The organism is Mucilaginibacter inviolabilis, assembly GCF_011089895.1.
Classification (GTDB): Bacteria; Bacteroidota; Bacteroidia; order Sphingobacteriales; family Sphingobacteriaceae; genus Mucilaginibacter; species Mucilaginibacter inviolabilis.
The window spans coordinates 172,114-229,784 of the sequence record NZ_JAANAT010000006.1; the positions used below are offsets into that span (position 1 = coordinate 172,114).

A 57,671-nucleotide genomic window follows, 5' to 3' on the forward strand; every position below is an offset into this window, starting at 1 on the left:
TGTGGGGTTCTGGCAAAAGCTGTACCGTATAACTTATCGGTACGGTCGCCTTGTTTAAAGAACTGGTTGTATGTATTTTGTCCCGGAGGCAGCTCTTCATACACATCTTTAAAGGTGGATACGTTAACCAAAACATTCCAGGTAAAGCCACCTAAATTTTTGATTGGGGTACCTTCTATCGAAGCCTCATAACCTGTTTTTTTGGTTTTTAAGGCATTCAGATATAAAGTAGTGTAACCGGTAGCGGTTGAAATACTGTTGGCTAATATCTGCGGACCATCAATATACTGGAAAGCTGTGGCCGAAAGACCTAAACGGTTTTGCAAGAATTTAATATCAAAACCTTCTTCGTAGTTAACACGGGTTGAAGTTTTGATGTTTGGCTGATACAGGAAATCAGAAGCTGAAGCAGCCGGCTGGCTGTTATACGGCTTACTGGTTAAATAAAACGGATTAAGCTGATAGCTTGGACCATTATAAGGCGAGTTATAAGTACTGCCGTAACCCAGCGGGTTCAGGAACAACGGATTTGAGTTAGGACTGTTAGTAGTAGTTGAGCCGCCCAATGCCGAAATAGCATTAAAAGGAGCCGGACCAATTGTTGGGCTAGATGCATCAGATTTAACTGTTGAGTATGATGCCCTTGCTTTTAAGAAGGAAACAATCTCGGGCAGTTTAATGTAATCAGAGATTACCGTAGCTACCGATACGCTTGGATAATAATAGGTAGTTACATTTTGAAATGCCGATGATTTATCAACACGACCCGTGCTTGATAAGGTGGCATATTTACCAAAAGTAGCATCCAAAGAGTAATAACCGCTTAATACGCGCTCTTGTGAACTAAAAGCAGTTGACTGCACCGGGTTTCTGGAGTTGGCAAAGGTATAAACCTCTGGAACGTTCAAATAATCGGTTGATGTCCAGCTGGAGTTATAATTAAAACTACGCAAGTTTGAACCAACCACACCCGATAAATTCAGGAATTTTTGGACGGTGTAGTTATAATTTAACATCAACTCTGTATTGTTATCAAACAGGTTGCGGCGATCTTCACGGTAATCACCCATGTTGCCTTCACGGCCATAAGGGTGGGCCGAGAATGGCAGATCTTCTGTACGTAAGATATTGTAGGTGTCAATCTGTGAACGTAATGTAGCGTTCAGGTTTTCATTGATCTTGAAATTACCAGATACATAACCATAAATATCATTTTTATAATGTCCCCTTGTCCATTTTTCAGTTAACAAATAAGGGTTATGGTAACGGGTGTACTCGGCAAATACCGATTGAACACCTTCTTTACCTGGCTGCCAGATAGCTTTAATATCCGGAGAATTAACACTCCAGTCGGCACCTGTCCAAACGGCTAAGTTGTAAATAATACTGTTCGGACCATATTGAACATCCGGGAAATTATCAGTTGATTGTCTGTTGAAATCAACGTTAGCTTCAAATTTCCAACGGCTGGTTGGGGTAAATGAAGCGTAAAAGTTAGCATTGGCTATATCCAGGTATTGTGCAGGGATGTAGCTGGTTTGATGCTGTTGCGAAACCGAAAAACGGGTAACATAAGTATCACCCACAGAACCTAATGAAATATTGTTGTTGGTTTGATAACCGGTTTTCAAAAAGTTTTGCAAGTTATTTTTACCACGGGCTACCCATGGAGTTCCCTGACGTACGCCATTGATTACAGGGCTGTCATATTGAGGTATTAACTGACCGGCAAAATAAGGGCCCCAAATATCATAATCGCTATCCACACCACCCGGTGCACCACCTTTACCATCAACAAAGGTATAAAAGGTGTTTTCACCCGGACCATATGAGCTCTGGATACGGGGGAATGCCAAAAAGCCTTTGTTCATCACTGTACTGCTGTTGATATCAACAGTTAGGCCTTTTTTGTTCTTTTCCCCTTTTTTAGTGGTAATCAATATAGCGCCGTTTTGTGCGCGGCTACCATATAATGCAGCTGCAGCAGGGCCTTTCAATACCGTATAGGTTTCAATATCGTCAGGGCTGATATTGTAGGTATCGGTATTGATCGGGAAACCGTCAACAACGTATAAACTTACTGAATTACCCCTTATTAATACCGTAGGGTTACCCAATAACTCAGCCGATGGACCTACCGATAAACCCGCTACTTTACCTGTTAAACCGGTAATAGGATTAGGGTCACGTGCAGTAGTTACATCGGCGCCGTTTACTGCCTGTAAGGCATAACCAATACGGCGGGTTTCCTTTTTAACACCAAGAGCGGTTACAACAACCTCATTAAGGGTTTTGCTGTTACCATTCATGCTTACATTAACAATAGCCTTGTCGCTCACAACCACAGATTGCGGGGTATAGCCAATAAATGTAAAAATAAGTGTTTGCCCGTTGGCGGCTGTGATAAAGTAATGACCATCCACATCGGTAACAGTACCTTTGTTTTGATCTTTAATCTTCACACTTACTCCAGGAAGCGGCAAATGGTTTTCGTCGGTAACGGTACCACTTATTTTGGTTTGTCCAAATAAAATAGATGGCGTAATACAAAATAATAAAACCGTGATAAGGTTTTTTAGTTTCTGGTAAAACTTGTTCATCTGCTAAAATTTAAAGGTGAAAGGATTGATTTTTTCATGCAGCAATACTAAACTTTGTTTATTATTAGTAAACCAATTTAGTATTAAGCTATACTTAATCTTATGTTCACCCTGTGTTAAGCAGGCGGTTTTTGTAACAGCGTAATTACATACTCCTTACAAAAACTTAATATGAAAATATTAACTGTTTACCAGTTGCAGGTGGGTTAACGCTATGGATTTTAGATAATCGAGGTTATTTACAGGTTGATTCATTTCTTTGGCCATATCATCCCAGTACCGTAATCTTATAATCAGCTCGGCATCAGGGTTTAACTCAAAATCTAAGGCTTCTTCTTCGGTCATTACACCTCCCTGAAATTCCAGCGTTCCTTTGCTGGCATCAGATAGCCGGTTATAATATTCCGGATATTTATAAGTAAGATATCGCTTCGCTATCACATGGCCTTGTACTAAATTGGCTACTCTTTCCGAAAAACCACGTTCCAGCAAATAATCAGCTCCCAGTTTTTCATGATCAACATTGCCCATACCATCCATACTTCCGGCTTCTTCGGCATCTGCACACAAATGCCCTATATCATGAAAAAATGCAGCTAGTATTACCTCTTCATCAAAACCTTCGGCCTGTGCCAGGGCGGCTGCCTGAGACATATGCTCCAGTTGCGAAACCGGCTCGCCTATATAATCTTCGTCTCCGAATTTTTCATATAATGAAAATACTTCATTTACAACAGCCTGAGGATCATATTGGGAAAAAGCCATAATTAGTTTATTTTTTGCAAATAAAGGGTATCCACATTATGGAAATATTAAATGTTTGTAAAATATCGTTTTCTCTTAATATTAACTATCGGTTATACGTTATTAACTCATTAATATCATTATTAGGTGTTTAGGTACCTATTTTTTTGACTTTCAGAAGTCATTTTAAAAACGATCCTGATGAATTGACACTTTTTGAATTTTGACTTTTGGATTTTGAAAACTACTTTGCACCCGCTAATTGGAAACTAAGGAATGGAAGAAGATATACTGATACAGATCAGTAACCGCATAAAAGAACGTCGCCGTGAAAAAAACATCACCGTACAGGAATTGGCCGTAAGGGCCAATGTAAGTAAAGGACTGATATCACAAATCGAGAATAGCAGAACCATACCGTCGCTCATGGTACTGATTGAAATTATTAAGGCCCTGGAAATTGACCTGAATGATTTTTTTAAAGATATCCGCTCCAAAAGCGACCATTTGCCTATACTGATAAAACGCAAAAGTGAATACGAACATTTTGAGAAGGAGCACGCCATCGGATTTCATTATCAACGCATTTTTACACAATCCATAACGCAATCAACCGTTGATATTGTAATACTGGAATTGGAACCCGGAGCCACGCGTCCACTGGTAGAAACTGATGCTTTTGAGTACAAATATATTTTACAGGGCGAGGTGGAATACCAGTTTAATGACGAGCGGATACCCATACACCAGGGCGACTCGATGTTGTTTGATGGACGCATACCTCATACACCAAAAAATCTCGGTAACACCACTGCTATCATGCTTGCGGTTTATTTTTTTGAAGAAAAAAAATAAACCTATTTAATTGCAGCAAGACCCTTTAGTCTGTATCGGGGGACATTTACAAGAGCCGTAACTGCAAAAAACGCAGCAATCTCCTTTCATAGGTTTTAATAGCGTATTACAATTACCGCATTGGTAAAAATACTGACAAGCATCTACCGGCATCTCCTCCTGCTTTTTAAAACCACAAACCGGGCAGGTAATTTCTGAGACGAATATCACTTCCATATGCAAAACTAGCATTAATTTTCCGATCTTATAGCCAGTATAGATAGCACGTATTTACTTCATCAGCAAGAGGTTGTTTAACAGTGCTGGCTATACATTTCTATACAAAAATTCCCGCACCTTAACCATATCTTAACACAAATTTAGTTTGATATTAATAAACAAAGTTTACTATTGCTAAACATTATTTCATCAATATTATGGCCATTAAATTAGTGGTATTTGACATAGCCGGCACTACCGTTAAAGACGAACAGGAGGTGAGCAAAGCTTTCCAGGCCGCCTTAAAAAAATACAACTATGATATTGAGCTTAACCAGATTACTCCATTTAGGGGTTATCAAAAAAACGTGGCCATTAAGCAAATATTGCTGTTGATTGAAAGCGATACCGATAAAATCACTCCGGAACTGATCAGCAACATTCATCAGGAATTTGCTCAGGAGATGATCCGCTTTTATCAGCATGAACCTATTGTTGCCCTGCCACACGTGGAAGAAACATTTGCAGCATTGCGTACCGCTGGTGTCCAAGTGGGTATCAATACCGGTTTTTCCCGTGATATTGCCAACACTATAGTAAACCGACTGCAGTGGCGCCAAAAAGGATTGATAGATCATATAGTAGGATCTGACGAAGTAGAGCTTGGTCGCCCTCACCCCTACATGATCCAAAAAATGATGAAGGCAGGTAACATAACCGATCCCTTAGAGGCAGCCAAAGTTGGCGATACCGGGGCGGATGTGCGCGAAGGGCAGAGTGCTGGCTGCAAATATGTAATCGGCGTAACCACCGGAGCATTTACCCGCGAGCAATTGGAACTTTCTAACCCTACTCACATCATTGATAATATAGCACAGGTAATTGATATCATAAATCAATAAAAAATGATAAAACTGATGGACTCGTTAAGGGCCAAAATAGCCAAATGGCCCTACTCCCTTTTATCCATAATGGCTGCTGTGGCATCATTTGGATTATATACATCTATGTATGCTTTTCGCAAGGCTTTTGCTGCCGGCACCTTTACAGGTCAGCAATACCTCCATATCGATTATAAAGTATGGCTGGTAATAGCCCAGGTGGTGGGCTATACCTTCAGCAAGTTTTATGGCATTCGTTTTATAGCCGAAGTAAACAGCAAAAACAGGGCACGATATATTTTAACTTTAATAGGCATTGCCTGGCTGGCATTGCTGGCTTTTGCTATAGTACCGGCTCCTTTCAATATCATTTTCCTGTTTATCAACGGCTTTCCGCTTGGGCTGATCTGGGGCTTGGTTTTCGGTTACCTGGAAGGTCGCCGCTCTACCGAGTTTATGGCGGCAGTGCTATCTATTAGTTTAATATTTGCCTCGGGTTTTGTAAAAACAGTTGGACGCACCCTGCTAAACGTTTTTCATGTGAACGAATACCACATGCCTTTTTTAACGGGCGCCATATTTGTATTACCGCTGCTCCTTTTTGTGTTTTGTATGGAGCTGATGCCCGCCCCTACGGCCGAGGATCAAAAGCTGCGTACCAAGCGCAGCCCCATGAACGCCACAGAGCGTAAACAATTCCTGATGCGGTTTTTACCGGGCATCATCCTTACCATTATTATTTATGTGCTGCTCACTATTATGCGCGATGTGCGCGATAATTTTGAGGTAGAGATCTGGGCCGATCTGGGTGTAAAAAGCAACAGCATTTATACCAATATTGACTCCATCATATCTGTCATCGTACTGGTAGCCATGAGTTTGCTCATTTTGGTTAAAAAGAATCTGAGGGCCTTTAGTATCATTCACCTGTTTATTATCGGTGGCTGCTTATTGGTTGGCGTATCTACCATGCTGTTTACCATGAAACTGATAAGCCCTATAAGTTGGATGACCATGGCCGGCCTTGGTCTTTACCTGGGTTATGTACCTTACAATGCCATATTTTTTGAGCGTATGATTGCCACTTTCAACTATAAAAGCAACGTAGGTTTTATCATGTACGTGGCCGACTCCATGGGTTACCTGGGTAGTGTAAGTATATTACTGGTAAGAGAACTGGGGCATCCAAACATTAGCTGGGGCCACTTTTTTCAGCAAGGTGTTATGATTGTTGGCCTTATTGGCGGCATCTGCGGTGTGCTATCGCTTATTTACTTTTTGCAAAGCGCCAGGCCAAGTCAAAATTCAAAATTAAAAAGTCAAAATGAGAGCACTGACTTATTGAGCAACGACCATCTCATAACTGGCAATCCGATCAACTAATTAACCATAAAACAAATGAACAAAAACGCGATCATTATAGGCGCAGGTATTGTAGGCTTAGCCACTGCCCGCGCTTTAGCCATGCGTGGCTATAAGGTAACCGTATTTGAACGTAACGAACGTGCCGTTGGAGCATCCATCCGTAACTTTGGAATGGTATGGCCAATTGGGCAGGCAACCGGGCCGATGTTTGACCGTGCCATGCTATCGCGCAGTATCTGGAAAACCATTTGTACCGAAGCCGATATATGGCATAATGAGGTTGGCTCATTGCACCTGGCTTATCATGATGATGAATTGCTGGCTATTCAGGAATATGTAGAAGTTAATCATCAATTCAGAGATTGCGCTTTATTAACCCCGGCCCAAACCTTTGCCAAATCACTGGCTGTTAATCCTAAAGGTTTAAAAGGCGCTTTATGGAGCGGTGAGGATATGATTGTAGAATCGCGTGTGGCTGTTGGACAAGTAGCCAAATACCTGGCCGAAAAATATGATGTGGAATTTCATTGGAATACTGCCATCAGCCGTATCGAACATCCCAAAGTAATATCGGGCAGTCAAAGCTGGCAGGCTGATGAAATATTTGTATGCAGCGGTGCAGAGTTTGAAACTTTATACCCCGAATTGTTTGCTCAAACCCCCATTACCAAATGTAAGCTACAGATGATGCGCCTGGTTAGTCAGCCCGATGAGTGGCGCATAGGTCCGTCTTTATGTGGCGGTTTATCCATGATCCATTACCCTGGTTTTCAGGCAGCGGCATCGTTACCGGCTTTACGCAAGCGTTACGAAGAACAATATGCTACACATTTAAAATGGGGTATTCATGTCATGGTTTCGCAAAATGGCAGTGGTGAATTAACCATTGGCGATTCGCATGAATATGGTCTGGTACATGACCCTTTTGATAAAGCATTTATTAATAATTTAATAATGGAGTACTTACATACTTTTGCCACCTTTAAGGACTGGAAGCTCCTGCAGTCATGGCATGGTATCTACCCCAAAATGACTAACGGGGCCACCGAATTGGTTGTTGATATTGAACCTGGTGTAACTATCATCAACGGAATGGGCGGCAACGGAATGACCCTATCATTTGGCTTGTGCGAAGAGGTGATTGCGGCGAGGAATTAAGTTGTAGTCTTATGGTCAATAGACCATAGATTAATTTAAAGTTTAGAATACAATATATCGGCAATAGATTTTAAAATTTCTTAATATTGAAAAAATAATAACCATGGTCTATGGGCCATCGACTATGGACGAAAATAACAACCATAGTCTATGAGCTACCGACCATGGACCAATAACTAAACACCAATGTTTGATACCCGCAGAGACTTTTTAAAGAAAGCAGCATTACTTACCGGTGCGGCTGGCATGGCCAGTATTTTACCCGAATCAATTCAAAAAGCGATGGCCATTAACCCGGCTGCCGGCAGTACCTATCTGGATGCCGAACATATCGTGATCCTGATGCAGGAAAACCGCTCTTTTGATCATACCTATGGTACACTAAAAGGCGTGCGTGGGTATAACGATCCACGGGCTATTGACTTGCCAAATAAGAATAAAGTGTGGCTGCAATCCAACAAAGCTGGTGAAACTTATGCCCCTTTCCGTTTGGATATTAAAGGCACCAAGGCTACCTGGATGTCATCATTGCCACATTCCTGGGCCAACCAGGTAAATGCCCGTAATGATGGCAAGTATGATCAGTGGCTCAACGTAAAACAAAATGGCATAAAAGAATACAGGCACATGCCCCTTACTATGGGTTATTATAACCGGGAAGATTTGCCCTTTTATTATGCCCTTGCTGATGCCTTTACCGTATGCGATCAGAACTTCTGCTCGGCATTAACCGGCACCAATCCCAACCGGTTATATTTTTGGAGCGGAACCATACGCGCCGAACAGCATGAAGATTCGCTGGCTCACGTATGGAACGAAGACATGGATTATGGTACCCTTAACTGGGCCACTTTTCCTGAACGTTTAGAAGATCATGGCATCTCCTGGAAACATTACCAGAACGAGGTAGCTATTGATAGCGGTTTTGAAGGCGAGGAAGATTCATGGTTATCTAACTTTCAGGATAATCCGCTGGAGTTTTTTGGTCAGTACAATATCAAGCTGCATGATAATCATATTGCTTACCTGCAAAAAAGGTTCACCCTTTTGCCTGATGAAATAAGCGCGCTGGAAAAACAAATAGCAGCTTTGCCAACCGGCGACGCGCACATTGATCACCTGCAAAAACAGTTGAAACAGAAGAAACGAGATCTGGAAGATATCAAAAAAGATATGGCCAATCTTGATCCGGGTAAATTTGCCACGTTATCGCAACGCGAAAAAAACCTGCACCAGAAAGGCTTTGTCACCAACATCAATGATCCTCACTACCGCGAACTGGTAAATCTGAAATATAATGATAACGGTACCGAGCGCGAATTACTGGTACCTAAAAGCGATGTTTTACACCAGTTTAGGGAGGATGTAAAAACCGGGCAACTGCCAACTGTTTCCTGGATATCGGCTCCCGAAAACTTCTCAGACCACCCCAGCGCAGCCTGGTTTGGCGCATGGTACGTATCCGAAGTAATGGATATACTGACCCAGAACCCCGAGGTTTGGAAAAAAACCATTTTCATATTGGCATACGATGAAAATGACGGTTATTTTGACCACGTACCACCATTTGTAGTACCTCACTCTAAAAAACCAGGCACCGGCTTAACCTCAAAAGGTATTGATACTAGTGTTGATTTTGTAACCCTTGCACAGGAAAAAGCCCGCAATAATTTCCCCCAGATGTTTGACCGGGAATGCTCCATAGGTTTGGGATATCGTGTGCCTTTGGTTATCGCTTCGCCATGGTCAAGAGGTGGCTGGGTAAATTCCGAAGTATTTGACCACACCTCAACCCTGCAATTTCTGGAGGGCTTTTTAAGCAAAAAAACGGGCAAAAAAGTTGCCGAACCAAATATCAGCAGCTGGCGACGTACCATTTGCGGCGATTTAACCAGCGTTTTCAGACCGTATAATGGCGAAAAAATAGCCAACCCTGAATTTGTAGCAAAAGATGCATTTTTAGAGAGCATACACCAGGCAAAATTTAAAAAACTGCCTACCTACAAGCTGCTTACTACCGATGAAATAGCACAAATCAATAAAGACCCGCACTCATCACCATACATGGCGCAACAGGAAAAAGGCATCAAACCATCGTGTGCCCTTCCATACCAATTATACGCTGATGGCAAACTGAGTGCCGATAAAAAATCGTTCGAAATAAAATTCACTGCGGATAACAAGGTATTTGGTAATAAAGCTACCGGAGCGCCATTTAATGTTTACGCGCCAGGCAAATATGTTAGCTTTAACGATCCACAGCAAATGGAATCGTTACGCACCTGGGCATACGCGCTTACCGCGGGTGACAGTCTGACTGATAACTGGCCCGTACATGAATTTGAGAACGATGAATACCATCTGCGTGTTTATGGCCCTAACGGTTTCTTCCGGGAGTATAAAGGTAATGCCAACGATCCACATCTCGATGTAACCTGCGACTACGAACACACCGGCAATAAACTAACCGGCAACGTTGCTCTAAAACTGGCCAATGCCGATGGCAAAGCCCACACCATCGAAATAACAGATCATGCCTATAAAACCAACAACCTTAAAAAGGTATTAGCAGGTAAAGGACAAAGCACGCTAGTACTTAACCTGGCCAAAAGCCATGGCTGGTATGATTTCAGCGTAAAAATTACCGGCAGCCAAACCTTCGAGAAACGATACGCCGGCCGTGTGGAAACCGGACAGCACAGCTATAGCGACCCGTTGATGGGAAAAGTGGTCTAGGCGAACATGCAAAACCGAAACAAAAAATGCAGGGCATTAAAGCCCTGCATTTTTTGTTTCGGTTTTGACGTACGTCTGTTAATCATTTATTGGCCTATTGCTCCATAAATAATCTGCTTATATTTACAGCCATTATACCCCGCTTGCTCATATGCATCAACCCAGTACCGACCATCAAACCAAATGGCTATACCTGTTCATCGGCTTGGCTGTGATCATCAACTTTACCGGTTTGTTCACCACCATTATGGGGCCCGATGCTAACCTGTACGCCAACATAGCCAAAACTATGGTGCTGCGCAACAACTACGCCGACCTGTTTGCATGGGGAACCGATTGGCTCGATAAACCGCATTTTCCGTTTTGGATAGCCGCTGTATTCTTTAAATGTTTTGGCTTTACCACCTGGGCCTATAAACTACCAGGCATCCTGTTTATGATGATGGGTGTAATTTATACCTATCTTTTTGCCAAAGACCTGTACAACAAGCAAACCGCGCTGTGGGCCGTGCTGATATTACTTACCGCCCAGCACATTATCCTCTCCAATACAGATGTACGTGCCGAACCTTATTTAACCGGGCTGATCATCGCTTCGGTTTATCATTTTTATAAAGCATATACCCGAAACAACTTCTGGCAGCTGGTGCTAGCCTGCCTGTTTACTGCCTGCGCGGTAATGACCAAGGGTATGTTTGCGCTGATCACGATAGGCGGTGCTATAGTTGGTCATTTATTGATCACCAGGCAATGGAAACAGCTTTTTCATTGGCGCTGGTTGGTGGCCATAATATTGGTATTGCTATTCATCATACCCGAAGTTTGGTGCCTTTATAAGCAATTTGATCTCCATCCCGAAAAAGTGGTCTTTGGACACACTGGTGTATCCGGCATCAAATTCTTTTTCTGGGATAGCCAGTTCGGACGTTTTTTTAATACCGGTCCTATCAAAGGGCACGGCGATCCTTCCTTTTTTATACATACCACGCTTTGGGCATTTTTGCCATGGTCGCTGTTATTGTTTGCGGCCATATTTCAGTTCATTAAAAAAGGGATCAAAAATGTACAAGCGCAGGAGTGGTATTGCATCTGCGGATCGCTCATTACTTTCCTGTTGTTTTCGGCATCCAAATTTCAGCTGCCGCATTATTTAAATATTGTATTCCCGTTTTTCGCTATAATCACAGCACAATATCTTAGAGTACTCAGTACCGACAAGAGTATCAAAGCGGTTCGTATCACTCAAACTGTTGTTATGGTGCTGATGCTGCTCATCACAATTGTACTCTGGTATTTTTATCGGCCCGAAACCTTTGGCTGGCTTAACGGATCAATCATCGCCATATTCCTGTTATTACTGATGTTTTTACCGGGCAAAATTGCTACCGGCATGCAGCGGATCATTTTCAGTACCATGCTGGCCTCATTTGTAGTGAACCTGTTTCTTAACCTGTGTTTTTACCCGTCGTTATTGCATTACCAATCCGGAAGTGAAGCCGCCTTATGGATCAATCAGAACAATCCACAGCAACTACCGGTTTATATTAATGACGGTCAGTTTCATGACGATTTCAGCTTTAACCTGCATGTACTCTCCACAGAAGTTTCCGACTCTCCACCAATAAAAGGCAAAGGCTTGCTATATGCCAATACCGGAGTACTGCATGACCTGGAAGCCAAAGGTTGGAAGTTTACGGTTATCAAAACTTTTAAACACTATTCCGTAACCCGTCTTAAACCCAAATTCCTGAACCGTGCCACGCGCGAAACGGAATTATCGGAGGTACAGGTGGTATTATTAAACCCATAGGATATTGTTACATCAGGTAGGTTTATCTGCTAATAATAATTACCTAAATTTACTTAGCTGTACCAATAAACTAAACTATGCAACGTCGTCAGTTTTTAATCAATACCGTGCTTACCGCAGGTTCTGTAGCATTACTGGGCCATAAAAGCTTTGCATCACTGCTGGCCGACCCCACTTATCAGTTTAAACCTTTGCGCAACAATGTGGGTATGTTTGCCGAGCAGGGCGGCACCATTGCCTGGCTGGTAAATAAAGAAGGCATTGTGGTGGTTGATGCTGAATTTCCAGAGCCCGCCACTCACCTGATAACTGAGCTCAAAAAACAATCCGATCTGCCTTTTCAATGGCTTATCAATACCCATCACCACGGCGACCATACCAGCGGTAATATCTCTTTTAAAGGTATCGCCAAAAACGTAGCGGCACATGCTAATTCACTCACTAACCAGAAAGCAGCCGCTGTTAAACAAAAAACCGAAGACAAACAATTATACCCGGATACCACTTATACCGATAAATGGAAGATTAAAGTAGGCGATGAGCACATCACCGCGCACTACTTTGGCGCAGGCCATACCAATGGCGACAGTTTTATCCATTTTGAAAATGCCAACGTGGTACATACCGGCGATCTGGTGTTTAACCGCCGCTACCCTTTTGTTGACCGCAGCGCGGGCGCATCCTGCAAAAGCTGGATTACTGTACTGGAAAAAGCTCAAAAACAATTTGACCAAAACACGCTGTTTGTTTTCGGTCATGCCTTCGATCCTCAAAAAGTAACCGGTAATATGGCCGATGTAAAAGCTATGCAGCATTTTATGGAAAGCCTGGTAACTTATGTAGACAGTAGCATTAAAGCAGGCAAAAGCAAAGAAGAGATCCTGGCCATTAAAACTATCCCTGGCGTAACCGAGTGGCAGGGCGATGGTATTGAGCGCGGACTTACCGCTGCCTATGAAGAGCTAAGTGTCTGAATCGACATTTTCTTGCCGACATCAAACGCTTAAGCTATTGCATTAAATATCAACCATTTAATGTATCTTCATATATCTTAAGCTTTTATCAATGTCATTATTATCAGGAAGTAAACAACGTATCGAGTCTATTGATGTGCTGCGCGGTCTCATCATGCTCATTATGGCTATTGATCATGTACGCGATTTTTTTCACCTGAGTAGTGTGAACCCTACTGACATGGCCAACACTACACCGGCTTTGTTCTTCACCAGGTGGATAACCCATTTCTGCGCGCCTACATTTGTTTTCCTGAGCGGCATATCGGCTAACCTGGCAGGTTCCAGGCGCAATCCGGGTGAGTTCTCCGCCTTTCTGATCAAGCGGGGCCTCTGGCTTACTTTTGTAGAAGTTGTGCTTATTACCCTGGCTATATCGGCCAATCCGTTTTATGACTTCATTATTTTACAGGTAATATGGGCAATAGGCATCAGTATGATCATCCTAGGGTTACTCAACCGCCTGCCGGTAAAAGTAATAGGGCTGATTGGTTTACTGCTGTTTTTTGGCCATAACTTGTTTGACTTGCCCGGCCTGTTCAATCCTTCCACAGATAATGCTGCTACTAAGCTATTGTTCACAGCAAGGGCCGCCATCATACCGCTAGGCAAATCGCACTTTATACTTTGCCTCTATGCCATACTCCCCTGGACCAGCGTTATGCTATTGGGTTATGCTTTTGGCGCGCTTTACCGTTCAGGCTATGATGCTGTACTCCGGCGCAGGCAGTTACGTTATGCCGGTTTAATTACACTGGGCATCTTTGTTATCCTGCGCGCCATCAATATTTATGGCGATCCCTCGCCATGGGCAGTACAGCGTAATGCGCTCTATACAGTAATGTCATTCCTGAACACCACCAAGTATCCCTGCTCTTTATTATATCTCTGCATGACGCTCGGCGTATCAATGTTGCTGCTCTCTTACTTCGAGAAAATACAAAACAAGCTTACCGGTATATTTAATGTTTATGGTAAGGTGCCCTTTTTTTATTACGTACCGCATTTTTATATCATCAGGGTACTAAGCATCATTTTCTTTTTTGCCTGGGGATATACCAGTAAGGATATTGTTGCACCCCAATCATTTCTCTGGTTTCGCCCCAACAACTTTGGCTATGGTTTGCCGGTAGTTTACCTGATATGGTTGCTGGTTATCGCTTCGCTCTACTTCCCATGCAGATGGTTTGGCAAATACAAGCAAATCCATAAACAATGGTGGTTGAGTTATTTGTAAGCCGGAAGTCTTGCAGAGCCGACTCACCCGGTCTACGCTTCGCTGGACCACCCTCTCTTCGGCTTTGCCGCAAAGAGGGTAAGGAAAAGATTTGTCATGCTGAACAGTTGAAGCACCTATTATTGAACTTTCAATCGTAAAATAGATCCTTCGTTCCTTAAGATGACAAAAAATATCCCCCCCTCTATGCGCAAAGCGGAGAGAGGGGTGACAAGCACAGCGATGTCGGGATGAGTCGATACCGAGCGTTTAATTTCCCCTTCTGCTAATCAAAAATTCCCCCCTCAGGGGGTTAGGGGGCTATACTCAATGCAACACTTTAGGCCGTTCCCTCCTTACCGGGGTTAAATAGTTATTATCCGTTAGCCAATCAGCCAGGCGCTGTGGCCAGGTATTGATGGATTGCAATTTGGAACGGTTGCCCATATTAAAACCATGGCTGCCCTGTGTATACAAATGTACCTCTACTGGTATCTTGGCCGCCCTGTATGCGTTCAACAGTTTCACTACCGGTGTCGAGCAACAGGGATCATCATTAGCAGCCAGTAAAAAAGCCGGTGGCGCATCCGCAGGTAATTCATCGGGTATGTATAACGGCCCAGGATATATCTGAATTACAAAATTTGGCCGGGCATTCAGCCGGTCTACCGGATCAGGAGCATTGGCATCTCCTTTACCCGGGCCATAAGCTACCATATCTACCACTTCGCCCCCAGCCGAAAAACCCATCATCCCGATCCTGTTAGTATCCAAACCGTACTCGGCGGCTTTGCTACGCACCAGTCGCATAGCACGGTAGCCATCCTGCTTGGCATGCACATCAATTTTATAAGGCGACAGGGTATCCCTGCCCAAGCGGTATTTCAGCACAAAAACAGTTACCCCCAGGTTGCTCAGATATTTACCAGGCTCAATCCCTTCGGCGGTATATACCAATAAACGGTGCCCACCACCCGGGCACACTACAATAGCCGCGCCGTTGGCCTTGCCCGCCGGTGGGGCAAAAACCGTAAGCGATGGATTATGAATATTTTTCACCCAATAATCTTTAGCCTGCTCTGGCTCGTTTCGCCGGTTCTCAAAACCCGGTGCACCTTTCGGCCAAAGCGGTATCACGATTGGTTTGTCCTGCGCCAGTATGGCTATAGGCAAAGCCAGCAGCAGGTACATGCAGATGGTTAATTTAGTTTGCATGCTTAAATTTAGGGATTTTATTTAGTGTTTCTATGTTTACTACCGTCACTCGGCTGAAGCCAAGCGACTGCGAGGTGGTTTTTCTTTCTTCCCGTCAGCAGATAAGCTTCGGGCGAAAGTGGACAGAACGATGCGGGCCCGTGAGAAAGGAGGGGCATTGCGAACCTTACCTGAAGCGTGGGGTAATAAGCGAACGAAGTAGAGGTAAGGTTTAGCAGCCCGTAGTTCTGCCCGGTTTGTAGGGCAAAGGCCACGTGCGACAAAGAAGCATTTCTGATGACTTGATTTTTGGTTACTTTGTATCAAGACAAAGTAACAGCCTCAGCGGCAATTGAGCGCTCTACAACACGCCTTATTCGCCCTGTAAAGCTTAGAGATTGCTTCGTACCTCGCAATGACGTATTTTTTATCATAACCCCAAAGTCATAATATCCTACACTCCTGTAAATACCCTAAACTTTTACGAAATTAGAGTGTTCATATCAAGTGGACTATGAACTTTCACCCTTGAACTAAAATAAATACGCTATGGCAAATTTCCAGGAAATTATAGCATCTGAAACCCCTGTACTGGTTGATTTTTCGGCCGAATGGTGCGGCCCTTGTAAAATGATGCCGCCCATATTGCAGGATGTAAAACACGCCCTTGGCGACAAAGTGAAAATCCTGAAAATAGATATCGACAAAAACCCATCGGCAGCCAGCGCCTACAGAATACAAAGCGTACCAACCTTGATGATATTTCAAAAAGGGCAAACCAAATGGCGACAAAGCGGCGTGATACAGGCCCGGCAATTACAACAGGCGGTGGAGCAGTTTATATAATGCCTCACCCCGGCCCTCTCCAAAGGAGAGGGTGTTAAAAAAATACAAAAAGTCCTCTCCTTCGGAGAGATTTAGATGAGGCTCTTAAAAATTCAAAATTATGGCAACTATCGAAAGCATCCAGAACGCGTATATTGATTATGTACTGACTGAGGGCGCACAGCCTAAATCGGTTTACATTTTTGCCAAGCAAAACGAAATGACCGAGGCTGAGTTTTACCAGTTTTTTGGCTCATTTGAAGCGGTTGAACAAAACATATGGGCCGAATTTGCCCGCAAGACTTTAACAGAGATCCGTGGACAAGAAATCTGGGGTGGATACAGCGCCCGCGAAAAGGCCTTGTCTTTCTTTTATGGCTTTTTCGAGCTGATCAAAAATAGCCGCAGCTTTGCCATTTACACCATCAACAAACAGCCCAAGGGCTTTACCACACCACGTGTGTTTGAGCAGCTGAAAGATATTTACGAAAACTTTGCCGACGAGATACTGAAAGAAGGTTTAGAATCATCAGAACTAAGCGACCGTAAATTTTTCAGCAAACGTTACAAAGATGCCCTTTGGGTGCAGTTTGTATTTGTGTTGAACTTTTGGGTGAATGATAATTCTGCCGGGTTCGAAAAAACCGACGAAGCCATTGAAAAAGGCCTCAACGTTACGTTCGATCTGTTTCAGCGCTCACCTATCGACAATCTGTTGGAGTATGGCAAGTTCCTGGTTAAAAATGGTGGCATAAAGGATAAGATGGGATTTTAATATTACCTATGACAGATGAGAATGATAAAATCGCCCCCACCGGGGACGGTTTAGAGGGATCTGGCGCTCCCGAACAAAATAGTATGCCCACCACCAAGGTGCAGCGTTCGGCCAAATTTGTGACTACAGGTATTAAAATTGGCGGTAATTATATTAAGCATTATTCCAAGAAACTGTTCAATCCGGATCTGGACAAATCTGAGTTGAACGAGGATAATGCCGCCGACATCTACAAATCATTAAGCGAGCTCAAAGGCAGCGCCCTCAAAGTGGCGCAAATGCTCAGCATGGATAAAAACCTGCTTCCGCAGGCTTATGTAGATAAATTCACGCAATCGCAATACAACGCGCCACCACTTTCGGGACCGCTGATCGTGCAAACCTTCAGAAAATATTTCGGTAAAAATCCCGACCAGATTTTTACTAAGTTCAACATCCGCTCAACCAATGCCGCCTCTATCGGTCAGGTTCACGAGGCAGAGCTCGATGGTAAAAAATTGGCTGTGAAGATCCAGTATCCGGGCGTGGGCGACTCTATATCCTCCGACCTGAAACTGGTAAAACCCTTTGCCTTCCGGATGCTGGGTATGAGTGAGCGGGATCTGGATATTTATATGCGCGAGGTAGAAGAACGCCTGCTGGAAGAAACCGATTACGAACTGGAGGTACGTCGCTCCATCGAATTTTCAACTGCTTGCGCTAGCCTGAACAACATCCTGTTCCCACAGTATTATCCCGAACTGAGCAGTAAACGTATCATCACGATGGACTGGCTCGAGGGTAAACACTTGCGTGAGTTTTTGGCCACGAATCCGTCGCAGGAGCTACGCAACCAGATAGGACAAGCCCTGTGGGATTTTTATAATTTTCAGCAACATGAACTGCGTGCCGTACACGCCGACCCACATCCCGGCAATTTCCTGATCACCCCTGATGGCAAATTAGGTGTTATTGATTTTGGCTGTATTAAAGAAATGCCAGAGGATTTTTATTACCCCTTCTTTTCGCTTACCTCCACCAATTTGCTGGATAATAAAGCAGAAACCATCAAGGCCTTCCGCCAGCTGGATATGATCCACAAAGATGATAGTCCTGCGCAGATAGAGTTTTATTATACCCAGTTCCGTGAAATGATAGAGCTGTTTGCCATGCCTTACATCCATGATCACTTTGATTTTAGCCAGACAACATTCTTCGATCAGCTATACCGTTTCGGCGAGCGGCTTTCCAAACTGCCCGAGTTTAAACAGGCCCGCGGCGTAAAGCATTTTATCTATGTAAACCGTACTAATTTTGGTCTGTACAACATTCTGCACGAGCTCAAAGCCCAGGTTAAAACTGATACTTATAAGCCGCACGTGGTGCTGGAATATTAGGCTTTTGGGGTTGGCGGCTTTCGGTTGGCCGATAGCAGTAATTTTTATCAAATTAATTGCCAAAAATAGTGTCAAAAGAATTTAAGAAAATCATTACAGATCAATTAACCTTTATACTGAAGCCCCTGGAATTTAGGCGTAAGGGCAACATTTTCAGCTGCATAACACCCGATCTTACTTACTATATCGGATTGCAAAGCAGTCAAAGTTCTTCGGCCAGCAGACTAAAGATCACTTTGAACATAGAGATATTCTCCTCCAAACTCTATAAGTTTGATGATGAAAGGCTCCCTCCCGAACATACAAGGCATTATCATAAACGAATCGGTTCGTTCATGGATCAACATCATGATAAATGGTGGATGGTCGACAGTGAAAAAGATGCTGTTTTAGCGGCAGATGAGATCTCAGCCTTAGTCGCCAATAAGGTCATCCCTGAATTTGAGAAACTAAAATCGACTGATGATCTTCACCAGATGCTCAAAGATGGAAAACCGATGGGGCTTACTCAAGAACAAACGAATTATTACCTTGCGAATTTAAAAGAGTAATAATATCCGGGAAAGAGCCAGAGATAGCGCGATTCCTTCCTTGGGGAAGGGAAGGAAGGGGTTTCCGCGCTTCGTGGGGACTTACCAGGCATACAAACCCCTCTCAGCCTGCGCACAAACCAGTTGCATCCCTCCCGAGGGGGGGGGAATTGAAAGAAGTAATCTTACAATACAGGGAAGATTAATATCTTTGAATACCGATCCTCACCAAATGAAAATCATTTATCTGCTTTTGCTTATTTGTATCATCGCTGCCTGCAAGCCTAAACCTCCAAAAACCAACGGCGAAATTAAAGTTAAACCGGCTAAAGTTTTATCGGCGTCCTATAAAACCACCCAATCACTTCAAGTCAATGCACGTGATACTACTCAGAGAGATATAGACACCATTAACTATGCCGATTATTATATTGTGGTGGCAGATACGGGCCTTAACTATAATGAGCTCCGGAGCAAGATGTTTGATCTAAAGAAATCATTAAACATTCCTATTGATACCATGGGCCGCAGTTACAATAAAGCCAAAGACCTTATAGCCCTTTCTGATAAAGACGAGGATGAAATATACGCAGGCGAATATTACCCACGAAGATCAGTTTCTGATTTTTTGAGTCTGGAATATCTGAACCAGTATAAATCGGATGCCAAAGAAAAAACCATTGCCCTGGTAAGAGGTATTTACGAAAACAAAACCAGCGCCGACAGCGCCCTGCTGGCTATGGGCCAATCAAAACCAGCATTTGCCTTTAAGGCTAAGGTTTATATTGGATGCATGCATTAAAATACAGATTATCATCCTGAGGTACGAAGGATCTACTTCGATATATCTATCTCATAATAGATGCTTCACTCCGTTCAGCATGACAAACTTTCGCTTACATAAGTTCAACTATCTCAACAAATTTTCGTATATTTATATATCAGCCCGGTTGTCTTTTTATCAGACAATCGGGCTGTTTTGTTAAGGTCAAAACGGGAACAAAAATCCACCATTTTGTATTTATATATTTAACAATCAATGAATTAATACTTTTTAAAGCTTTGAAAATCCATCAAAACCGGGCTGAAATTTGTTAAAAAGTGTTAAAATCGATGGTTTTGAATCAATTTTCAAGCGTTTTTATCGCGTTTTTGAGCAGAAAAATGTTAAAATTTAAGGTTTAAAAAGTTTTTAGTACTTAGATTCGCCCGGGCTTGCAACATGGTCATCGCTATTTCAAGTGTACACCTATAGCCTTTTTGTTTAAACATATTATAATACTTGTTGGGTATTTAAAACACCCATCCTTTTTTATTGTTGCCCATAAATGAAGGTTTTACTTGCTGGTGCTAATAGTTATATAGGTATGATGCTGATCCCCGTTTTGCTGGAGAAAGGTCATGAAGTTGTTTGCCTGGTAAGTGATAAAAAACGTTTTTATGAGCGCAATAATTTTGCCCATCAGGTTACCCTCCTAACTGGCGATCTGCTGCGGGAACAAAGTATAGAGGCTTTTCCGGCAGATATTGAGGTAGCTTATTACCTGGTACACTCCATGGCACAATCGCAGGATCTGGCTGCGCTGGAAGCTTTATCGGCCTATAACTTTATACATGCGCTTGATCAAACAGGTTGCTGCCAAACCATATTTTTAAGTGGCATCAGTAACGGTAAAAACCAGTCTAAACAAGCCGATTCGCGTAAACATATAGAAGATGTGCTGAAAGAAGGCAAATCAGCTTTAACCATTTTAAGGGCGGCTATGATCATTGGTTGGGGCAGTACCTCGTTCGAGATCATTCGTAATTTAACAGAGAAACTAACTGTAATGACTGTGCCCGGCTGGGTTAATTCACGCTGCCAGCCCATAGCTATACGCGACGTACTGACTTATCTGGAAAGTGTGATGCTGAATGAGAAAACCTTTAACCGAAGCTTTGAGATCGGAGGGCCTGATATCTTAACTTTTAAAGAAATGATACTGGGCTATGCTCAAATACGTCAGCTGAAAAGGCATATCATCACCATCCCATTCCTGCCATCTGGAATATTGTCATACTGGCTTAGTCGTACCAATCCTTTTGAGTATGCTGTTACCCATAATCTGGCCAGCAGTCTCAAGGATGAAACCATTATGCACGAGCACTCCATTGAGGATATTGTACCCAGTCAATGTTTAACTTATAAAGAATCGCTACTTTTAGCTATAAACCATATTCAGGCAAAAAATAATGAGTAAAAACATCCTGATAACAGGCGCGTCTGGCTCGGTAGGCAAACGGCTCACCCAGTTGTTGCTTAATAAGGGCTATCGGGTAAGCACTTTGAGTCGTAACCCGGGGCAAAACCCTATGGCTAAAACTTTTCTGTGGGATGTTAACCAGGGAATTATTGATGCAAATTGCATAGAGGGCATAGATACCATAATCCATCTGGCCGGAGCAGGCATTGCCGAAAAGCGATGGACAGATGCTCGTAAAAAGGAGCTGATTGATAGCCGAACCAAATCTATCAGACTGATATATGATTTGTTAAAAACCAGAGAACACCTGGTAGACTCGGTTATTTCGGCATCGGCCATAGGCTATTACAGCGACCGTGGCGATGACCTGATGACAGAAGATAGCTCACCCAATACCGATTTCATGGCTCATTGCTGCGTTGAATGGGAAAATGCTGTTGATGAGGGTAACAAACTCGGTTTGCGTATAGTAAAATTCCGTACCGGAGTGGTGCTGGATAAAGATGGTGGCGCGTTACCCCAACTGGCCAAACCTATAAAGCTGTATGTAGGTTCACCTATAGGTAATGGCCGGCAATGGATTCCCTGGATACACTGGCAGGATGTGGTGGATATGTATATGCATAGTATTGAAGATATCTCTTTTAAGGGCACCTACAACATGGTGGCCCCTAACCCGGTTACCAATGCACAGCTAACCCAAGCGGTAGCCAATCAATTGCATAAACCACTTTGGGCTCCAAACGTACCTGCTTTTATATTAAAACTACTACTTGGCGAAATGAGTACCCTTGTTTTAGGGAGTACTAAGGTTTCGGCACAAAAAATTCAGGATGCCGGATTCAAATTTAAGTTCACAGAGGTGCCTTCAGCGCTAAAAGAAATTTATGGATAAAAAAACTCAGATAACTATTTTCTGGTTTCGCCGCGACCTGCGCCTGAATGATAATGCAGGCTTATATTATGCCTTAAAAAGTGGCAATCCGGTACTACCACTCTTTATTTTCGATAAGGATATATTAGACCATCTGGAAGATAAAGATGATGCCCGTGTAAATTTTATCCATCAAACCATTAAGCAGTTGGATAAAGAATTGCATAAACTAGGTAGCAGCCTAAAAGTCATATATGATAAAGCTTCACCTGCCTGGGATAGTATCATTCAAGAGCATCATATTGCTTCTGTTTATACTAATCATGATTATGAACCCTATGCTATAAAACGCGATAATGCCGTAAAAGAAAAACTGCACAAGCATGGCATCGAGCTAAAGACATTTAAAGACCAGGTCATTTTTGAAAAAGACGAAGTTGTTAAGGATGATGGTAAACCTTACACCGTTTACACACCGTACCAGCGCAAGTGGTATAACGCCCTGAAACCGTTTTACCTGAAGACCTATCCTATCAAAAAATACCTGAAAAACCTGATCGAAACCCAAGCTCTGCCTATCCCGTCACTAAAAGAAATGGGAGTTGAGGAAAGCAATATTTCCTTCCCCAATCAGGAATATAAAGATGTGATTGCTGATTATAAAGCGAAAAGGGACTTTCCGGCTATTAAAGGCACGTCACGCATTAGTTTGCATTTACGCTTTGGTACGGTGAGCATCCGCGAATTGGCAAAAACAGCTTATGACAGCCCCGACAAAACCTGGCTGAATGAGCTGATATGGCGTGAATTTTATATGATGATCCTTTACCATTTCCCGCATACGATGGATCATGCCTTTAGGCCGGAATATGACCGTATTAAATGGGTAAACAATGAAACGCAATTTACTGCCTGGTGCGATGGCCAAACCGGTTATCCTATTGTGGATGCCGGCATGCGTGAGTTAAATGCTACTGGTTTTATGCATAATCGGGTACGCATGATAGTGGCCAGCTTTTTAAGTAAACACCTCTTGATAGACTGGCGATGGGGTGAGCATTATTTCGCCCGGAAACTGCTTGATTATGAAATGGCCAGCAATGTAGGCGGTTGGCAATGGGCGGCCGGTTCGGGTACGGATGCGGCTCCTTATTTTCGGATATTCAGCCCTGACGCGCAAACTAAAAAGTTTGATCCTCAATTACAATACATTAAAAAATGGGTTCCGGAATATGCCGATTTTAGCAAATATCCGAAACCCATTATTGATCACGCCTTTGCACGTGAGCGTTGTTTAAAAGCTTTTAAAGAGGCTTTGGTCAAATAATTATGGGTTGGTAACTGTTGCTAAGGTAAATCCGGTAAAGTATAAAACTGTATTACCACCTATCGAAACAACACCGGTATTAGGATCTGGCCCTGAACCGGCCCTTCCATAAGCTAACCTTGATGGTATAAACATAGATACTACGGCACCTGCAGTTTGTCCTCTTAATGATTCTAATACTCCTGGTACATACGCCCCTGCTGTAAATGATACAGCTGCTGCACCAGCAGCCGGACCTGGATCAAAAACGAAATCATTCAAAAACTTACCAGAGTAAGCGCTAACAGTAAAAGAAGAAACATCCGTAAGAACATCACCCTTACCACTGCCCGGTGTGGTTACTTTATAATATATTCCCCTTCCTCTATTACCGGGTCCAATGTAAGTAAAACCAGTCAAATTATTTTTCTTAATATACCCATTGATTAAATCATCATCATATTTATCAACACTGGTTACCACATTTATATAATAATCAAGACATTGATTGCCCAATATACGTGTACCGGTATTACTCGAACTACCCGTACCAATACCGTTAACACCATAAGATACCCGGGAAGGGATAAGCAACCTGGCCCTGGTTCCTCTATATTTAATAATATCATGTATGGCACTCTGCAATCCCTTAGTGCATCCGAGTACAGGGCCGCCAAATGAAATATGTCCTACTAAACCATTAAAATGGGCTAGATTGATCGTATCGGTATTAAAATACTTGCCATCAAATGATTTTACGGTTAATACAAACGCTACGCTATCCGGATAATCTAAAGGCCTGCCTGTGGTTGAACCTTGCGAAAGGATCTGGTAATAAATACCACTGGTATCGCCATGGGAGGTATCTCTTTTCATACCGGTAAGCCCGTTGGCATTGATATAGTTTTGGATCTGGGTTTGGTCGTATTGCGTGATATTAGGATCGTTTCCTGTTTTGCGGCAGGATATTAAACCTATGCAAGTAATAAATAGGAGCGTAAAAAGTGTTTGTTTCATTTAAATTTGTTTGTTTTTTAACTGCTAAATGAAGTATATAGTTTCATTTAAGTTATATATTATTTAAGCCCTATAGCAGTTTTACCTGCTATGCACCTTAATTTTTACTCCTAATTGATTACGTTATACAATTGTATATCAAAATCAAGTACTGAATTTGCCGGCAAATGTAGCGAATCCTGTGCATACGGTCCATAAGCATACCTTGATGGTATAAATAACCTGATTTTACCATTCTTTTTCATCAGCGGTATACCTAATTGCCAGCCTCTCATTACATCACTCAAACGGTATGAGGGATGAAAGTTGTCTGTATGGGCAATGACAACCTGCGATGTCAGTATCCGCCCTACGTATCCAACAGTAACCTGCGTTGAACTGGTAAACAAATCATTGCCAGCTCCTTCCTCGCCCGGTTTTATAATATAATAAACCCCCGAAGTATCAGTAGATTTACTATCAGTGCGCTGGGCGGTAAGGTTATTTGCTTTTAAATAATCCTGTATCAATTTATCATCAATAGCTTTCTGCGCATTGTAGTGAATCAAAGGATCGGTTGTTTTTTTACAAGCACCAAAACCAATAATAATCACAAATAAAGCTAACAGCGTCCTGTTCATTTTTCAAAAGGCAAATTTATTCTTTTATAATAGAAAAACGGCAGCTTAACATTTTTTAACAATTAATAACCCCATAAGCCCGCCATCGCCCTATACTTAGGGCTTAATTTTTTGAATAAAACGTTCAATTTAAGGTAAAAGTGTAGAAGTAATCATGGTTTATAGTTCAACGTAAGCTTATTGATCTTCTTAAGCATTTCGGTGAGGTATTGCTTATCTGTTTCGCTGATATGTGAATCGAGATAATTATTAAATTGTTTTACTATGGAACGGGCCTGGTGTCGTTTTTCTTTTCCCAATTCGGTCAAATATATTTTAACCGAACGTTTGTCGCCCTGATTAGATTCGCGATAGATCAGCCCCGTTTTTTCCAACTGACTGAGCATCCTGGACAAACTGGTTGATTTTAGACCCAGCAATGCAGCAGCCTGCGAAACGGTAGTACCTTCTTTTTCGTCAATATTAATCAACAAATAGCCAATGGATTGGGTAATGCCAAATTCCGTAACCAATTGGTTATACCGGTTGGCCACTGTTTGCCATACTATCTTTAAAAAATAGTCAATCGTTTCCTGATGTTTAATGCTGTTTTGCATGCATACCAAACGTAAGAAATGCTTGTTGATTACACAAGGGAAATTTTAGTTCATTGGTTCACTTGCTCATTAGTTTATTGGTTACATGACAAATACTACAACAAGACTAATGAACAAGTGAGCCAATGAGCTATTCTAATAACCCAATTTCGTATCATCCCCACGCGGATCTGCCCCACCCTGGTAACCTTGCGGGGTTTTCAAAATAGCGTCAACACGGCCAATACCACGTCTGCTGTTTATTTTATATCCTTTGTTTTGCAATTTTATTATAGTTACACTATCTAGCGCTCCTTTTTCCGCGGCTATTTCGTCGGGTAGCCACTGATGATGAAAACGTTTGGACGTTACCGCCTGCTGCATATCCTGATTAAATTCAATCACATTAATAATAGTTTGAAAAACCGAGGTTATAATGGTTGATCCACCTGGCGTACCTACTACCATCAATAACTGACCGTTTTTTTCAACAATGGTAGGTGTCATCGACGATAACATGCGTTTACCCGGCTGTATACTATTAACCTTACCGCCAACCAATCCGTACATATTAGGCACACCGGGTTTTGAGCTAAAATCGTCCATTTCATTGTTCAGCAAAAAACCTGCACCCTTTACAAATATCTTTGAACCATAACTATCATTTAAAGTTGTTGTGATGGATACTGCATTACCCTCCCTATCAACAATAGAATAATGGGTGGTTTGGTCACTCTCGTAACCTACAAAGGTGCCGGGCTGTATACTGCTACTTGATGTAGCTGCATCCCAACTAAAGTTGCTCATGCGCGATGAAATGTAAGCAGGACTCAATAAGCTATCAACCGGTATCTTGTAAAAATCAGGGTCGCCCAGGTATTTGGAACGATCGGCATACACACGGCGTTCAGCCTCTACAATCAGCCGCACCGTTGAATCCTGATTATAGCCCCATCTTTTCAGAGGGTATTTTTCAACCGACTGTAGCAGTTGTAACAATGCAATTCCACCGCTTGATGGAGGTGGCATGGTAATAATTTTATATCCTTTATAGTTTCCGGTCACGGCCTTACGCCAAACCGAATGGTAGTTTTGCAGGTCTGCTTTGGATATCAACCCATCACCTGCCTTCATTTCAGCAACTATCTGATCGGCAACTATGCCACCATAAAATCCTTCGCGCCCTTTATCACGAATTTGCTCCAGGGTTTTAGCCAAATCTTCCTGTACCAGGATATCACCTTCATGCCATTCCGTATCTTTTATTAAATAAGTTTTGCCAGGGTTTAATTTTTCGATCTGCGCTTTTAAATGATTTAAGTCAACAGCAAAACGTTGTGTTATCTTAAATCCATTACGCGCCAGGTTAATAGCTGGCTGCAGCAGATCGGCCCATTTGAGTTTACCATATTTCTGATGGGCCTGTACCATGCCATCAACAGATCCGGGTACTCCGGATGCCTTATGGGTGTACAAACTCATATCGGGGATCACATTACCGGCAGTATCCAGATACATATTAGCACTGGCACCAGCCGGCCCCTTTTCCCTAAAATCAAGCGTATTGGTGTCACCGTTTTTTGAACGGTATACCATAAAACCACCTCCACCTATATTACCGGCATCGGGATATGTAACTGCCAGCGCAAAATGAACGGCTACTGCAGCGTCAACAGCGTTACCGCCCTTTCTTAATATATCAAGCCCAACCTGGGCCGCATCAGGGTATGCACACACTACCATACCATTATAATATGGGGTATTTATATTTGTCACCGGATGCTTTTGTGCATATCCTAATGGAACAAAAAGCAGCAGTGCCAAAACCATACTCAGACGGCTGTTTTTCATCAGGTTTAAATTATTCATTATATCATTGGTCAGATTATTTTACTAAAATAATCTATTTGCCGATATAATCCCGCTCTTAAAAACTCAATATTTAGCACTGATTTTCAACCTGATAAAATTTTACGATTGCAGTTTTTTAATTTAAATGCCATAAAATTTCAAATCTGCCGTTTATTTGCAGGATATGTGCGAGCTGAAAAACTTAACCAGGCGTGAGGATTTCGATGCACAATAACAACAGTCATTAACTTAAAATCACTACATGAAAAAATTAGCTTACATTTTATTTTTCTCGGTTTCGTTCTTATTAATAGGTAAACGTTCGCAGGCTCAGGATTACAAAACAGCAGTTGGATTAAAATTTGGCGCTTACGAAGTGGGCCCTTCTATAAAATATTTTATGGATAATAGCGCCGCGCTTGAAGGCATTATTGGCATACGTGATCATGGTGTGGTAGTAACCGGGTTATATGAAATACATCAGCAGGCCTTTGGTGTTGATAAGCTGAATTTTTATTATGGCTTTGGCGGTCACCTGGGGTCGGTAGGTAGCGGTTATTACAAACGAATAGGCGGTGGTGATGAATACTACAATGGTAAGCACATCCTGATAGGAGCAGATGCAACGCTTGGCCTGGAATATAAAATACCGACCGCTCCTATAGCTATCAGTCTCGACCTTAACCCACGTCTTGAACTGGCACGTGGGCCATTTTTTGATATTGCACCAGGCTTGGGATTAAAGTATACTTTTTAATAAATCAAGAAGTCTTCTAAAACAAAACGCCTTCCTAAACAAGAAGGCGTTTTGTTTTAATCCCCTTCTAAACTCAATGGTCTATCTGCCGATAATGACCTTGCGGGCATAAATCTTTTGTCCAAGCAATATTTTAATCAGATAAACCCCCGGAAGTTGTGTGGTAACATCTATCACTTTGCTGAAATTTCCCTGAGGTATAGTTTGTGTATTAAGATAAACTATTTGCCCCGCCGGATTAATTAATGACAACTTAAGATCAGCTGTGGTCTTTGTTGCGAAAACCACATTAAGCTGACTACTCGCCGGAACCGGGAACACCGATAAACCAATCTCTGTTGAATTATCCGGATTTTCAACGGTACGTGCGTAGGTGTAGATATCAGACATTGCCACACATCCACCAGATAAGGTATCAGCTACCTGATAATCGCCGCTTTGTAATGGGGCATATATTTTATTCCTGGCCCCCACAATTGCCTTACCATTCAAAAACCATTGATTACCTGTGGCAAAATTTGAGCTTAACGAGTTACCTGTTTGAGTAATAACAGGCTTAGAGAAACTAACAGGTAATCTTGCAGCCGACGCGCAACCCATACTTTGTACTTTAATATCATAAAAATAATAGTAAAAATTTTTATAATAGGTAGTATCCACAGGGCCATCGGGTGTGGCGTTATTACCTGTGATACTAAATATACTACCTATACTGAATGGGTAGCCTTTTACACCCCCATTATTTCTATAAATGGTGGCTTTTGTATCAAATGTTGCGGATATGCTATAGTTACCCGCTGCAGGCAACTCCAGGTTCAAATCGTACACCTTTCCCTGATCATTAGGATCATCAGGCTGATCTCCCGGCAATGGGGTTGTTCGTGTGGCCTGAGCATTAATAGCTTTGGTCGACACAATCTGGCCATTACTATTACTTACATTAAATGTTATTTTGCCCGAATTACCAATGTATAACCGGGCACTTTTAATAATCATTGGCACTTTGGTATTTATGTTTATTGCCGGAGTAAACTGATTATAACTACCAGATGTGAAAACATTTTTGCTAACAGGGCCTACAGATCCCTTGAAATCATTTATACCTGCATAATAGGTGTTGTTTACAGGGGGTTGAGCAGTGATGGCGGCCGACCCATAAGCTATTGGAGTAGTATCATTAATGTTTTGATACCAGAGTAAAGTACCATCACCCGAGCCGGATAACAAATATTGCTTACTATCAATACAATAATAAGCACTCAGGCCGCCAATTACAGCTGGTGTATTGATCACTACCGTTGCTGTTAATGAATTATTGGATACAACCGGATCGCTGGCTAAATTGCTGGAAGCAGTTATAACGTAAGTGTCACCAGCTACCGCATTAAACTTTTGGCTAAAGGTATAATTATCTTCGGCCAGAGGTTGCAATGTGCCGGTATAAGTTTCGTTGTAAGTAGTTTTAGTGTTATCAGGCGAAGTAATAGTAACCGTTACCGGTATGTTGCCGATGGAGGCACTACCAAAATTTTTAAGCCGGATAGTAATCGATGTACTTGCTGAACAAGTACCGCTTGACCCTGGGTCTACAATAGCTACAACACCGGCATCAATACTGGTTTGTAAAAACTGTACCCGGTAATCCTGTGTTTCGCCCTTGGCATAGGTTCCACAAGCTTTTATAGTTGAAGTGTCGCCCGTTTCGGTTAATACCACACGCATTAAGCTATAATTACCCGGAATTACCGATCCCGGAACCTTAATATTGGTGGTAAACGTTCCGGTACCGTTAAGCACATTGGTGGTGGCAGCCAGTTCACCGTTATCAAAAACACCATTGCCATTCCAATCCACAAATACTTTAGCAGCTTTGTTAAAATTGCCGCCACAAGTACCTAAGGTAATACTCAAAGGATAAGTTTTAGCCTGCTCCAGCTGAACGGTAAGATTAGTATAATCTGAATAGCTTTTACAGCCTGCAGCAGGTGTATTATTAATGTTTGATACCTTTACGTTATCAATGCGTGAATCGGCATTTGATAATGGTGCCGATGTGCAATAAGTGGTTCCGCCGGCGCCGGTGACGATAAGCGAATAGGCCTGTGGACCTTGCTTTAAAGTACCTTTGTGTGATACCGTTATAGTATAGCTTTTACCCGGAGTAGTGTTAGAAATGTAAACCTGTTCAATATTATCACGGATGTTATCGCCGGTTGTGGCAGCTGCTGCGGGAGCATCGGGGTTTAACACCCAGGGATTATAGGTAGTAGTGCCATCACTGATCCGGATATCCAAATCGTTAACCAATTTTGGGGAACGGTTATTAATTGTGCCATCAGCATTGGGGGTACCTTCAGGGTCTGTCCATGATATAGTTGCCGACAGCACATCATTGCCCGAGGCTACAACAGTAAAAGTTTGTTTTTGTCCTTGTTGCAGTGAATTTTCACTAATGATGCTTTTTGTACCATTATCAGTTATGGCTTGTGCAGCCTTTTTGGTGTTAAGCAGGCCCCATCCATAAATATAATCGGGCCCAACATTACCTCCATCAAAGGCGGTTTGACATACGAGTCCTTTTAAAGTGGCTGCCCTCATAAAAGCTCCTCCATTCTTTTGGGCATAATACTCCTGCAATAAATACAGCGACCCCGTAATATTAGGCGCAGCCATGGAGGTTCCGGAAAGGGTGAGGTATGCTGCAGGATTGGCAACTCCAACAGATAATACGTTTACGCCGTTACCCACAATATCGGGTTTAATACGGCCATCATCTGTAGGGCCCCAACTGCTAAAAAATGCAGTGGTGATATCTTGCCGGCTGCTTGGCCCAAATGGCAATGGATTTACGCCTCCAACAGTAAGTATATTTTTGGCGTTACCCGTGGTACTGATAATATCATAACCATTATTATCGCTGATGCCTGCCGGTCTTGGACCTTTATCAACCAAAGTTTGATCAGTTTTACTTTTGTAGCCATAATAGTCGGCCCCTACCGCCGGGCCGTTACTTGAACGGCTATTCCCCGCCGATTCTACGATGAGGTAGTAAGGTGCATTGTAGGCAATCTTATCCCATGCCTGAGCCCGGGTGTCATAAAAACCAAAAGTATAATCAACACTATCGCCAGGCAAGCCGTACCATTCCCAGCGGTTATTGGTATCGTTAAAATTCCAACCCGCTTCATCTCCATAAGAATGGTTAGATAATAATAACCCCGATGCAGCTGCACTCATTTCGGCTACATCACTATTATAATCGAATGATTGCAGGGTGGCCGCATTAAAAGCCATCCCCTTAGCTGGAGCATATACTCCCCGGGCTATCATGGTACCAGCCACATGAGTGGTATGATCCAGCACCGATGATCCGTCCTTAATGGTTATATTTTTACCAGCAAATTCCTGATGAGCGGTGTATATTGAGCCACCATCCCAGATAGCCAACTTATTATTCAAAAAAGTACTTGAACCCGACAAATTAAGCCCGAGCGAACCACCCGGTTGTACGGTGTTAGTGCCGGTTGTAGCTGCCGATGTAGTATTATTATGCGTGATGAGATAAATAGGAAAACCCAAAGAGTTAACACCTTGCAAGGATACCAGGTTACCGTTTCTGGTATGGCGCTGCACGCTCCAACCCTTACTTGCAGCCAGGGATAAAGCCTGTTTGTGACTGGACTCATAAGTACTGCGTATCTGACTGGAGAAGCGTGTTAACTCGGCACGTTTGGCATCGGTTACCAGCGCTTGTTGGGCAAAAGTGCGGGCCGTTGCACACAGCAATAAAAAACATATACAAATTGCTGCGTAAGATTTATTCATAGATCTGAGATATAGGCATTTTTACAGCCCTAAATCTATAAATATTCCCTTAGTTATTAAAGCCCAACCCAATTAAAGAGTATTAAATATCAGTATATAATACAATCTATGGAAATTTGACAACATTACTTTGATACTTCACAGGGCGAATATTTCCCACTGCACCGGCTTTTGCCAAACCTATTTTGTAAAGATCACTAATGGTATGTTAACCACAAATTGATTCATAGTTTTGGATTGAGGGCAACTCCGTTAACAAAAAAGTGGGTTTACATGGGTTTACACTTTTTAGGGTTAAAATTTGATTAAATACCTAATAATCAATAATTTATATTTTATTTCTCCAAAAAAGTGTAAACCCACTTTCGTAATAAACCGCGATACTTTTTCAAGGATGATTACGACAGATATTTACCTACAATAGGCATCCGGCGGCCCATACCAAATGCTTTTGGCGATACCCGGAGTATTGGCGGTGTTTGATAACGCTTATGTTCGGCCAGATTAGTCAGCCTGATCACCCGGCGTACTGTTGCTTCGTCATAACCCATTTTGATGATATCGGTTGATGAACGGCGATTCTCGATGTACTCGGCCAGTATCTTATCCAGTATATCATATTCAGGTAAAGAGTCGGTATCCTTTTGATCGGGCCTGAGCTCCGCTGATGGTGGTTTCACGATAGAATTGATCGGGATGATCTCCTGATTACGATTGATGTAACGGGCAAGCTCAAAAACCTGCGTTTTGTAAACATCTCCTATTACCGATATCCCACCGCACATATCACCATATAAAGTACCGTAGCCTACGGCTGCCTCGCTTTTATTGCTGGTGTTTAATAAAATGTAACCAAACTTATTGCACATAGCCATCAGCAATATGGCGCGACTGCGTGATTGTATATTTTCTTCGGCTATGTTAAATGGCAGGTTATTGAATTGCGGATGTAGCGCGGTTTCAATCGCTTCGGTGATATTTTTAATCGGAACCAATTCGCTTTTGCAACCCAGGTTATTTACCAGGTCTTCGGCATCTTTTAAGGAGTGATCGGTGGAAAAACGTGAAGGCAGCAACACGGCCATTACATTTTGAGCGCCCAAAGCTTCTGCGGCTAAAGCACATACCACAGCAGAGTCGATACCGCCCGACAAACCAAGAATGGCTTGCTTAAAGCCTGATTTATAGAAATAATCGCGAATGCCCAATATAATTGCCTGGTGTATCTGCTCAATATCAGCAGCACGTTCGGCTTTCAGGGTTGTAGGATGATCAAAACTGATAGAGGCATCCTCATTTAAGGTATAGTATGCCAGGTTTTCTTCAAAATAGGGCAACTCATCTATCAGTTTACCGGTATTATCAAAAACCAATGATCCTCCATCAAATATCAATTCTGTTTGTGCACCTATCTGGTTTACATATAGCAAGGGTAAATGGTAGCGGCTGGCATTATCACTCAAAATAGCAATACGTTCTTCGTCATGGTTATAAGCAAAGGGCGACGCGGCTATATTGATCATGACATCGGGCTGCTGATGGATCAAGCTATCCATTGGCCGGGTAATATATAGTGGGTTTTCGATGGTATTCCACAGATCCTCACAAATGGTCAATGCAATTTTTTTTCCTTTAAATTCTATACAGTTAAACTCCGTTGAAGGCTCAAAATACCGGTACTCATCAAATACATCATAATTGGGTAACAGCGCTTTATTTACTACTGCTTTTATCTGTCCGTTTTCAATAAAGTAAGCAGAGTTGTTCAGATCTTTCCCCTCCTCTTTATGATTATAAGTAGGCAAACCAATTATACAGGCAATGTTGGTACATACCGCGGCTATTTTTTTCGCCGATCCATCGCACAGATCAATAAATTCATCAAACTCCAGAAAGTCACGCGCAGGATAACCAGAAACGCACAATTCGGCAAATACCACCAGGTCGGCGCCATTTTGCTGAGCCTTTTGTATATGGTCTATAATTTTGGCTGTGTTCGATTCGAAATTACCTATATGATAGTTAAGCTGGGCTAATGCGATTTTCATAGACAGTATAGTAACGTATTAATGCAAATAAAAATTATTTTTGCTCAAAGGATAAAGATGATAAACCCCCGGCTCAAAGCAAAGCAAATTTACTTAATTTTTTCCATCGCCCTGATATTAGCGTCATGCGGGCGCAACAAAAAGATTGATGTAAGCAACATCAATATTGAAGTTAAGGTGGAACGGTTTGATCATGACTTTGATGCCATGCGTACTAAACCCATGAGCACTCAAGCTATATATTTGCAGCAAAAATATGGTGCTTTTTACCAAGATTTTATAAGTCGCATCCTGGTGGCTGGCAATACCGCTGATACAGCTTATTTTAAGACCCTCCACGAAGTTTTTAATGGCAAAGCCTATACAGACCTGAAACATGATGTAGATGCTGCCTATCCCAACATGGATGCGCAGAATGCCAGTCTTACGCAGGCGTTTAAATACATCAAATATTACTATCCGCAAAAAAAGCTGCCTAAGGTTTATGCTTATTTTTCAGGTTTCCAGGCTCAAACTTCTATTGGGGATGGATATTTTGCGGTAGGGCTCGATTTGTTTTTGGGTGCCGATTCCCGCTTCTACCCTGCCCTTACCAATGCCTTTCCACATTATTTGTCCAGGCATTTTACCCCCGAAAACATTACCCCGCGCGTAGTGGAAGGTATTGCCCGCGAGGATATGTTCCCGGAAGACGACAATAATAAGTCGATGCTCGAAAAAATGGTTTACAACGGTAAGATCATGTATTTTATGGATCGCATATTACCGGAGGTTGGGGATACCACTAAAATTGGTTACACTACCGCTCAGCTTAAGTGGTGCGAGGATTTTAAAGCAAAAATATGGGGTTATTTTTTAGATGAAAATCTGCTTTACGAAACTGATTATCCTAAAATTCAGAAATATTTTACCGAAGCCCCCTTCACTCCCGGTTTGGGCGAAAAAAATGAATCGGCTCCAAAACTAGCCGTGTGGACGGGCTGGCAGATTGTTAGGGAATATATGGACAAACACCCCGAAGTTACCCTGCCACAGCTAATGGCCGAGAAGGATGCCCAAAAAGTATTGAATCAATCGAAGTACAGACCAAAGTAAGCCCCCCAGCCCCCTGAAGGTGGAGTTTTTGATTCGCTAACGAATTCATATAAACAAAACAGCCTTTCTGAAATTCAGAAAGGCTGTTTTGTTTATATGCCTTAACTCCCCCTTTAGAGATCAAGAAGCTAATTATTTGATGATCTTGAAAACAGTTCTTAAACCTATTGCCACACCTAAAATAAGCAACAAGTTAGCTATCCATGAAAAATAGGTTGAATTTTCATCACCAGCAAAACGAATGAAAACACCTGTTATGCCAATAGCGATAGCTAAAACCAATATTTTATAATGTTGTTCTGAATTAGCGTTTTGTGTAGAATCCATGGTACTTTGTTTAATGTTGGGCAAAAATAGAAATGTTTACGGAATTTACCACCAATTTTTTAGGATTTTATCGTATCAGGTAATATGGAATATTTTCTTCTATAAAAACGGATCAATAGTAAGATACTTATGCCGGCCAGGATAAATACCCAAAGATTAGCTATCGCTAATATGGCTTCCATAAAAAGATGCCAGCCATTGGCAAATGCTCCTGCTAACCGGCTAAAGAAAGGTAGATTATAATCAGAGGGGTCATCATTGGCAATATGCTCCTGAAGAATGGTATTGCTTTGATAAAAATTTAATGTGATGATGCTGTATTTTACCGCATCATCAATTTTGAGGTTACCTATCTGCCCGTCAACCATATCATCTTTTAGCAATAAAACATTCACCGGATTCTTGATCGTAACTTTTCCTTTTTTCTGCTGGTCTACCAACTCCTTCCGGCTGTTCAGTTTCAGTTTCGCAGACAGAAAGTCGAGCGATTTATCTTCTATATCCATTTTACGCATGGTAACATACATACCCATATGTGCTACTTCGGTCATAAATTCCTCCAGGTGTTCAGAAGGTATTTTAACCGTCATATCGGCAGAAGTATTAAAGGAAGACACACGGTTAACTGAGTCGTTACTGATTCGGAAATCCTTGCTATCTCTTACGGTAGATTCCATTTGATGGTGCATCACCATACCATTGTTTTTTACTGTTAGCGTTGTTATCTTTTCTGCTGTTTGCTGTACATTTTTTACTTTAAAACGCATGTCGGCAGTCTTGACTAACTTGGGTAAAGCCGTTAAATTCGCTGTAGTTACTACCGCTGAATCAGCAGCACTACTGTTATTAATTGCCTCATAATGTGAGCCCGAACCCTTACAAGCGCCCAGCAGCAAGACGGCCGCCAATGGCAGCATTAAAATTTTTGTTTTCATGTTGTTGTTAATTTTTTTGGTTACTATTGATACCAAAAAAGGGATTTAGGTAACCCTTAACTGTCTGAATCAGAATTTGAGAATTGACAAAATAACGGTGCAATTATATTATTCAGTTAATTCTCAAATCCTGTAAATTCTGATTCAGACAAACAAAAAAAGCCCGGCATAAGCCGGGCTTTTGAAATATGATTACAGGAATAATTATACTCCTAATAATAATCTTGCTGGGTCTTCCAGTAATTGTTTTACACGTACCAGGAAGCTTACCGATTCACGACCGTCAATAATACGGTGATCATAGGATAATGCCAGGTACATCATCGGACGGATAACTACTTGTCCGTTGATGGCAACCGGGCGCTCAATGATGTTGTGCATACCCAATATTGCCGATTGTGGAGAATTTAATATCGGGGTTGACATCATGGAACCAAACACACCACCATTGGTAATGGTAAAAGTACCGCCGGTCATTTCAGGAATGGTTAGTTTATTTTCACGGGCTTTACCAGCTAATACCACAATTTCCTTTTCAATTTCGGCCAGGCTCATGCTATCTGCATTACGGATAACCGGAACTACCAGACCTTTAGGAGCCGATACAGCGATAGAAATGTCGGCAAAATTGCTGTATACTACTTCTTCGCCTTCAATACGGGCGCCAACAGCAGGCCAGTCTTTCAGGGCTTCAGTAACCGCTTTGGTAAAGAACGACATGAAGCCTAAACCTACGCCGTGTTTCTCTTTAAATTTATCCTTGTATTTACCACGCAATTCCATGATGGGCTGCATATCCACCTCGTTGAAAGTGGTTAACATAGCCGTTTCATTTTTAACAGCAACCAAACGTTTGGCCACTGTTTTACGCAGCGAGGTCATTTTTTCGCGTTTTTCACTTCTTTCGCCGGCCACCACTGGTGCAGCAACAGGAGCTGAAGCAGTTGCTGCAGGAGCAGCAGGTTTAGCCTGCGCATTCAGGGCATCCCCTTTAGTAATACGACCATCAACACCAGTACCATTTATACCCTTAGGATCAACACCTTTTTCGGCCAGAATTTTGGCAGCGGCAGGTGATGGAGTGCCGGAGGCATAGGTTACTGCGCCATCAGCTTTGGTAGGAGCTCCGCCGCGTGGCGACTCATCCGTAGCGCTAACAACCGCAGGCGTTACTGGTGTAGCCTGTACAGCAGCACCTGAACCTTCAATGGTACAAACTACAGCGCCAATAGGCAATACATCGCCTTCTTTAGCTATAGTTTTTAACACACCGGCTTTTTCGGCGGTTAATTCAAATGTCGCTTTATCTGATTCCAATTCGGCCAGGGCTTCATCCATCTCCACAGTATCGCCATCTTTTTTGATCCAGCGGGATAAAGTAACTTCTGTTATAGATTCGCCTACAGTAGGCACTTTAATTTCTAAAGATCCACCTGCAGCAGGGGCAGCGGCCACCGGAGCCGGAGCAGGTGCATTAGCCACAACTTCAGGCTGTGGTTGAGCCGCAGGAGCGCTTTCCTTTGCAGGAGCAGCAGCGCCGGCGCCTTCTTCAATGTTGGCAACAACAGCGCCAATGGCCAAAGTATCGCCTTCATTGGCCAATATTTTCAGGGTTCCTGCTTTTTCGGCAGTCAATTCAAAAGTGGCTTTGTCTGATTCTAATTCGGCAATAACCTCATCCATTTCCACGTGATCGCCATCTTTTTTCTTCCAGCCTGATAGGGTTACTTCTGTTATTGATTCGCCTACCGGCGGAACTTTGATCGCTAAACTCATATTTTAGTAATTGTATATTTTAAAGGTGATACGTTAAACGTTTTAAGTTGTACGTTTTGGTGGTTTACGTATAACGTACCACGTAAAACGTACTACATAACTCAATCCGCTCCGGCATCAGCCATTTTTTTTGTTGTCTTTTTTATTGCTTCTTTTACCACTTTACCGGCAGGTGCTTCAAACGCTTTAGAAACAATATAGGCCTGCTGCGCGGCGTGCTGTTTAGCAAAACCGGTAGCAGTACTACTGCCCTCGATGCGTGAAATTACATTCAGGTTGATCACCTTATCATTATGGAACTTACGGCAGATATACGGCCATGCACCCATATTTTCGGGTTCTTCCTGTACCCAGATAAACTCGGTGGCTTTATCGTATTTGGCTTTAATTTTTAATATCTGAACAACCGGTGTAGGATATAATTGTTCTACACGTACAATGGCTATATCCTTACGTTTGTCAGTCAATTGTTTCTCCTGCAGATCGTAATATACTTTACCGGTACATAACAGTACACGTTTTACCTTTTTAACATCAGCATAGGTATCATCTATCAATTCATGGAATTTACCGTTGGTGAATTCATCAATTGGCGATACGCATTTAGGACTACGCAATAAGCTTTTTGGTGTAAAGATGATCAGTGGCTTGCGGAAATCGCGGTGCATTTGCCTGCGCAGGATATGGAAGAAGTTGGCAGGTGTGGTGCAATTGGCCACCTGGATATTGTCATCGGCACAAAGCTCCATAAAGCGCTCTACGCGTGCAGAGGAGTGCTCAGGGCCTTGTCCTTCATAACCATGCGGCAACAGCATTACCAAACCATTACCTCGCTGCCATTTAGTTTCGGCACTGGCGATGTACTGGTCAACGATGATCTGTGCACCATTGAAGAAGTCACCAAACTGGGCTTCCCATATCGTTAAAGCATTAGGGTTAGCCAAGGCATAGCCATACTCAAAACCTAATACACCATATTCAGATAATAAGGAGTTATAGATACTTAGTTTAGCCTCGGTATCAATAGTAGCCAGCGGCGTATATTCATCCTCAGAATCAATCAAGGTTAATACCGCATGACGATGAGAGAAGGTACCACGCTTAACATCCTCGCCGCTTAACCTTACCGGGAACCCATCTTTTAATAATGTACCGTAGGCTAATAACTCGGCCATGGCCCAGTCAAATACCTGGGTGTTGTTCACCATAGCCCGGCGATCTTCAAATAATTTTTCGATCTTTTTAAAGAAGTCTTTGTCAGCCGGCAGAGAGGTTATTTTATTACCAATCTCGATGATTTCTTCTTTAGGTACTGATGTATCCACAGCCGATACCAATTCTTTATGACTGGCTAAGTGTAATCCGCTCCAGGCGCCTTCAAACATGGCGATGGTTTCGGTAAATCTTTCTTCGGCCTTTGATTCATCCAGTTTTTGCTGTAATTCATCACGGAAAGTTTTTTCCATTGATTTAAGCAAGCTGGCATCAATGCTGCCTTCGGCCACTAATTTCTCATTATAAATGATCAATGGGTTAGGGTGAGCCTCAATAGCTTTGTATAATAATGGCTGGGTGAATTTTGGTTCATCAGACTCATTGTGACCGTAACGACGGTAGCATAAGATGTCAATAAACACATCCTCGTTAAATACCTGGCGGTATTCCATAGCCAGGTTAACTACGTAAGCCAATGCTTCTACGTCATCACCATTTACGTGGAAAACCGGTGAAAGCACAGTTTTAGCCACGTCGGTACAATAAGTACTGGAACGGGCATCTTTATAATTAGTGGTAAAACCTATCTGGTTATTGATCACCAGGTGAATGGTACCACCTGTGCGGTAGCCATCCAGTTTTTCCATTTGTAAAACTTCATAAACAATGCCCTGGCCTGCTACCGAAGCATCACCATGGATCAATATCGGGGCGATCTTATTATGGTCGCCGTTATATTTAAAGTCGATTTTTGAACGGGTAATACCTTCCACAACAGGGTCAACCGCTTCCAGATGCGAAGGGTTTGGACAAAGACTTAAGTGAACTTTTTTACCATTAGAGGTAGTTACGTCTGTTGAAAAACCCAGGTGATACTTTACATCGCCACCAAAAGGTGTTTCAGAATCAAAGTTTTTGCCTTCAAATTCAGAGAACACCTCTTTATAGGTTTTCTCCATAATATTGGTCAGCACGTTCAACCTGCCGCGGTGGGCCATACCGATGATAAACTCCTCGATACCCAGGTCGGCACCTTTATTAATTACAGAATCCAATGAAGGGATAAGCGCTTCAGCTCCTTCCAACGAAAAACGTTTCTGGCCCAAAAATTTGGTCCCCAAAAAGTTCTCGAAGGTTACAGCCTCGTTGAGCTTATTCAGCATCAATTTCTTTTCGTCAACAGTAAATGAAGGTGTGTTGCGGTTGCTCTCCATCCTGTCTTCAAACCATTTTAATTTGATAGGGTTACGGATGTACCTGTATTCGGCGCCAATGGCACGGCAATAAGTATCTTCCAACAACTGGCGAATGTCGCGCAGAGTGGCAGCACCCAAACCAACTTCAACGCCGGCATTAAACACGGTATCCATGTCGGCTTCGCTCAGGCCAAAGGTCTCCAGCTCTTTGCCGGGGAAATAATGGCGACGCTCACGCACCGGGTTTGTTTTAGCAAACAGGTGACCGCGTGAGCGGTATCCGTGAATCATATTGAGTACATTGATCTCTTTTAAAAAGTGATCAGGGGTTTTATCACCGACATTTGGCGCGGTTGTTCCGGCAGGGGCTTGTGTATCCTTACCAAAATCAAAACCTTCAAAAAATTTCTGCCATCCATAATCCACCGATTCGGGATCCTGTTTGTAGCTGTCGTATAGAGTATTAATGTAGTCTGCGTTGCCGCTATTGATATAATTGAGACGATCCATGAGAAACTGATCTTTAAAACGGTACAAAAGTAAGCATATAGGCTTATATACTTCATAATTAATTGTAAAGAAATTTACATATGCCTAATATCTGTGTTATAACGCACAGAATTGAACAAAAGCATATTTGATGGCATCATAAATTTCAAAATAGCTTAAACACGATGTGAAAAATACCGGCCGATAATTCCCTACACAAGCACCAACAAAAAAGGCTGTTTAAAAAAACAGCCTTTTATATAATATGTGGTGATATTTATTGTTGCAAATAACCTATAATTCCTTCATATATCCAGCCATCGCGACCATTGCCAAGTTCATTAAAATCATTTGAGTACAGATGCGCTCCGTTTTTAGAGCTTCTGTAACGATATAATGGCTTATATCCGGCCACTGGCGAAAGATCCAAATAACCCGGTACACCTTCTCTTTTTGCCTGAGATGGAATCTCATTTACATCGGTTGTGAAAAAATGATAGCCACTGCTTAGCAAAAATCTGTTTAATGGAGCAACACCAGTCTTTGAGTTATCGTTGTATACATAACCCAAACTACCCTCTACATTCCAATTTGGCTGGTTGGCTACCTCATTTGGATCGGTCACTAACATGCGATCGCCACTTTTGGTATTTAAGCACCTGTACAATGCTGATTTTCCGTATTGAACCTGAACCTGGTGATTGGGTAAATAATCATTATAAATATAATTTTTAACCGCATTTGCCAAGCTTGGATCGGGGATCAATTCATTAATTGGAATCAGACCACTTTGTGCGATGTTGATTAATTCGGCATTTTGGGCGTTAGTACTGGCTTGCCATGCACTATAATCAATAGGCGGTGTACTTTGGGTGAATGAAATTGTAGCCGGAGTAATACCTAAAGTTGGATCGCCACCATTGGTAAGATAATGCACATACTGATTAAAGTTGGAGCTACTTTGCGAATGATTAGAATTCACGCCTGCATTAATAGAGAATATAGCTCCTAAACTGGCATCCAGGCCTGCTGAGGCAGCAGATTTCCTGTCAGTACTTTTGGTTTCTGATTGATAGGTAACTTGTAGTTTGGCACCTAAAATAATATCAGAAAGTACAAAAGCGCCGTATTGACTTACTATTTGTTGTGGCGTAAGCGTAGCAATATCATTTAAAAAATTTTGTGTTAAATATTTTTGCAACAATGCAGATGTGGCATTGAATTTCAATTCCCGCTGTTGTATCAGCAAATTATAACTTCCGTAAATATATTTGGAGTTAAAAGAGTTTGAATTTGAATATGCCGATGTTACTGAGCCTTTAAACAACGAAAAACCCACCGTAGCATTCAAATGTGCCGAAATATCTGAAGCATAAGCTTGTACATTTTCACCGTATGAAAAAGATGAGTTTCTGGTTGTGTTTAAATTGGTAACTAACCGGGTTGGCTCGGTGCTGTAAAGTTTAGCGATATCAACCACCTGGAATGTTGTTGAACTTGAATTCGCATACTCACCGGTTACATCATAGCCATAACCCAACAAATCCCAAACACCATCTTTGGCCGATTGTGATTTCAATTTACCGGTTGCTGTATTGGTTTCTGTTTGTTTTGGAGTTAGCTGATCTTGTTTTTTGCATGACCATAACATTCCCAGCAAGGGAATCAAGAGTAAGATTTTTTTCATAAAAAGCGATAAGGATTTAATTAATATAATACGACAAGTATACTACTTATATTCAATAATAATATTAAGAAATAGTAATATTTACCAACTCTATTATTTATAGATACCGATATTATAAAAATACGCAACGTAAATTTTCCTATACCTTTTGTATTGTAAAGAGGCGCACTTCATTGAATTAAATTTAAAAAAAAGAAAAAGCCTAAACTTACGCTTTCACCAGACCGCCGGCCTCACCAATATGTGATGGTTGCCAGGTGGCTACAAAATCACCGTCGGCATCCTTGGAAATCTGAATAATCCGCTAAAATAGTCCTAGTCACAGCTTCTTTACCATTTGCTATTAACTTCATATTTAATTTATGGTTAATATTTATCAAACCACAACAAGATGCTACTTACCATAGTAACAATTTATTATCAACTAATTGCCCGTAAATTATCCAACTGAAGCGCCACGTATTTTCTTAATAATTTCTTCATACGAAACAATCTCTCATTATCTATTTTCGCCGAAAATTTTAAAAAATGAAATCAAGAACTCTGGTTTTTCTAAGTAGCTTATTCCTGTTTCTTACATTCGGGTGTAAAAAATCCTCCTCGTTTGTGGCTGCTAAAGTTGATAGTGCAGAAACTTCAAAACTTAGCATCCATGCAACAAGTACATTTATACATCCCGGCATGCTGCATACTCAAGCAGATTTTATCAGGATGCAAACCATGGTTAATGCCGGAACGGAGCCATGGCTTTCCGGCTATAAAGTATTAGCCGCAAACGGCTATGCATCTCTTGGCTATAAAATGATTGGCCCAAGTGATACCCTTACCCGGACAAATACAGGTGGGAATTACCCCCATCTCATGCGCGACGCGGCGGCAGCCTATCAAGGAGCGCTTATGTGGAAAATTTCGGGCAATGCAGCTTATGCGAATAACGCCGTCCATATTTTAAATGCATGGGCTTCCAAATGCAAAGCAATAAGCGGAGATTCAAATGCCGATCTTGCTTCAGGCTTATATGGCTACCAGCTAGCAAATGCTGCCGAAATCCTTCGCGACTATAGTGGCTGGGCACCAGCTGATTTTGAAAACTTTAAAACATTTATGCTCAACGTATTTTATCCGGTAGCTAATGATTTTTTAGTACGACATAACGGCACCTGCGATACACATTACTGGGCTAACTGGGACCTCAGTAATATGGCCACTATCCTATCCATCGGTATCCTTTGCGACGACGAGGCTAAATTTAACCAGGCGATAACTTACTTTAAAAGCGGCATAGGCAATGGCAATATTGACAGGGCAGTATCTTTTATACATCCCGGAAATTTAGGACAAAATCAGGAAGCGGGCCGCGATCAGGGACATGCTACATTAGATATTTCATTGATTGGGGCATTTTGCCAAATGGCTTTTAACCAGGGACAGGATCTGTTTGCCTATGAGAACAATAAAGTTTTGGCACTGGCCGAATACACTGCCAGCTATAATCTCGGAAACACCGTACCTTATCATACCTATAACAATTGCAATAATGTAAATCAAACAATCATATCAACAAACGCCCGGGGTACTAAACGACCTTCGTGGGAATTAATTTACAATCATTACACCAATTTGATGGGTGTTACGGCAACCTTCAGCAGCCAGTTTGCAGCCATGGTGAGACCCGAAGGCGGCGGTGGTAACTATGGCTCTGACAGCGGGGGCTTCGATCAATTGGGATTTGGCACTTTAACTTATTCTGTTGGCACACAACCCATAGCTAATGGTACCTACAGACTAATTAATCGCGCCAGCGGGAAGTATCTGGATAATTTGGGTGCGACCACCAATGGCGCAAATATTGGCCAGGAGACATCCAGTAGTGGCAATAACCAAAAATGGACACTCGCCTACGGCGGCGGCTATTACAAGCTGACCTGTGCTACCGGAGGAAAATGCCTGGATAGTGATGGACATACTACTGATGGATCAACAGTGACACAGTGGACAAGTGGGGGAAGCACCAATCAACAATGGACAATTATCCCTGTAGGTTCTTATTATAAAATTGTGAACCGAACTAATGGTAAATGCCTCGATTCAGGTACAGGCACCGCCGATGGCGTTATCATGCAGTTTCAGCCAAGTAGCAGCAGCAATAGCCAGCAATGGACCATTGCACCATGATGAATCTATTTTTTGAATTATTAAAATAAGAATAACTAATACATGGAAAGCGATTGCTGAATAAGTAGCGATCGCTTTTCTGCTTATATAAATTTAGCAACAAAGAGACGCCTATGAGAACAGAAGACTAAGGAGAGAAAACTAATCAGGCCCCTACCAGGTCGCCGGCCTCGTCAATGGTAGAATGCTGCCAGGTGGTTACAAAATCACTCTCGGCATCTTTGGGTTGCATAACCGCTATAGCGTATTTACTTTCTTTGGCATCATTTATCCCGGCAATAAAGGCCCAGTTACCCCAGTTACTGGCCGGCGAATAATCGATCAGCTTTTCTTCAAAATAAATCGCCCCGCGAGTCCAGTCGACTTTAAGATCATGTACCAGATGAAAAGCCACTAGCTGGCGGCAATGGTTGCAGATAAAACCTGTCGCATTCAACTCGTGCATACAGGCATCAATATATGGAACACCGGTTTCGCCATGTGCCCATTTATTAAATTCCAATTCATTAACGGTTACATCAGCCTCTTCGCTTCCTTCGTTTTTGGCTTTGATGAATTTCTGACCATGCTTTTTAAACATGAACCTGAAATAATCGCGCCAAAGTAGTTCCAGTTTCAGCATACTGGCATTTTGCGCATAGCTATCGCCGCTATGTTTAAATATTTCCCAGTAAACCTGCCTTGGCGATATACAGCCTACCGATAACCACGGAGATAATTTTGACGAATTATTAGCGCCACCCCGGGAACCTTTAGGCTTAACAGCCTGTTCACTCTGTGAAAAGTATTTGTGCAACTGTACCAAAGCAGCGGTTTCGCCACCCTGAAAATAGTTGGTAGCGCGTGGATCATCGATAGGTTCATCCAACCCTAATTGCTGTAGCGTAGGTAATTCACCTGCATCGGTTATTCCGGGAGTGATGATCTGCTCGGGCGTAGCTACACAAGGACGCACATTGCTGTCCCGCTCTACTTTTTTCTTAAATACTGCGAAGCTATCCGGAATATCCTTAATCGGGAAAGGAAGATCTTCTTTATGATAAAGGGTATGACCGATAAAGTGTTTCAGGTTAAGCTTCAGTTTCCATAAAGCAGCTTCCACCTGCTCAGATATCTCGGTTTCCTCGTAAGCTACTTCCCGGTGATGATATACCTCGTTCACCTGATATTGCTCGGCAAGCTGAGGTAATATTTCGGCTGGATTACCTGTTCTGATGATCAGTTCGGCACCATAGACTTGTAAATTCTTGCGCAGATCGGCCACAGCTTCTAACAGGAAACGAGCCCTGAAACTTCCGGTTTTTGAAGCTCCGGATATGGTGCGTTGAAAATAGTAAGGGTCAAAACAATATACAGGCAGCACTTTATCAGCCTTACGCACAGCCTCTAACAAAATTTCGTTATCGTGTATCCGTAAGTCGTTTCTGAACCAAACCAATATTGTCTTTTCACTCATCGTTAAACAGGGAGTTAACTGAATATATGCAGACCGCAAATTTGCAATTTATTTGTGTCATAAACACACTTTGTTGCAATATTTGACACCGTTTCAACATTTTTTCGGTCTTCCGAACGGTTTTAAATGCTGTTTTTTAAAGATCCCGAATTACTTATTAGGGATAAATATAAGTTATATCTCTAATATTACAATAGTGCTGCGCGCCTCAAAAAACTTTTTAAACCCTTTATTTTAACACTTTTTTGCTCAAAAACAGGGCAAAAACGCTTGAAAAATGATCGAAAACACACTCAAAACCATCGATTTTAACACTTTTTAACAAATTTTCGATGAGTTTTAAAAGGTTTAAAAAGCATTAAATTACAGATTGTCAAATAACTATATAAAAAACAGTCTACTTTGGTGCCTTTTTATCCTTTAAGCAAACAGCCCGGTTCTCCTGTTTGATCAGGAAAACCGGGCTGTTTCTACACAAATATACGCAATATTTGACAGAGTAATAACCCCTTTAGTTTACGAAGATCGAGCTACTTCTTTTGCTGTTGTTGCACCTGTTATCACCAGGGAAGTATTCCGAATTTTGAGTGCGTGAATGTGCCAGTAGGGCCGTCTGTACCGAGCAATGCCACGCGCACCGCCTCGGCCGCCCCCTCTTCTACTGTCTCTGTGCCTGCATGCCCGTTAAGATTAGTCTTGGTAAAGCCTGGAGAAACAGCATTAACGTTGATCCCTTCCGGTTCCAGTTCAATAGCCATGGCTAGCGTTAAGGCATTAAGCGCTGTTTTGGACGCAGGGTAAACAGGGCCAAAAATAGCCCGGTGACCATTGGCCGGGTCGGCATTCATGGTTAACGAACCGGCGCCACTGGACACGTTGACGATACGGGCTTGCGTCGATTTGCGCAAAAGCGGCAGCATAGCCTGGTAAACAGCCAGCACACCAAATACGTTCGTATCCCACACAGCGCGCATTTCATCGATAGATACATTGCTGGGACGGGTGGTTTTGGCGTATTCTTCCACAGACTGGCCTGGTTTCTTATTGGTATTTGAAATGGCCGCGTTCTGAATGAGCACGTCGAGGCGGCCAAACTCGCTGCCTATCCGTTCTGCAGCAGCAGTGACCGAAGCCTGATCTGTTACATCCAATTGGAGCGCATACGCATGCTCGCCTATCTCCCTGGCCGCAGCTTCGCCACGCTCCAAATTGCGTGAGCCTACCAGCACCGTGAAGCCATGCGTAATGAGGTCTTTTGCAATCTGCAAACCGATTCCCTGATTGGCCCCGGTAACCAGCGCTATAGTCCTATCTCCGTTTATATTGATTTGTTTATCCGTAATTGATACTTTTTCCATGATTCTTTTGTTTATACAAAGTTCCCGCAAACGGGGCTCTTTCGTTAAAGAGAATCAAACCAAAAAGTATGATTTTCAAACTTTACCTGCTCTGAAAGATTTGGGCACAAGACCGGTTACCCGTTTAAAATAATTGTTAAAATAGGTAGGATATTCAAATCCCAAACTGTAGGCTATCTCTGCTATACTCCAGTCGGTATGCTGCAAAAGGGCTTTAGCCTCCGCAACAATACGTTCTGTGATATGAACGGATGTTGGCTTTCCGGTAACTTCCTTTACCGAACGGTTTAGATAGTTAACGTGTACGGCCAAACTTTCGGCAAAGTCCTGGGCGGTTCGTAATTTGAGCGGAGATCCAATGCTTTCTATCGGAAATTGCTTCTCCTGTAACTCCATAAACAGATGCGTGATGCGCGTAGCTGCATTTTTGTACTTCGGCTCATTTAACGATGGCCGGATCCTTAACGCTTCGTGCATAATAAGTTCTATGCAGGTTTTCAGCAATTCGGCCTGGTGTTCATAATTGCTCTGATAAACAGATAGCATTTTTTGGTAAATACCCGTTATAAACAGCTCCTGCTCGTTGTTTAAAGGAATAATGGGCGTTGTATCAAAGCGAAACAAGGCAGAGTTTTGCAAAAGCTCCGTACGCTCCCGCCCTGCCATAAAAGCATCGGTAAAAACACAGGCAAAGCCTTTTCTTTCGGTATGGTGAGTTACGCTATGCGGAATATGCGGGTTTATTAAAACTAAACAAGTTTCCTTTATTTCAGCCGTCCGGTCGCCATAGGATACTGTCATATCGCTGGTTACCAAAACTATTTTATAAAAATCGCGCCTGCCATGGGCATGCTGCGGCCCCGCCCCTCCGGAGATCTTATAAACCTTAAAACCCTTCCATTTCAAATCCGGAACATGCCATTCCGCAACTTCGGGCAGCGTATCGGTTGTCATCCAGCAAAAGTAATAAAATCAAACCTTAAATAGGGTAAGTATAAATCATGGAATTGTTAAGATTTGACGGGGAGTATTTGATATATTAGTGCCTAGTGCGGTGATAACACCGACTGTCAACTAAAGAATAGTAAAGAATGGAAGAAAGTGAAACCAATAAATATTATATCAGTTCACTCTACGGTCATATCGACGAAGCATTCCGAAATGGGAATGAGGAAATTGCAATCAAAATAAGCGCACTCATTTCTACTGGTAGAATCAAAAGCCTTGAATTAAATGAGGATATGTTTCCCATGAAGGGGCCATTTTCTCACCTAAGTACTGGCATAATTGTATTACAGGCTGGATTTCTATCTTACCTATGGACAGTTTGCTATTTCATGATTGGTTTGATTGAAATTTATCAGGATAAGGCAGGAAGTAATCAGCGAGTTATTAGCCTTGTTGACTCTGAAAAATTTAATATACTCAATTATACATTTGCATGGGGAAGATCGCTAAAGCCATCCTCCGATGAAGATTTCAATCCGTGGCCTGATGATATAGCAAATCCAACGCAAGAAGATACACGTGTAAAGCAGGCGAATCATCTGCTTGTTCTCGCAGCAAGCTACCTAATGTATCATGAACTAGGTCATTTGGTATTACATGCTGACTCTGAAGACTTTATTAAATCTACAAATAAATGGGATTACGAAAGAAATTCTACAGATAGTCGCCGGTTACGCATAATGGAAATTCAAGCTGATATCTATGCCTTGGATTGCATGTTTTCTAATACTAGAGATGAACATGATAGGTATATGAAATTTTTAGCCTCAATCATAGCGCAATTAGCGGAGTTTTTTATTCGCAGAGCCCCAGACACTCGATCACAGAATTATCCTGATCTGGATGAACGATTAAAGCGAATTCTAAATAAAGTAGATATTGAAGACCTTGGCTTTAAAATGAATATCGACCTGACATGTAGTATTGGTCTGCAATTATTTTTGACCCTGACATATGCTGACTTTATCCCCCCCAATCCAGAAAATTTCCTTTTTGAAAACTTCGATGATCTCAAGATTTACCTGTTCAATATTATTCAAGCATGGAAGGATAAATATAATTCTTATAAATCTTAAGCTAACGCTAAAAAAATTGTCATTTCGACGAGGAACGAGGAGAAATCCTCTGTGATTTACAATTTCGGATTGCACAAAGCAGAAGATTTCTCTTTCGCGCTACGCTCATCCCTACTCCTGCTCTATCGAAATGACAAACTTTTTTAATAGAAATATAATCTTTCAGCCCGTGGTGGGTGTTATTACTGCACCACTATTATTCGGAAGAATCAAAATAAATGTTAAATATCAGATTTGGCTAAAGCCTATAGTTATTCACTTACAATCCGTTGGTTAAAATCAACGGCAATGAAGGGATAAATCAATTGTTTTTTATTCATTGCCGTCCCATTTATGGGACGGATAGCAGGTTCGGTGCTCAGGCTTCAGCCAAAATCTATTCTTCCGGACATTTATAGCGATATTATTAACCAAAGATGATCTCCTCTATATCTGGGGCACCACTGTAAATACACCATGATAATATTTACGGTAAGCATATCCCAAAAACAAGTTGATGATCAGCATCATAATAACGAATGCGAGGCCGGGCGGCGACAAAAACACGTGAAATAAAAAGATATTTAAGGTTACCGGCGAAATAACGAGCAGAAAAAAAGCTGTATAGCGGTTGATGAGCAAAAACGCGCCGCAGGTGATCTCGGTTATCTTCAGGAACTGAAAAAAATAACCAGATTTTAACAGCGCGCCCTGAAACTCTCTGCCGGCTAATGGCATGGCCGGGATCTTGATAAAATGAAAAAAGAAAGAAAGACCGAATAATACATAAATGAGGCCCAGTAACGAGCGACCAATAATTACAGCAATTTTCATGTTAATAAATGTTATGATGTAAAACGCATTTGAACCATTATACAGACACAGTTAAACAATGCCATTGGTAACATATAAAATTTATTCAACGGTACTCCATACCGTATTTTGACTATGCCTGGCTACCCTCAGAAACAAGATAGCTGTTGCTACAATCAGCATGATGAGGGCCGTACCCCGTAATGGAAATTCATTTTTTATCAGTTCTTCAATCAGGGGCAATGAATAAGCTTTGCCGAGCGGTACCTGTATGTTTGGTACAAAATAATTACCGGTTACAATACATGCCCATAACTCTGGCAGCAGTACGATAAGAACAAAGGTTTTGGTAATTCCTTGTGGTCGCCACCAAAACATCGGTACTAATAAAAAAATGGGAAAAAATCCGGGAACTACATAGATTGACAAAAACTGCGCAATGGGTACCGAGGCACGGAAAGAAAGCCAATCTGCCGGGCAAACAACGGTCCATATAGAATAGTTTATAAATTTTTCTACGTTATCAGCCCCAACCAGGTAGAAAACCAGGGCAAAAACTCCTATAAACAATATGCGATTAAAGGGGTTCACGTTTTTGAAATAGGCGTTTAATATAAAAAATGCCAGAAAAGCCTGCAGCCACGCCGGGATCACCTGGAAATATAAGCTTAAGTGTGTAAGTCTATTTTTTACTATCCCATTAAACCCCTTTGATAATAAATAGGGTTGAGCGGGCATCAATACAAAAAGAATGATGATAACTGCGCTGAAAGAGAAAAGCAAGGAGGCCCAAAACACCCATTTAGAAATTGTTTTAGGAGTATAAAACCATAATGATGCCGTGCAAAAGAACAATAAAACCGTAGGAACATAATAGATAACAACTACTTTCCTGCTAAAAACACCAAATACCTGTGTTACGTTTTCATGGATACGATCAAAAGATGGATAATCACAAAAATTGATCATCATAACTGCTCCTAAACAATAAAAGCATAATATGGAATAAATAAGTAATAACGCCGGATTCTGCTGCTTTTTACTAACTGATTCTGCAATAATTATGTTCATTTATAATAGTGATATTGATGGGTTAAACCAGATTATAGTTATCCTGAAACGGACTGAAATTAGCAATGACGATTGGAGGATTATATCAACCGGTTAACTACAAAGTGCCCCTGGGTGATCATGTATGTTTCGCCGGCACTTTTTAACTTACCTTCAAAGGTTCCTTCAACAGTTCCGCCTATTGGCCCGAACCTGGTGATGGTGATAGTCCCCGGTGTTACGCCTGGGGTGGTAAGCGTTGGACTAAGGTTTCTATCTTTCCCATTAACCTGAACCTGCAAAACAAAATATACCTTTTTATCTTCTCCTGGTTGGGCATTGGTAATTGGGTCGTTAACCTTGGCCGTCCCTGTACCGGCATGATTAAAGGCTATATTAATTGCCCATTTCTGTTCGTCATCATTTGAGGGATCGTCATCTACGTATATTTTCAAGTAACCCGGAGTAACGGCAAGTGCCCCCTTCTGCTTTGATTTAGCATCAAAATTAAGCGTGATTAATTGGTGATGGAAGACACCTCCATCAATGGTATAGGTTACCTGGTTTTTCCTGATCTGGGCAATAACTGAGTATGAAATTATTAACAGCACCATGAGTGCTGTGAGTAGTTTGAATTTTTTTCCCATCATGAGATATCTCTTAAATAAGACAGTGCTACAAAAATCCAAACAAGCGTGCTGCCTATCAATCGCAGAATACCATGATTTTATAAGGAGTAAGCGTGAACAGATTGAGTATATAATTATTCTGGCCGGGATTATTTATGGGTAAATACCTTTATATTTAAATCAACGCAACACATCCTCATTCACAAAACATGATGCCCGGTACACTGTAATTTTAAGAGTATTTAAATTTGGCACTATATGAAAAGCAAAGCGTCATTAGCAATCAAAGTATCTTTTATGCTGATGATATTTTATGCTGTTTTTTTGTGCTGCCTGTTCATACCGGCAGGTACCGTTCGGTTTTATAACGGATGGATTTATTTCGGAACATTTTTTTTCTGGGTAAATCTGCTCACTTTTTATTTTTTATCTAAGGATCCGCAGCTTATAGAACGCCGTACACAAAGCGAAAAAGAAAAAAACCAACAAGTGATTCAATCGCTCAACGGGATCCTGTTTTTGGCTATGCTGATTATTCCGGGGATTGATTTCAGATATCAGTTCAGCAGTGTTCCGTTATGGCTGGTGATTTTGGCCGCCATTGTTGTTTCAATGGGGTTCCTCATCGTGTTTTTTGTTTTCAAACAAAACAGTTACCTGGCCAGTAATGTTCAAGCTTATCAAAACCAAACGGTAATTAGCACCGGGCTTTATTCTTTGGTACGCCATCCGATGTATAGCGGCGCTTATTTAATCATTCTGTTAGGCCCTTTAGTATTAGGATCATGGTTAACATTAATACCAGCGTTGATCATGGGTGTGCTGATTATATTAAGAACACTGAACGAAGAGAAGGTTTTATCGCGAGATTTAGATGGTTACAAGAATTACTGTGAGCAAGTAAAATATAGGTATTTTCCCGGGGTTTGGTAGTATGGAATTTAATCAGTTACTTAATGAATTACACCACTTACGGCCAATATCTTTAATATCACAATAATAAAAAAGAGAGCTTCAAGAACATAAGCCCATTTATTAGCGAAATTTAATGTGTAACGATTATTAGGACTTAATACAATTAAACGCTTGTTGCTTTTTTCGTAATAAAATAAGCCAAACTTGTAATAGCCTTGAGGCCCATCATTTGGGCCTTCTTCTGTATCTAACATTACCTATCCGCCTTTACTTTAGCGCGTATAATGGAATCTTTTTGCGCAGGACTCAGTTTATAATTATACTGGAACAGCGCACCTTCAAAATCGCCGTATGACGGGTTAGGGATTACGATGTAGCGGCTGCCAAATTCTTTTTGCAGTTTTTGGGTTATCGCCGTGCGGTTTTCTTCGGTAGGATGATTATCATACAGCATATTAAAATCGGGCAGGTTATCGCCGCAAAGCAGTAAGATCTCATGCGTTTTTAATACTTCCTGGCGGCGATCTTCTTTACTGGAGTTGCCGTTTTTTAAAAACAAATGCTCATCGTTGGCATTGGGCATGGCGTATTTCTGCAGATTGTACAGTGTGGCGCCACGCTCGTTCTCGTTACGGTTGGTGATATAGTAAATGGTGATACCTTTTGAGGCCGCATATTTAAAAAAGGCTGGTGCACCGGGCACGGTATCGGCCTGGGCCTTATCTGTCCACTGTTTCCAGGTTTTATCGCTGTAATCTGCATTTTTCAGACCTTGTGCAGCATCGTAAGGACTATTATCCAACAAAGTTTCGTCAATATCGGTCACAATGGCCAGCGGCTTGGTACTTACCTTTTTTACGCCTTCGTCTACACGCTGTTTGGCAATGTTATACGCCTGAAAACATAATGCCCTATATTCGGCCGCCCTTTGCTGCCATAAAGACGCCCATATTTTACCATCGTTGGTAATGGATGTATTGCCATTAACAGCTGATGCTGCATTGGCTGTAGAAGGGGCAGTTGTAGTGGTTACTTTTTTTGATGCGCAAGCGCCGAGCACTAAAAGGGCTGGTATTAAATAGCAATAGCTTTTTTTCATTTTTTGAGCATAAACCAATAGAATGTCATGCTGAACTTGTTTCAGCACCTCACATACAAGGCTTACCGTATGCTGGCTACCTGTGCTGTGAGATCCCGAAATAAATTCGGGATGACCAATATATTAGACTTTTATAAAAGTTCGGGCTTAATTTTATCCTTGAACTCCTTGGCAAATTTATTCAGTTTTGGCTGGATCACAAATGCACAGTACGATTTATTAGGATTATCGTTAAAATAGTTCTGATGATAATCTTCCGCCGAATAAAACTCACTGGCCGGGGTAATTTCTGTAACTATCGGATCATCAAAAACATGTTCATTGGTCAATGTTTTGATCATAGCTTCCGATGCCTGTTTCTGCTCATGGGTATAGTAAAATATAGCCGAGCGGTATTGTGTGCCCACATCATTACCCTGACGGTTTAACGTAGTAGGATTGTGCGTTTTGAAAAACACCAATAGTAATTCATCAAATGAAATTACGTCGGCATCATACTCCAGGTGTATCACCTCAGCATGGCCGGTGGCGCCGGTACAAACCTGCTCATAAGTAGGGTTTAAAACCTTACCACCCATATAGCCGGATGTTACTGAGATTACACCTTTAAGTGATTGAAATACAGCTTCGGTGCACCAAAAGCAACCGTTGCCAAATGTTATTTTTTGTATGTTCATGCTATTTATAAACGAAGTTAATACTTGTTTGGTTTATGCAGATAATGGCCTCTTTGAAAATGTCATTCAAATTACTAAATTAGTAATTACACATTCACTAAACCCTAAATTCATGAAAATTGCAGTATTAATTGCCCGCATTTTGCTGGGCCTCATCTTTGTGGTATTTGGTCTTCATTTCTTTTTCCATTTTTCCTTTATGCCGGCCCCAACGCCCATGCCCGAAAAAGCACAAGCCTTTACCGGCGGCCTTTATGGTTCCGGTTATTTTTTACAGTACATGAAAGTGATTGAAATTACAAGCGGCCTGGCTATACTGGTTAACCGCTTTACCGCTTTCTTTTTGCTCATCCTGTTTCCGATAACGTTAAACATATTCCTGTTTCATGCTATTTTAGTACCATCGGGCATACCCGTTGCAGCTGTTATTATTATACTGCACTTATTTTTGGCTTTTGCCTACCGTAAATATTACGCCAGCCTATTTACGGCTGTGCCAACCATATCATAAACCATATACAAACAAAAAAGCCGCCCGATATATGTCGGGAGGCTTTTTGTTTATTGACTCTTTTGCGCTTGTTGCATGGGGTTTGGCCCGGCAGTAACGCCTCTTGGCAAACTTTGCTGCTTAAATAGCTCAAACCTTGATGGCTGGTATTCGCGTGGCCAGCTATTATTGCTTTCGTCAATATCGGCGGTTTCGCGGTATGGGTCGAGTTTAATGCCTTTTACCTCTTTAGTTTTGGCAAAAACCTTGGTGATCTTATTTTCATTTTTACGCCAGATGTAGGCTGATATTTTTTCAACCTCCTTGGTGCCATCGGCATAGGTCCACTCAATAATTAAAGGGGTAACCAGGCCGCCTTTGTTACTGAAGCTAACCTCGTAAAAGTAGTTCTTGCTATCGTACAGTTTCTTTTCGGCTGGGGTAGCAGCATTGTACATGGCCTGGTAACTTTGTGTAGTGGCTGGCGTTGCTGCGAAACGATCCCACTTACTGTAAAAATCCTGCAGGGAAGTATCAGCCTCTACCGCGAACCGGGTACCCGCTTCTTTATTACGGGTGGTGCTGATGTTTTCGAGGTTACGATCATATTGTGCCCGATCGGCAGTAGCTTCCACAGCCGGATTTTTGGTATTGAGGCGATAATATTTTACACTGTCGATAGATACGTCGACAGGATCAGTTCCGTAGAACCATCCGCGCCAGAACCAATCCAGGTCAACTGCCGAGGCATCTTCCATCGTACGGAAAAAGTCGGCTGGTGTTGGATGTTTAAAGGCCCAGCGATGCGCGTAGGTTTTAAAGGCATAGTCAAACAGTTCGCGGCCCATCACGGTTTCGCGCAGGATATTTAAAGCGGTTGCCGGTTTTGAGTAAGCGTTGGGGCCAAACATCACAATATTCTCGGAGTTGGTCATGATAGGCTCTAACTGATCTTTCGGCATCTTCATGTAATCAACAATCTTATAAGCCGGACCGCGTTGTGACGGGTAGCGGCTATCCCACTCCTGCTCGGCCATATACTGGCAAAAGGTATTCAGCCCCTCGTCCATCCAGGTCCACTGGCGCTCGTCGGAGTTTACAATCATCGGGAAAAAGTTATGCCCAACTTCATGGATAATTACACCGATCATACCGTTTTTGGTGGCCTCGCTGTATGTACCATCCTTTTCGGCGCGACCATAATTAAAGCAGATCATCGGGTATTCCATACCGTTGGAGGCTTCTACAGAAATAGCTACCGGGTAAGGATATGGGAAGGTATGCTTGGAATAAGTTTTCAAAGTGTGCGCTACCACCTTGGTGGAATATTTGCGATAAAGCGGATATGCCTCGGGGCCATAGTACGACATGGCCATCACTTTTTTGCCACCATCAATCTGGGTACTCATAGCATCCCAAACTATCCGGCGTGAGGATACCCAGGCAAAATCGCGTACGTTTTCGGCGTGGAAGGTCCAGGTTTTGCGTGCCGATGCATGATTTTTCATGGCCTGTTTTACCTCATCCAGCGTAACTATCTCTTGCGGTGTAGTTGCAGACTGTGCGGCGTTCCAGCGTTTCAACTGCGCTGCGGTAAGGGTTTGTGCATAGTTAGAGCATTGACCGGTACCACCTACAATATGATCAGCAGGTACATTCATGCTCACTTTAAAATCACCAAAGGTTAAAGCAAACTCACCACGACCGGTGAACTGTTTGTTTTGCCAGCCCTGAAAATCGCTATAAACAGCCATACGCGGATACCATTGTGTCATGGTATACAGATAGTTACCATCCTCCGGAAAATATTCGTAACCGCCACGGCCACCAATAG

At 42.1% G+C, this 57,671-nt stretch carries 47 protein-coding genes (2 of these 47 only partly in view); 22 read left to right on the plus strand and 25 right to left on the minus strand.

Annotated elements, in window-relative coordinates; all coding sequences use genetic code 11:
- Together G7092_RS29770 and G7092_RS29775 are read right to left on the minus strand one after the other, a co-directional pair.
- Nucleotides 1-2,600 carry the 5' portion of a carboxypeptidase-like regulatory domain-containing protein gene (locus tag G7092_RS29770; RefSeq protein WP_166095937.1) on the minus strand. 697 nt of this gene lie to the left of the window's left edge, so 2,600 of the gene's 3,297 nt are visible here — the first part of the coding sequence; the start codon lies at nucleotides 2,598-2,600; the stop codon falls past the left edge of the window.
- A gap of 180 nt (nucleotides 2,601-2,780) precedes the next feature.
- A complete protein-coding gene (locus G7092_RS29775; RefSeq protein WP_166095940.1) occupies nucleotides 2,781-3,365 on the minus strand; it encodes a phosphonate degradation HD-domain oxygenase in 585 nt (194 codons plus the stop codon).
- A gap of 255 nt (nucleotides 3,366-3,620) precedes the next feature.
- Between G7092_RS29775 and G7092_RS29780 the strand changes: the two genes are divergently transcribed.
- The gene (locus tag G7092_RS29780; protein ID WP_166095942.1) at nucleotides 3,621-4,199 is read left to right on the plus strand and encodes a helix-turn-helix domain-containing protein; all 579 of its coding nucleotides are present in this window, start codon (nucleotides 3,621-3,623) and stop codon (nucleotides 4,197-4,199) included.
- 6 nt (nucleotides 4,200-4,205) lie between these two features.
- On the opposite strand, the gene G7092_RS30930 is transcribed toward G7092_RS29780, so the two are convergent.
- Nucleotides 4,206-4,430 (minus strand): GDCCVxC domain-containing (seleno)protein, encoded by a 225-nt coding sequence (locus tag G7092_RS30930; RefSeq protein WP_498366047.1) that lies wholly within the window; start codon nucleotides 4,428-4,430, stop codon nucleotides 4,206-4,208.
- Nucleotides 4,431-4,615: 185 nt separating this feature from the next.
- Here G7092_RS30930 and G7092_RS29790 point away from each other — a divergent pair, with 185 nt between their 5' ends.
- The 7 genes from G7092_RS29790 to G7092_RS29820 all read left to right on the plus strand — a co-directional run bounded on the left by G7092_RS29790 (nucleotide 4,616) and on the right by G7092_RS29820 (nucleotide 14,597).
- Complete coding sequence (locus G7092_RS29790) at nucleotides 4,616-5,299, plus strand: HAD hydrolase-like protein (RefSeq protein WP_166095945.1); 684 nt, start codon at nucleotides 4,616-4,618, stop codon at nucleotides 5,297-5,299.
- A gap of 3 nt (nucleotides 5,300-5,302) precedes the next feature.
- Entirely contained in the window at nucleotides 5,303-6,661 is a 1,359-nt protein-coding gene (locus tag G7092_RS29795; protein WP_235953972.1) for a DUF5690 family protein, read from the plus strand.
- Between the two features lie 15 nt (nucleotides 6,662-6,676).
- Nucleotides 6,677-7,801: a TIGR03364 family FAD-dependent oxidoreductase gene (locus G7092_RS29800; RefSeq protein WP_166095947.1), complete on the plus strand. Its 1,125-nt coding sequence runs from the start codon at nucleotides 6,677-6,679 to the stop codon at nucleotides 7,799-7,801.
- 186 nt (nucleotides 7,802-7,987) lie between these two features.
- Complete coding sequence (locus G7092_RS29805) at nucleotides 7,988-10,537, plus strand: phosphocholine-specific phospholipase C (RefSeq protein ID WP_166095950.1); 2,550 nt, start codon at nucleotides 7,988-7,990, stop codon at nucleotides 10,535-10,537.
- Nucleotides 10,538-10,688: 151 nt separating this feature from the next.
- Nucleotides 10,689-12,347, plus strand: coding sequence for an ArnT family glycosyltransferase (locus tag G7092_RS29810; RefSeq protein WP_166095953.1), 1,659 nt, complete (start codon nucleotides 10,689-10,691; stop codon nucleotides 12,345-12,347).
- A 77-nt stretch (nucleotides 12,348-12,424) separates the two neighbouring features.
- Nucleotides 12,425-13,321, plus strand: coding sequence for an MBL fold metallo-hydrolase (locus G7092_RS29815; RefSeq protein WP_166095955.1), 897 nt, complete (start codon nucleotides 12,425-12,427; stop codon nucleotides 13,319-13,321).
- A 91-nt stretch (nucleotides 13,322-13,412) separates the two neighbouring features.
- A complete protein-coding gene (locus tag G7092_RS29820; RefSeq protein WP_166095957.1) occupies nucleotides 13,413-14,597 on the plus strand; it encodes an acetyltransferase domain-containing protein in 1,185 nt (394 codons plus the stop codon).
- Nucleotides 14,598-14,903: 306 nt separating this feature from the next.
- Here G7092_RS29820 and G7092_RS29825 read toward each other — a convergent pair whose 3' ends face one another.
- A complete protein-coding gene (locus G7092_RS29825) occupies nucleotides 14,904-15,791 on the minus strand; it encodes an alpha/beta hydrolase (RefSeq protein ID WP_166095960.1) in 888 nt (295 codons plus the stop codon).
- A 528-nt stretch (nucleotides 15,792-16,319) separates the two neighbouring features.
- Between G7092_RS29825 and trxA the strand changes: the two genes are divergently transcribed.
- The 8 genes from trxA (at nucleotide 16,320) to G7092_RS29865 (ending at nucleotide 23,720) form a co-directional block, all read left to right on the plus strand.
- A complete protein-coding gene (gene trxA / locus G7092_RS29830; RefSeq protein ID WP_166095962.1) occupies nucleotides 16,320-16,616 on the plus strand; it encodes a thioredoxin in 297 nt (98 codons plus the stop codon).
- A 100-nt stretch (nucleotides 16,617-16,716) separates the two neighbouring features.
- Nucleotides 16,717-17,370: a TetR family transcriptional regulator C-terminal domain-containing protein gene (locus G7092_RS29835; RefSeq protein WP_166095964.1), complete on the plus strand. Its 654-nt coding sequence runs from the start codon at nucleotides 16,717-16,719 to the stop codon at nucleotides 17,368-17,370.
- Between the two features lie 8 nt (nucleotides 17,371-17,378).
- The gene (locus tag G7092_RS29840; RefSeq protein WP_166095967.1) at nucleotides 17,379-18,746 is read left to right on the plus strand and encodes an ABC1 kinase family protein; all 1,368 of its coding nucleotides are present in this window, start codon (nucleotides 17,379-17,381) and stop codon (nucleotides 18,744-18,746) included.
- A gap of 68 nt (nucleotides 18,747-18,814) precedes the next feature.
- Nucleotides 18,815-19,297: a DUF4304 domain-containing protein gene (locus tag G7092_RS29845; protein ID WP_166095969.1), complete on the plus strand. Its 483-nt coding sequence runs from the start codon at nucleotides 18,815-18,817 to the stop codon at nucleotides 19,295-19,297.
- A gap of 211 nt (nucleotides 19,298-19,508) precedes the next feature.
- Entirely contained in the window at nucleotides 19,509-20,078 is a 570-nt protein-coding gene (locus G7092_RS29850; RefSeq protein ID WP_166095971.1) for a hypothetical protein, read from the plus strand.
- A gap of 526 nt (nucleotides 20,079-20,604) precedes the next feature.
- Entirely contained in the window at nucleotides 20,605-21,516 is a 912-nt protein-coding gene (locus G7092_RS29855; RefSeq protein WP_166095974.1) for an NAD(P)H-binding protein, read from the plus strand.
- Nucleotides 21,509-22,414: a TIGR01777 family oxidoreductase gene (locus G7092_RS29860; RefSeq protein WP_166095976.1), complete on the plus strand. Its 906-nt coding sequence runs from the start codon at nucleotides 21,509-21,511 to the stop codon at nucleotides 22,412-22,414. Before G7092_RS29855 ends, G7092_RS29860 begins: the two co-directional genes overlap by 8 nt.
- Entirely contained in the window at nucleotides 22,407-23,720 is a 1,314-nt protein-coding gene (locus G7092_RS29865; protein ID WP_166095977.1) for a cryptochrome/photolyase family protein, read from the plus strand. Before G7092_RS29860 ends, G7092_RS29865 begins: the two co-directional genes overlap by 8 nt.
- Here the strand turns inward: G7092_RS29865 and G7092_RS29870 are convergent, their stop codons facing one another.
- From G7092_RS29870 to ggt, 4 genes are all read right to left on the minus strand, one after another.
- The gene (locus tag G7092_RS29870) at nucleotides 23,721-24,716 is read right to left on the minus strand and encodes an FKBP-type peptidyl-prolyl cis-trans isomerase (RefSeq protein ID WP_166095978.1); all 996 of its coding nucleotides are present in this window, start codon (nucleotides 24,714-24,716) and stop codon (nucleotides 23,721-23,723) included.
- A 110-nt stretch (nucleotides 24,717-24,826) separates the two neighbouring features.
- Nucleotides 24,827-25,336, minus strand: a complete 510-nt coding sequence (locus G7092_RS29875) for an FKBP-type peptidyl-prolyl cis-trans isomerase (protein ID WP_166095979.1) — start codon at nucleotides 25,334-25,336, stop codon at nucleotides 24,827-24,829.
- A gap of 152 nt (nucleotides 25,337-25,488) precedes the next feature.
- Entirely contained in the window at nucleotides 25,489-25,920 is a 432-nt protein-coding gene (locus tag G7092_RS29880; RefSeq protein ID WP_317170019.1) for a MarR family winged helix-turn-helix transcriptional regulator, read from the minus strand.
- A 147-nt stretch (nucleotides 25,921-26,067) separates the two neighbouring features.
- Complete coding sequence (gene ggt, locus G7092_RS29885) at nucleotides 26,068-27,762, minus strand: gamma-glutamyltransferase (RefSeq protein ID WP_166095981.1); 1,695 nt, start codon at nucleotides 27,760-27,762, stop codon at nucleotides 26,068-26,070.
- A 262-nt stretch (nucleotides 27,763-28,024) separates the two neighbouring features.
- On the opposite strand from ggt, the gene G7092_RS29890 reads away from it, so the two are divergent.
- Nucleotides 28,025-28,519 carry a hypothetical protein gene (locus tag G7092_RS29890; protein WP_166095983.1) on the plus strand — a complete coding sequence of 165 codons (495 nt, stop codon included), beginning with the start codon at nucleotides 28,025-28,027 and terminating at the stop codon, nucleotides 28,517-28,519.
- 81 nt (nucleotides 28,520-28,600) lie between these two features.
- Here the strand turns inward: G7092_RS29890 and G7092_RS29895 are convergent, their stop codons facing one another.
- Nucleotides 28,601-32,344, minus strand: coding sequence for a S8 family serine peptidase (locus G7092_RS29895; protein ID WP_166095984.1), 3,744 nt, complete (start codon nucleotides 32,342-32,344; stop codon nucleotides 28,601-28,603).
- 398 nt (nucleotides 32,345-32,742) lie between these two features.
- A complete protein-coding gene (locus G7092_RS29900) occupies nucleotides 32,743-34,392 on the minus strand; it encodes an NAD+ synthase (RefSeq protein ID WP_166095985.1) in 1,650 nt (549 codons plus the stop codon).
- 57 nt (nucleotides 34,393-34,449) lie between these two features.
- Here G7092_RS29900 and gldB point away from each other — a divergent pair, with 57 nt between their 5' ends.
- Nucleotides 34,450-35,487, plus strand: a complete 1,038-nt coding sequence (gene gldB, locus G7092_RS29905; RefSeq protein ID WP_166095986.1) for a gliding motility lipoprotein GldB — start codon at nucleotides 34,450-34,452, stop codon at nucleotides 35,485-35,487.
- Between the two features lie 132 nt (nucleotides 35,488-35,619).
- Here the strand turns inward: gldB and G7092_RS29910 are convergent, their stop codons facing one another.
- The 5 genes from G7092_RS29910 to G7092_RS29930 form a co-directional block, all read right to left on the minus strand.
- Nucleotides 35,620-35,814 (minus strand): hypothetical protein, encoded by a 195-nt coding sequence (locus G7092_RS29910; RefSeq protein ID WP_166095990.1) that lies wholly within the window; start codon nucleotides 35,812-35,814, stop codon nucleotides 35,620-35,622.
- A 59-nt stretch (nucleotides 35,815-35,873) separates the two neighbouring features.
- Nucleotides 35,874-36,749 carry a DUF4349 domain-containing protein gene (locus G7092_RS29915; protein WP_166095992.1) on the minus strand — a complete coding sequence of 292 codons (876 nt, stop codon included), beginning with the start codon at nucleotides 36,747-36,749 and terminating at the stop codon, nucleotides 35,874-35,876.
- Between the two features lie 204 nt (nucleotides 36,750-36,953).
- Nucleotides 36,954-38,525: a 2-oxoglutarate dehydrogenase complex dihydrolipoyllysine-residue succinyltransferase gene (odhB, locus tag G7092_RS29920; RefSeq protein ID WP_166095995.1), complete on the minus strand. Its 1,572-nt coding sequence runs from the start codon at nucleotides 38,523-38,525 to the stop codon at nucleotides 36,954-36,956.
- A gap of 101 nt (nucleotides 38,526-38,626) precedes the next feature.
- Nucleotides 38,627-41,446 carry a 2-oxoglutarate dehydrogenase E1 component gene (locus G7092_RS29925; RefSeq protein ID WP_166095998.1) on the minus strand — a complete coding sequence of 940 codons (2,820 nt, stop codon included), beginning with the start codon at nucleotides 41,444-41,446 and terminating at the stop codon, nucleotides 38,627-38,629.
- Between the two features lie 256 nt (nucleotides 41,447-41,702).
- Nucleotides 41,703-43,112, minus strand: a complete 1,410-nt coding sequence (locus G7092_RS29930) for an MAC/perforin domain-containing protein (protein ID WP_166096000.1) — start codon at nucleotides 43,110-43,112, stop codon at nucleotides 41,703-41,705.
- 528 nt (nucleotides 43,113-43,640) lie between these two features.
- Here G7092_RS29930 and G7092_RS29935 point away from each other — a divergent pair.
- On the plus strand, nucleotides 43,641-45,287 hold the full coding sequence (locus tag G7092_RS29935; RefSeq protein ID WP_166096003.1) for an RICIN domain-containing protein: 1,647 nt from the start codon (nucleotides 43,641-43,643) through the stop codon (nucleotides 45,285-45,287).
- Between the two features lie 145 nt (nucleotides 45,288-45,432).
- On the opposite strand, the gene G7092_RS29940 is transcribed toward G7092_RS29935, so the two are convergent.
- From G7092_RS29940 to G7092_RS29950, 3 genes are all read right to left on the minus strand, one after another.
- Nucleotides 45,433-46,743: a DASH family cryptochrome gene (locus G7092_RS29940; protein ID WP_166096005.1), complete on the minus strand. Its 1,311-nt coding sequence runs from the start codon at nucleotides 46,741-46,743 to the stop codon at nucleotides 45,433-45,435.
- A 560-nt stretch (nucleotides 46,744-47,303) separates the two neighbouring features.
- A complete protein-coding gene (locus G7092_RS29945; protein WP_202985463.1) occupies nucleotides 47,304-48,101 on the minus strand; it encodes an SDR family NAD(P)-dependent oxidoreductase in 798 nt (265 codons plus the stop codon).
- Between the two features lie 75 nt (nucleotides 48,102-48,176).
- The gene (locus G7092_RS29950) at nucleotides 48,177-49,055 is read right to left on the minus strand and encodes a helix-turn-helix domain-containing protein (protein WP_166096007.1); all 879 of its coding nucleotides are present in this window, start codon (nucleotides 49,053-49,055) and stop codon (nucleotides 48,177-48,179) included.
- 137 nt (nucleotides 49,056-49,192) lie between these two features.
- On the opposite strand from G7092_RS29950, the gene G7092_RS29955 reads away from it, so the two are divergent.
- Nucleotides 49,193-50,185, plus strand: coding sequence for a phage exclusion protein Lit family protein (locus G7092_RS29955; RefSeq protein ID WP_166096009.1), 993 nt, complete (start codon nucleotides 49,193-49,195; stop codon nucleotides 50,183-50,185).
- 426 nt (nucleotides 50,186-50,611) lie between these two features.
- Here G7092_RS29955 and G7092_RS29960 read toward each other — a convergent pair whose 3' ends face one another.
- The 3 genes from G7092_RS29960 to G7092_RS29970 all read right to left on the minus strand — a co-directional run bounded on the left by G7092_RS29960 (nucleotide 50,612) and on the right by G7092_RS29970 (nucleotide 52,677).
- Nucleotides 50,612-50,998: a hypothetical protein gene (locus G7092_RS29960; RefSeq protein ID WP_166096011.1), complete on the minus strand. Its 387-nt coding sequence runs from the start codon at nucleotides 50,996-50,998 to the stop codon at nucleotides 50,612-50,614.
- Nucleotides 50,999-51,079: 81 nt separating this feature from the next.
- Nucleotides 51,080-52,048 (minus strand): hypothetical protein, encoded by a 969-nt coding sequence (locus tag G7092_RS29965; RefSeq protein ID WP_166096013.1) that lies wholly within the window; start codon nucleotides 52,046-52,048, stop codon nucleotides 51,080-51,082.
- Between the two features lie 80 nt (nucleotides 52,049-52,128).
- A complete protein-coding gene (locus G7092_RS29970) occupies nucleotides 52,129-52,677 on the minus strand; it encodes a hypothetical protein (RefSeq protein WP_166096016.1) in 549 nt (182 codons plus the stop codon).
- Nucleotides 52,678-52,914: 237 nt separating this feature from the next.
- Between G7092_RS29970 and G7092_RS29975 the strand changes: the two genes are divergently transcribed.
- Nucleotides 52,915-53,589, plus strand: coding sequence for a methyltransferase family protein (locus tag G7092_RS29975; RefSeq protein ID WP_166096018.1), 675 nt, complete (start codon nucleotides 52,915-52,917; stop codon nucleotides 53,587-53,589).
- Nucleotides 53,590-53,609: 20 nt separating this feature from the next.
- Here G7092_RS29975 and G7092_RS29980 read toward each other — a convergent pair whose 3' ends face one another.
- The 3 genes from G7092_RS29980 to msrA all read right to left on the minus strand — a co-directional run bounded on the left by G7092_RS29980 (nucleotide 53,610) and on the right by msrA (nucleotide 55,347).
- Nucleotides 53,610-53,825, minus strand: coding sequence for a hypothetical protein (locus G7092_RS29980; protein ID WP_166096020.1), 216 nt, complete (start codon nucleotides 53,823-53,825; stop codon nucleotides 53,610-53,612).
- Entirely contained in the window at nucleotides 53,825-54,670 is an 846-nt protein-coding gene (locus G7092_RS29985; protein WP_166096022.1) for a 5'-nucleotidase, lipoprotein e(P4) family, read from the minus strand. The genes G7092_RS29980 and G7092_RS29985 overlap by 1 nt, the downstream gene beginning before the upstream one ends.
- 131 nt (nucleotides 54,671-54,801) lie before the next feature.
- Nucleotides 54,802-55,347 (minus strand): peptide-methionine (S)-S-oxide reductase MsrA, encoded by a 546-nt coding sequence (gene msrA / locus G7092_RS29990; protein ID WP_166096024.1) that lies wholly within the window; start codon nucleotides 55,345-55,347, stop codon nucleotides 54,802-54,804.
- 112 nt (nucleotides 55,348-55,459) lie between these two features.
- Here msrA and G7092_RS29995 point away from each other — a divergent pair, with 112 nt between their 5' ends.
- The gene (locus G7092_RS29995) at nucleotides 55,460-55,858 is read left to right on the plus strand and encodes a DoxX family membrane protein (protein ID WP_166096027.1); all 399 of its coding nucleotides are present in this window, start codon (nucleotides 55,460-55,462) and stop codon (nucleotides 55,856-55,858) included.
- A 50-nt stretch (nucleotides 55,859-55,908) separates the two neighbouring features.
- On the opposite strand, the gene G7092_RS30000 is transcribed toward G7092_RS29995, so the two are convergent.
- Nucleotides 55,909-57,671, minus strand: the 3' portion of a protein-coding gene (locus G7092_RS30000) for a M1 family metallopeptidase (RefSeq protein ID WP_166096029.1). 574 nt of this gene lie beyond the right edge of the window; 1,763 of the gene's 2,337 nt are visible here — the last part of the coding sequence; its start codon lies off the right edge, out of view; it ends in the stop codon at nucleotides 55,909-55,911.

Coding starts and splice junctions, on each gene's coding strand:
- G7092_RS29930 (WP_166096000.1), bottom strand. CDS start 43,112: ATGAAAAAAATCTTACTCTTGATTCCCTTGCTGGGAATGTTATGGTCA.
- G7092_RS29855 (WP_166095974.1), top strand. CDS start 20,605: ATGAAGGTTTTACTTGCTGGTGCTAATAGTTATATAGGTATGATGCTG.
- G7092_RS29925 (WP_166095998.1), bottom strand. CDS start 41,446: ATGGATCGTCTCAATTATATCAATAGCGGCAACGCAGACTACATTAAT.
- G7092_RS29875 (WP_166095979.1), bottom strand. CDS start 25,336: ATGAACAGGACGCTGTTAGCTTTATTTGTGATTATTATTGGTTTTGGT.
- G7092_RS29940 (WP_166096005.1), bottom strand. CDS start 46,743: ATGAGTGAAAAGACAATATTGGTTTGGTTCAGAAACGACTTACGGATA.
- G7092_RS29965 (WP_166096013.1), bottom strand. CDS start 52,048: ATGAACATAATTATTGCAGAATCAGTTAGTAAAAAGCAGCAGAATCCG.
- G7092_RS29780 (WP_166095942.1), top strand. CDS start 3,621: ATGGAAGAAGATATACTGATACAGATCAGTAACCGCATAAAAGAACGT.
- G7092_RS29775 (WP_166095940.1), bottom strand. CDS start 3,365: ATGGCTTTTTCCCAATATGATCCTCAGGCTGTTGTAAATGAAGTATTT.
- trxA (WP_166095962.1), top strand. CDS start 16,320: ATGGCAAATTTCCAGGAAATTATAGCATCTGAAACCCCTGTACTGGTT.
- G7092_RS29840 (WP_166095967.1), top strand. CDS start 17,379: ATGACAGATGAGAATGATAAAATCGCCCCCACCGGGGACGGTTTAGAG.
- G7092_RS29950 (WP_166096007.1), bottom strand. CDS start 49,055: ATGACAACCGATACGCTGCCCGAAGTTGCGGAATGGCATGTTCCGGAT.
- G7092_RS29870 (WP_166095978.1), bottom strand. CDS start 24,716: ATGAAACAAACACTTTTTACGCTCCTATTTATTACTTGCATAGGTTTA.
- G7092_RS29835 (WP_166095964.1), top strand. CDS start 16,717: ATGGCAACTATCGAAAGCATCCAGAACGCGTATATTGATTATGTACTG.
- gldB (WP_166095986.1), top strand. CDS start 34,450: ATGATAAACCCCCGGCTCAAAGCAAAGCAAATTTACTTAATTTTTTCC.
- G7092_RS30930 (WP_498366047.1), bottom strand. CDS start 4,430: ATGCTAGTTTTGCATATGGAAGTGATATTCGTCTCAGAAATTACCTGC.
- G7092_RS29800 (WP_166095947.1), top strand. CDS start 6,677: ATGAACAAAAACGCGATCATTATAGGCGCAGGTATTGTAGGCTTAGCC.
- G7092_RS29815 (WP_166095955.1), top strand. CDS start 12,425: ATGCAACGTCGTCAGTTTTTAATCAATACCGTGCTTACCGCAGGTTCT.
- G7092_RS29970 (WP_166096016.1), bottom strand. CDS start 52,677: ATGATGGGAAAAAAATTCAAACTACTCACAGCACTCATGGTGCTGTTA.
- G7092_RS29895 (WP_166095984.1), bottom strand. CDS start 32,344: ATGAATAAATCTTACGCAGCAATTTGTATATGTTTTTTATTGCTGTGT.
- G7092_RS29890 (WP_166095983.1), top strand. CDS start 28,025: ATGAAAAAATTAGCTTACATTTTATTTTTCTCGGTTTCGTTCTTATTA.
- msrA (WP_166096024.1), bottom strand. CDS start 55,347: ATGAACATACAAAAAATAACATTTGGCAACGGTTGCTTTTGGTGCACC.
- G7092_RS29820 (WP_166095957.1), top strand. CDS start 13,413: ATGTCATTATTATCAGGAAGTAAACAACGTATCGAGTCTATTGATGTG.
- G7092_RS29945 (WP_202985463.1), bottom strand. CDS start 48,101: ATGGAAAAAGTATCAATTACGGATAAACAAATCAATATAAACGGAGAT.
- odhB (WP_166095995.1), bottom strand. CDS start 38,525: ATGAGTTTAGCGATCAAAGTTCCGCCGGTAGGCGAATCAATAACAGAA.
- G7092_RS29935 (WP_166096003.1), top strand. CDS start 43,641: ATGAAATCAAGAACTCTGGTTTTTCTAAGTAGCTTATTCCTGTTTCTT.
- G7092_RS29955 (WP_166096009.1), top strand. CDS start 49,193: ATGGAAGAAAGTGAAACCAATAAATATTATATCAGTTCACTCTACGGT.
- G7092_RS29790 (WP_166095945.1), top strand. CDS start 4,616: ATGGCCATTAAATTAGTGGTATTTGACATAGCCGGCACTACCGTTAAA.
- G7092_RS29900 (WP_166095985.1), bottom strand. CDS start 34,392: ATGAAAATCGCATTAGCCCAGCTTAACTATCATATAGGTAATTTCGAA.
- G7092_RS29860 (WP_166095976.1), top strand. CDS start 21,509: ATGAGTAAAAACATCCTGATAACAGGCGCGTCTGGCTCGGTAGGCAAA.
- G7092_RS29805 (WP_166095950.1), top strand. CDS start 7,988: ATGTTTGATACCCGCAGAGACTTTTTAAAGAAAGCAGCATTACTTACC.
- G7092_RS29960 (WP_166096011.1), bottom strand. CDS start 50,998: ATGAAAATTGCTGTAATTATTGGTCGCTCGTTACTGGGCCTCATTTAT.
- G7092_RS29910 (WP_166095990.1), bottom strand. CDS start 35,814: ATGGATTCTACACAAAACGCTAATTCAGAACAACATTATAAAATATTG.
- G7092_RS29850 (WP_166095971.1), top strand. CDS start 19,509: ATGAAAATCATTTATCTGCTTTTGCTTATTTGTATCATCGCTGCCTGC.
- G7092_RS29865 (WP_166095977.1), top strand. CDS start 22,407: ATGGATAAAAAAACTCAGATAACTATTTTCTGGTTTCGCCGCGACCTG.
- ggt (WP_166095981.1), bottom strand. CDS start 27,762: ATGAAAAACAGCCGTCTGAGTATGGTTTTGGCACTGCTGCTTTTTGTT.
- G7092_RS29980 (WP_166096020.1), bottom strand. CDS start 53,825: ATGTTAGATACAGAAGAAGGCCCAAATGATGGGCCTCAAGGCTATTAC.
- G7092_RS29915 (WP_166095992.1), bottom strand. CDS start 36,749: ATGAAAACAAAAATTTTAATGCTGCCATTGGCGGCCGTCTTGCTGCTG.
- G7092_RS29825 (WP_166095960.1), bottom strand. CDS start 15,791: ATGCAAACTAAATTAACCATCTGCATGTACCTGCTGCTGGCTTTGCCT.
- G7092_RS29995 (WP_166096027.1), top strand. CDS start 55,460: ATGAAAATTGCAGTATTAATTGCCCGCATTTTGCTGGGCCTCATCTTT.
- G7092_RS29810 (WP_166095953.1), top strand. CDS start 10,689: ATGCATCAACCCAGTACCGACCATCAAACCAAATGGCTATACCTGTTC.
- G7092_RS29795 (WP_235953972.1), top strand. CDS start 5,303: ATGATAAAACTGATGGACTCGTTAAGGGCCAAAATAGCCAAATGGCCC.
- G7092_RS29975 (WP_166096018.1), top strand. CDS start 52,915: ATGAAAAGCAAAGCGTCATTAGCAATCAAAGTATCTTTTATGCTGATG.
- G7092_RS29985 (WP_166096022.1), bottom strand. CDS start 54,670: ATGAAAAAAAGCTATTGCTATTTAATACCAGCCCTTTTAGTGCTCGGC.